Below are 49,021 nucleotides of genomic sequence, written 5' to 3' on the forward strand. Positions count from 1 at the left end.
CCAAAGAAGAAACGGTTCTGCCAAAAAATGAATTTATCAATCCTGAAATCAGTTTTGTTACACCGCAGAAGGACTATACCGGATATCTTGTAAAAGTGATTGTAAAGGATGAAGAAGGGAAGGAACTTGCCACAGATACAACTGCCATTGACGTTTCCTCTTCCTGGATTAAGTTCCCTCGTTACGGCTACCTTTGCGATTATGAATCTTCCATCCCCTCGGAAGAACTCATCCAACAGATGAATCGTTACCACATCAATGCCATTGAATACTATGACTGGCATCACCTTCATCACGAACCGCTCCCGGAAGGAATGACTGCGGAAAATCTCTCCGACTGGACAGATTGGGCCGGAAGGAAAATTAGTCATGAGACACTTACCCGCTATATTGCTGCCGCAAAAGAAAAAAACATGGTAAATATGGCTTACAATATGATTTATGCCTGTACCGACAGTTTCTTTAAAGATGCAAACGGAAACCCTACCCCGCCCTGCCAATGGCAGCTTTTCTTCAAAGAAGGGAATCCTAAGGGAAAGGGGCCCTTCCTCTTCACTATGGGAGACTCTCCCTCCGGAGACGGGCATCTTTATTTTGTAAATCCCTTGCATCCCGAATGGCAAAATTATATCTTTGCAGAGGAAAACAGAGCTCTTGATGCACTTGGTTTTGACGGATGGCACGGCGATACCATAGGAGAGTTCGGAGAAATGACGGGTGCCGACGGGGAGCCCTTGGGGTATACGGAAGACGGTACAGCGATTTACCTTGTCAAAGATACTTACCGCAGCTTTCTGAACAACGCAAAAAAAGCCTTGGGAAAGAAATACCTCTCCTTCAACCCGGTTGGAGCACAGGGAAACGAACAGGCGAATACCAGTCATACCGATGTGCTTTATGCCGAATTCTGGCCCTGGGATGCAGCTCGTGACGGAGAACTTTTCAATACTTACCACGCAATCCTTCGAGAGGTGGAGCGAAGCCGGGAAGACAGCAAAGCCTATTCCTTTGACGGCGTCGGCAAATCTCTCACCGTAAAGGCCTATATCAATGTGGACAGCAAAGAAGAATTCATGAATGATGCAGCGGTTCTCCTTATGGATTCCGTCAGTTTTGCTTCCGGCGGAGGGCGTCTCGAACTGGGGAATGGAAACCACATGCTGCATACCGCCTATTACCCGGATGACAAAATTCTGATGAGTGATACACTTCAAAAATCGATTGTAAGAATGTATGATTTTTCCGTCGCTTATGAAAATCTTCTCCGAGACGGACAATATCCGATAGAAAATAAAGTGGAAATAAACGATACCCCTACCAGTGCCGATGGAAAAAGTTTTACCATCTGGACTTATCCCAAAGAAGACTCGGAATATCAAATTCTCCATCTGATTAATCTTCGAAACAATGATAATCGGTGGGTGGATGAAAAGGGAAAGAAAAAAGAGCCGGAAATACAGAAGGATCTGAAAGTAAAGTTTTATACCGAGCGGGAGATTTCCTCTGTATACCTTGCATCTCCGGATTTTTCAGATTGTGAAAGCCTTTCTTTAAGTCATGAAAAAGGCACGGACAAAAATGGAAAATATATTACATTTACCGTTCCCGCTCTTCAGTACTGGGATATGATTTACATGAAATAATCGATATGTTTCATAAAACCGGGAAACGATAAGATACCGGAAGATTTGTGCATGATATAGGTTTTATGCACGATATAGGTTTTGTGCTCAATATAGGTTTTGTGCTCGATATAGGATTTTTATAGAAAAAACAGGAGAGGAAAGATATGATTCAACATTACAGATTCGGTCATCCGATTCATACCGGAGCAGTGCTGGATAAGCCTACGATGGACATAACTCCCGTAAAGGATTTCCCAGGGTGGGATATTTCTCCGTCAAACGGCAGTTTAAGTAAAACGCTGTCGGAGTCTATGCGGGTATTCGGCTTGGGAGAAACGGTTCGGGGGATGAACAAAAGGGGATGGATCTACATCAGTAATAATACGGATGACCCTAATCATGACGAGGATAAACGTTCCCTCTACGCTTCACAGAACTTTATCCTCCTGGCTGCGCCCGAAGAGGAGGAAGTGGAAGGGATTTTCGTAGATGATCCCGGAACCGTTCGTTTTGATATCGGCTACACGGAGCTCAACCGACTCACCATTTGTTCCGAATCCGGAAATGCGGATATTTATCGCTTCACAGCAGATTCTGCCGATGAAATTGTCCGACAGTTCAGAGCTATTACAGGGCAAAGCTATATTCCTCCTAAATGGGCCTTCGGTTTCGGGCAGAGTCGATGGGGTTACAAAACTGAAGAAGACATTCGCACGGTTTATGAGCGCTATCGAGATGCCTCTGTTCCTCTCGATTCCATCTACCTTGATATTGATTATATGGAGCGTTATAAAGATTTTACCGTAAACACCGAAAGCTTCCCCCATTTTTCCGACTTTGTAGAAGAAATGCGGAAAAGCCATGTCCATCTGGTACCCATCATTGATGCCGGCGTAAAAATGGAAGAGGGGTACGAAACCTATGAAGAGGGTTGTGAAAAGGATTATTTTGTAAAAAAAGAAAATGGAGAACGACTGGTTGCCGCTGTATGGCCGGGACGAGTTCATTTTCCCGACTTTTTTAAACCCGAAGTCCAAAACTGGTTCGGGCACAAATATCAATTTCTCTTAGAGCAAGGAATTGACGGCTTCTGGAATGATATGAATGAACCCGCAATTTTCTACACGGAAGATCGTTTAAAGGAAGTCTTTGAAGAGATAGAAAAGTACAAAAATGAAAACCTGGATATTCAATCCTATTTTGCATTCACAAATCTGGTCTCCACTCTGGGAAACAACCCTGCCGATTACAGGCGTTTCTATCATGAGCATGAAGGGCAAAGCATAAGACACGATAAGGTGCATAACCTTTTCGGATTTTATATGACAAAAGCCGCAGGAGAGGCGCTACGGAAAATGGAGCCCAATAAGCGCATTCTGCTCTTCTCCCGTTCCAGTTACATCGGCATGCACCGTTACGGCGGAGTATGGACAGGCGATAATAAATCCTGGTGGTCCCATCTTCTGCTTTCTCTGCAACAAATGCCCGCTTTAAATATGTGCGGCTTCCTCTATTCGGGATCGGACATAGGCGGCTTTGGCGCAGACTGTACGGAAGACCTGATGGCAAGATGGTTGAGTTTGGCTATCCTTACTCCCCTTTACCGGAACCATGCCTGTGCGGGAACAAGACTGCAGGAGCTGTATCAATTCCAAAACCTGGAGTCCTTCCGGAAAATCATTGAACTGCGCTATGCCCTGATTCCCTATATCTACAGTGAATTCATGAAGGCCGCAGTAAAGAATGGAATGTATTTCCGTCCTCTTTCCTTTATATGGTCAAAAGACTCCAGAGCCTATGAAGTGGAAGACCAGGTTGTAGTTGGAGAAAGCATTATGCTCGCTCCCGTAGTAGAGCAGAACCATAACGGAAGAACCGTATATCTCCCGGAAAGCATGAAGCTGCTTCGTTTCAAGGCATGGAATGATTATACGGAAGAAATCCTCCCTGCAGGAACACACTATGTAGAATGCAGGCTTTTCGAGACGATTCTTTTCCTCCGAAAAGGGCATGTTCTTCCCCTCATTAAACCGGCAAAAACCACTGCGGAACTGGACTATGCAAGCCTGAAATTCCTTTGCTATGATGCCGATCCGAAAGATTACACACTTTATAACGATGACGGTTTTACGAGAAATCTTCCTTTCACTTTTTAACGGGATTTTTCCACCGCTTCTTTGATTGCCTCCACCGTATACTCCAGTTCTTCCTCGGTGAGGCTTTCTTCCAGGCTCAAACGAAGGCCGGAGAATGCCACTTCATGACTTTTTCCGATAGCCAGGAGTACATGGCTCGGATCTAAAGAACCGCTGGCACAGGCTGAGCCGCTGCTTGCGCAAATTCCCTTTTGGTCAAGGAGCATCAAAAGGCTTTGTCCCTCTATCCCGGGAATGCAGACGTGAACATTTCCGGGGAGGCGCTCCTGTAGAAGGGAAGAATACGTATTTTCTGCCGGAAAATCCGCTTCTCTTTTTTCCAGAGGATTCACCCCGCTAATTTCTACCCCGGGGACTTCTTCCAGAAGTCTTTTGAAAAATAAATTCCGTAAGGCAACTTTCTTTCTGCCTCTTTCCTCCATTGTGGAAAAGGCCTCCCTTGCTGCTGCGGCGAAACCGACTATTCCGGGAACATTTTCCGTTCCGGCACGAAGTCCTCTCTCCTGTGCGCCACCATGCAATAAAGCGGGAAGCTTTAGGTCTTTTCGGATATAAAGAAGGCCGACTCCCTTCGGACCGTGAATTTTATGACTGCTTGCGGAAAGCAAATCAATCCCCATTTCTTCAACAGCAATCGGAATCTGCCCGAAGGCCTGCACTGCATCGGTATGGAAAAGAGCGCCATACCGATGGGCAAGAGAGCCGATTTCCTGCAGATTCTGCAAAGTACCGATTTCGTTATTGGCAGCCATGACGGAGACAAGACAAGTTGTGTTCTCAGACTGCTTCAATGCGTTCTCCAAAGCTTCCAAATTAAGAAAACCTTTGGCATCTACCGGAATCCGGCTGACGTTTACCCCCAGACTTTCCAAGAAAGAGGCAGTCCGAAGGATTGCAGGATGTTCGATTGTACTGGTCAGCAAATGCTTAGGACTTTTCTCTCCCCATCCCAATAGGGATAAGAGAGCCCAGTTGTCGCTTTCCGTCCCCCCTCCGGTAAAATAGATTTCTCGCGGAGAGACATGAAGAAAAGAGGCCAGGGCTTGTCGGCCGGCCTCTATTGCTCTCTTCGCTTCTTGTCCGAAACGATAACTGGAAGAAGGATTTCCGTAAAGATCCGAAAAGTAGGGCTCCATGGCTTTTCCTGCCGTCTCGGATAAGGCGGTTGTTGCCGCATTGTCCAAATAAATCATTCCCATTGCCTCCCTATTTCTCTATTTTCTAATCTAAGTAACTTCTCTTTACACCGAAGAGCCTTAATCTTCCCAGGAAATCGGGGTCGGTCTCCTCGTGTCAAAAACCTTCTTTACATCAAATAAATCGGAAACTCGATCCGCTTTTCCGCTATATGATTCATATAAGCGATAGCCATCAATATTTCTTCTTCCCTGTCTTAAGAATTGGTCTCCGTATTGCATCCAAATCTGAGTAGAATCCACATTGCAGAAGTAGCGGAAACCGGCCTCCTCCAGAAGGTCGTATTTTCCATTCTCTCCCCCTTTTTTATACGGATGCCAATCTCCGATATCCGCGCCGAACGGATACAATAAAATGTCACAGGAATCCGGCAAAAGCGGCTCTACATTTCTTTTCCAACGGTCCGTATCTCGTTTGATATCTTCCAAACTGCGATTCGTAAAGTTAATGTGCCCCCAGGAATGAGAAGCAAATTCATAGCCGTCTTCCTTAAGGACCTGCGTGATTTTCTTTACCGTTTCTTTATCCTCTTCTATATTCGGATTGGCCTTATTCTTCGGATCCAGTGCGGAGGAATTCGGATCAAAGGTCTCATCCGTACGGTAACCGAGCACCCCGTTGTACCCGGTAAAGGCAAGAATCGCTTTGTGCCCATGATATGCAAAATCCGGATGTTCTTCCACAAATTCATCCAAAATCGGCACAATATCATAATCTCCTACAGAAACATTTCCATCCTTATCCGTATACTGCAGCTTGGGCTTTCCGTCCTCGTCCAGAACCATTTTGTCTGCAAAGCCGGAGCCCTGCATATAGATATAGTAATTTACATCGTCTTCCGACATCACAAAGGGCTTCTTTCCCTCCGGAAGCAGAATCTGCTTCTTCACCATTTTCTTGGTTCCGTCAGCTTGCTCCTGCATCTCCGCTATGTCGTGCATGTGCACCATCACATAGCCGCGCTCATACATTTCTTTAATGATTTCTTTAAACTCCGGAATAGTGGTCATGACAGAATTATACTGCCTTCCCTGTCGGGTGTCCTTTAAAGCCCGATCCGTATCGGTAATCAGGATGTGGAAGAAAATATGGGTAATCTGATCCATATCCGCCGGGACAAGCTTCTCTTTTTCCGCCTCATATTCCGCGATTTTGTCCGAAACGGAACTGTCCTCCGTGCCCAAAGCCTGTAAGCTTTCAATCGCCTTGTCATAGTCATACTGCTTTGCAAAAAGCTCCGCTGCCTGCAAGGCTTCTTCCTTTTCCGATAACGGTTCCTCTGTACTTTCTTCCGGGCCTTGATTAATCGTAATATCGCTCCCAGAGGACAGGGGTTCTACTTCTTTCTCCCAGGACGGTCCCGTTTTCTTTCCGAAGGATAGGAGATTATGATCTTCCATATAAGGCAAAGCAAAACGAAGTCCCACGAAGGTAAGAATAAGAAGAGCGGGTATCAAAATACCGAGAAAAATATGGAAATTCCTTTGTTGCCTTCTTTTTTCTCTTCTTATTTCCATCTTTCGATGATGTTCTTCCATCTTCTTCCGATAGTCTTCTTCCATGAACTCTTTTTCTGTCATCTTCCCTTTCCCATCCGTAAAATCTGTATTTGCCTAAAAATTCGTACTTTTCCTATTCTACCCCGCAAATAAGATTTTACCAAGGAAATCTTATAAATTATTCCGACATATTTGTTTAAAAATCGGAATACTATCTTCTAAACTGATGCAAGATGGGAGAAAGCCCCTTGTATAAGAGAAGGCAAAGGAGAACATCAATTAGGCCCTTCACAAAGGTAAACGGTAAATTGAAGATAAGCAATGCCTGCTCCATGCTCTGCACCGAGGGAAGAATGACTTGATAAAGGGAAAGAACCGTCTCCTTCGGCATGAAATTATAGTAGAAAGGATATACTACAAATAAGTTGGAAGGATAAGACACCAAAGCCATCACTAAAGCCCCAAGAACTGCACCGAGCACAGCCGCTTTCTTGGTTTTATTTTTCTGATAAACGAAGCCTGCAACTGCGGTAAAGCTTGCTCCCAAAATAAAATTGGACAATTCTCCCACACCGAAGGATCCGGAGCTGAAGGAATGCAAAACATTTTTAATCAGTTCCACCATAATGCCTGCAATCGGCCCCATGGAAAATGCGGCAAGCAGTGCCGGAAAATCCGAAAAATCAAACTTAATAAAAGGGGGCATGATGGGAATGGGAAATTCCAGCCACATTAAAATATAGGCTATCGCCCCCAAGATTCCTGTAATCGCTAAATTACCGATTCTTTCCCTGTTCATGCTTCCTCCGCTCATCGTTCCGCTAAGTTCCGTCTTGCCAATCTTACTCATTTTCATCCTCTACTTTCTAAAAAACAAACCTCTTCATTCGTAGAAAGCGATTGACTGAACGTTTTTTGTCGGAAGGCCGCGTATCCCTCTTAAACGAGATATCGCACACTTTGTGCACGATACTCGTTATGAACAAGATATTGCACGCTTTATGCACGATACTCGTTATGAACAAAAAAGCCCTACACCAAAAGTGCAGGGCTGAAACATCCGTCTAACTCGCTCCTCTTTCATCCAGACTATACTGTTGGTATCGGAATCGCACCGATTCAGCTGCAAATGCAGGTCGCGGACTTTACCGCCAGTGGGGAATCACACCCCGCCCTGAAGAACTACAACTATAGAATACAACGATTTGTTTAAAATGCAAGAGAAGAATTAAAATATATTCCCCGTTTAGTCTGTAAAACGAAGTCTAAAAATGGTAGAATCATGAACAATTCCTTTTTGACCGATACGCATTATCCTAAAAATAAAAAAGAGAAGAAAGTGAGGAATCGGGATGAGTGAAAGTGAAAAAAGATCCGACTATATTTCTTGGGATGAATATTTTATGGGGATAGCGGAGCTGTCCGCTCTTCGTTCCAAAGATCCTTCCACCCAGGTTGGTGCCTGCATTGTTTCCGCAGATAACAAGATTCTTTCCATGGGATACAACGGTTTTCCGAAAGGCTGTTCCGATGATATTTTCCCTTGGACGAAAATCCGGGCGGAGCACGATCCCTATAATGCAAAATACGTTTATGTTACCCACGCGGAGCTGAACGCTATTTTAAATTACCGCGGCGGATCTTTGGACGGTGCAAAAATTTATGTGAATCTTTTCCCCTGTAATGAATGTGCAAAGGCCATTATCCAGTCCGGAATCAAAACCCTTGTATATAGGGAAGACAAATATGCCGATACCCCGTCTGTTCGGGCCTCCAAGAGAATGCTGGACGCTGCAGGTGTGCGCTATTATCAATATCAGGCCACCGGAAGGAATATTTCTCTGGATTTGTAAAGGGAAATGCTCCGGCGTTAAATTTTTCCTGTTAAACAGTCGGAAAGAGCAAGGATTATTTATTGCTAAATAGTATACATTCGAGGAATCACACCCTATGTTTATTGCAAAAGAAAGTAAAAAGAAAAGAGAAGCCCGCGTTCGGGAGATTATGGAAAGGCTCGATGCACACTACGGCGATCACCCCATGATTTTTTTGCAGGCGAAAAATGCCTGGCAGCTGCTCTTCGCCACCATTTTATCGGCGCAGTGTACCGATGCCAGAGTCAATATGGTGACGGAAAAACTCTTTCAGAAATATAAAAGTCTGGAGGACTTCGCTTCCTGCAACTTAAAAGAGCTGGAAGAGGACATTCATTCCACAGGCTTTTACCATAACAAAGCAAAGAACATCAAGGCCTGCGCAACGGTTCTTGTCGAAGAGTACGGGGGCGAGGTTCCGAAGGATATCGATTCTCTTACGGCCCTCCCCGGTGTCGGTCGGAAGACGGGAAACCTTATTTTGGGAAATATTTTTCATATTCCCTCTATCGTTGTGGACACTCATGTAAAACGGATTTCAAATCGATTGGGTCTTGCCGATTCTTCCGATCCGACTAAGACGGAATTTCAGCTTATGGACGTACTCCCGGAGGAATTCTGGATTCGTTGGAATACGCATATCATTGCTCTGGGTCGTACTCTTTGCACTTCTCAAAAGCCGAAGTGCGAGCTTTGTTATTTGAATGACCTCTGCCCCTCGGTAAAGGGTGACCCCGAAACCTGGAGAAGCCCCGCGGAACGAAAGAAAGAGAAGGCGGCAGACGGAAAGAGGAAGTAAAAATGAATGATTTTGAGGACTGCAACGATTGCAGAAATTATTCTTACGATGAGGACGAAGATGAAGCGGGCTGTATGGCCAACTTTGATGAGGATGATCTCACAAGGCTGCAAGATACCGACTCTCGTGCACACTGCCCTTACTGGTGCAGAAGCGACTCGATAAAAGCGAAGCAGAGCGGAAACGAATATGATACCGTAAAATACCAGGCCATCGGACATCTGTCTATAGAAGAAATCGCAAAAAAAGCAAGAGAGAAACTGGCCAAACGAAAAGAAGCAAAGAATGGATAAAGAATATGAACATTGTACTGCACGAACCGGAAATCCCCTTTAATACCGGAGCCATTGGGCGCACCTGCGTCGCTACGAGCACAAGGCTCCACCTGATTAAGCCCTACGGCTTTATTTTGAACAGCAAAAACATCAAAAAAGCCGGCATGGACTATTGGGAACACTTAAAGCTCAAGGAGCACTTAAGCTACGAAGATTTCCTGAAAGATATAGCGGAGGAGCAAAATTCCGTTTCCCCTCCCAAAATCTGGTATGCGACCACTAAGGCAAAAAGAACTTATACGGAGGTCTCTTTTTCCGAAAATGACTACATTATGTTTGGAAAGGAATCCGCCGGTATTCCGGAGGAAATTTTGGTGGAAAATGAGGAGCATTGTATCCGTATCCCCATGCTTGAAGAAGCCCGTTCCTTGAATCTCTCGAACTCCGTGGCTATTATTCTCTATGAAACCTTACGGCAACAGGATTTTAAGAGCCTGAAAAAGGAAGGGGCGCTGCACCGATTACATTGGAAAGAAGAGCAATAGGCTTAATTCGCCTGTTCGCTCTTTTTACTAATTTTATATTCTTCTTCCAGCTCATCAATCAGATATAAGTCACTCCTGCAATGCATATCGGAAATGCCTTGGCTTATAAGTTGATACAGCTCAGATTTATAAAAAAAATCCAAGGCATTTTCTAAAGACATTTTTTCTTTCTCTGCAAAGCCTGCTATAATGCGGGCGTATTTTTTTTGTAAAAGAACGGGATGAGCATTCATAGGATTTCACTCCCTTCATAATGCAATACAGGAAGAGCCTCTTCTGTACGAAAGCAATACTGGATGTTAGGCTTTTCATAACGAAGCCTTTTAATTGCCTCTTCTTCATCAATCAAATGGTCAAAATAAAGCTCTACCGTATTAAACACCTTGTCATTTGCAATTCCGCCAATCACAATATCGTAGTCACTTTTATCCTGTCCACTCCTGCACTGCACTACAAAATTCAGCCAATCCAAAGAATAGGTACCGAAAGACAAAAGCTTTCTTTCGGCCATTTTCCTTTCATCCATAGAATATATGGACAATACAGCTTCTTTCCCCTGTCGTTTATAACGCTTACACCATTGTTCTGCTTGCTCTTTCAACGGAGTCGCATAAAATCCCCTGCCAAAATCCACATAGGGTCTGGAATGTAGAATATCCGGCTTAGGAATAGCCAAATTGGAACCATGATAGAGAATCATAGCTTTACCCCCCATTCTTTCATCACAGACAAAAGCTCCTGAAGGATATATTCTTTTCCTTGCGTATGAAGCACCTCGTATTCCGGTATGATATAGTTCTGCAAAAAGTTCTTTCCACTACTAAGCTCCTGATAAACTCTTGCTCCATCCTTATGCAAAGCTTCTGCTAAACTTTCAATACAAAATAGGGTAAATTCCAGTTCATGAATGTTATTCAGTTTGTTTTCTACCGATTCTTTCATCAAAATTACCTCTACTCATTCCCTAGCTATAAGGTTATAGGACAAAAACTGCCTTGAAATAAGATGACTATTCAAAAAAGGAGCTGTAAAAATCAAAATAATTTAGAAAATTTCCTTGATTTTTACAGCTCCTTTTCTATGACATCTTTTTAAGCCTGTTTTAGTTATCTCCCGCATCATCCTCAGATACGGTATAGGTAAATCTCTTCTTGATATCCTCATCGGATGCCAGGTACTCATCATAGGTGGTGAGCTTATCAATCAGCTTTCCGTCAATGATTTCCATGATGCGGTTTGCAGTGGTTTCCACAACCTGATGGTCACGAGAAGCAAAGATGATGACTCCCGGGAAGTTCTTTAAGCCGTCGTTTAAGGCGGAAATCGCTTCCATGTCCAAGTGGTCGGTCGGCTCGTCCAAAATCAAGACATTGGAACCTGAGATCATCATTTTCGAAAGCATGCAACGCACCTTCTCTCCTCCGGAAAGGACGTTGACCTTCTTCACGCCGTCATCTCCCTTAAAGAGCATTCTGCCAAGATAACCGCGAACAAACTGGGTATCCTTGTCCGGGGAGTACTGGGTAAGCCACTCTACAATGGTGTCCTCGGAATCAAATTCCTTGGTATTGTCCTTCGGGAAATAGGACTGGCTGGTGGTTAAGCCCCACTTATAGTCTCCGGAATCCGGCTCCATTTCCCCTGCAAGAATCTGCATCAGTACTGTCTTTGCAAGCTCGTTCGGGCCTACAAGAGCCACTTTATCGGTACGATTTAAGATAAAGCTGATATTGTCCAAAACCTTTACGCCGTTAATGGTCTTTGTCAGGTTATTGACTTCCAGAACATCATTTCCAATTTCCCGGTTTGGCTTAAACTGGATATAGGGGTACTGTCTGGAAGACGGCTTAATGTCATCGAGCTCAATCTTCTCCAAGGCACGCTTTCTGGAAGTCGCCTGCTTTGACTTGGAGGCATTCGCAGAGAAACGCTGGATAAATTCCTGCAATTCCTTGATCTTCTCTTCCTTCTTTCGGTTGGCTTCCTTCTGCTGACGGACAATCAGCTGAGAAGACTCAAACCAGAAGTCGTAGTTTCCGGCAAAGAGGGTGATTTTTCCGTAGTCAATATCGGCAATATTGGTGCAAACCTTATTCAGGAAATAACGGTCATGGCTGACTACGATGACGGTATTTTCAAAGTTAATCAGGAAGTCCTCGAGCCACTCAATGGAAACCAAATCCAAGTGGTTTGTCGGCTCGTCGAGAAGAAGGATATCCGGATTTCCGAAAAGGGCCTTCGCAAGAAGCACCTTCACCTTCTCGGATCCTTTCAGCTCATTCATCATCTTATGGTGCAGCTCCGTTTCGATTCCCAGACCGTTTAGCATGGTCTCCGCATCCGCTTCCGCATTCCACCCGTCCATCTGCGCAAACTCGCCTTCCAGCTCTGCTGCACGAATGCCGTCTTCATCGGAAAAATCCGGCTTCGCATAGAGGGCATCCTTTTCCTTCATCACTTCATAGAGGCGCTTATTGCCCATGATTACCGTGTCCAAAACGGAATAATTATCATATTTAAACTGATCCTGCTCGAGAACGGACAAGCGCTGTCCGGGAGTCAGGATAATCTCTCCGGAGGTGGGCTCCAGAGCACCGGAAAGAATCTTTAAGAGGGTAGACTTTCCGGCACCGTTCGCGCCGATTACCCCGTAGCAGTTTCCTTCCGTGAATTTGATGTTTACATCCTCAAAGAGGGCCTTTTTCCCCACTCTGTAGGTTACATTACTTGCAGCAATCATGTTTTACCTCTATATTTCCTCATAAAAATACGCTATATTATCCTCCGACAATATAGCATTTATAAGGGGAAAAGGGAAGGGCAAAGGATAAGGGAAAATGATGTCCAAAATGATGAATGAGAAAATAATGGAAGGAATTCGTGCGCACATGCAGGACCTCTCCGGATTCGACCGAATAGAGCTTTTAGAAATCGAGCCGGGTCACAGTCTTTTCAAAATAGAAATCACGGAAAAGATGCTGAACCACTATGGGGCAGTGCATGGAGGCGCGCTTTACACGCTCTGTGATATGGTTTCCGGCATGACTGCCTACGCCTACGGCGTGACCAATGTCACCCTCTCCGGAAATATCAATTATGTCCGCCCGGCAGGCGTCGGCACGCTTTATATTGAGTGCAACTCCCTGCACAAGGGAAGAACAACCGTTGTGCAGGATGTCACCGTTCGAGACAAGGAAGAGAAGCTCCTTTGTACGGCCAGAATGACCATGTATATCACCGGGGAAGTGGAATAAATATCCGCTTATTCTACGTCCTCTTTTAAACGGTCATAGGCAAAGCTTGGATTCAATGTCATGCTCCTGCCGCCTGACACCTCTATGGTAGTTGCGGTCATATAACTTGCGGCATCGGATGCTAAAAATACTATCGGCTTTGCAATTTCTTCCGGTTCAGCCATCCGTCTAAGCAGGGTTCCCATGGCATTTTTCTGTAACTCCTCTTCCGAAATAGCCGCCTTTGCCAAGGGAGTTGCCGTAAAGCCGGGCATAATACAACACACGCGAATATGATTCGCACAATATTCTCCGGCAAAGGTATTTGTCAAATTGTTAATTGCAGACTTTAACGGGCCATATAAGGTGCTTCGTCCTGCAGAGGAACAACGCGCCGCAAGGGAGCTGACATTCACAATGGCCCCACCGGTGTTTTTCATGTAGCGAAAGGCAGCCTGACAGCCATAGACTACAGACTTAAAGCAGGTATCCACCATGAGATTGATTTCTTCTTCATCATACTCATCCGCCTTCTTATAGCCTGTCGTACCTACATTATTTACCCAGACATCTAGTCTTCCGAAGTGTTCAAAAACATGCTGTGCAAAGCCGTAAATTTCGTCTCCTTTGGAAACATCCACTGTTTCCGCGTAAACCGGGCCAAACTTTCCGAGCGTTTCCGCCGCTTCCTCTATCTCCTTTTGATTCCTCGCGCAAATTGCTACACTTGCGCCCTCTTTCAAAAACTCCTTAGCCGTAGCATATCCGATTCCTTTACTGCCTCCGGTTATTACTGCTACTTTTCCTTTCAAGCCCAATTCCATGTTCTTTCCTCCTTATCTTTGCCCATTTTCTCTCGACTCATTGCTTGAATTTAAAAATTTGTCTTTTTCTTTTAAAACTTAATCCATCCCAGCACACTTGCCACAGAACTAAACAAAATAATCGCGACAAAGAAGGGGCAAAGATATTTAATCATAAAATTGAAAACGGCTTTCCTCTTAAAGGGGGCTCCATTTTTTTCCACTTCTTCCGCTATCCCCTTTACGGTAATAACACGAACTACCAAGAGGCAGGTTGCCATCGCGGCAATCGGCATCATCACGGAATTCGTTAAGAAGTCAAAGAAATCCAGAAACTGCATACCCTTGATCAGCGTAATTCCGGAAAGCGGACCATAGCCCAATGCGCTTAAAGTGCCAAGCGAAACCATAATGATAGCCAAAACCAGAGTTGCGCGTTTTCTGCTCCATTTTAACTCATCCTGGAAAGTGGAAACCGCGCTTTCCGCCAAGGCAATGGCGGAAGTGAGCGCCGCAAAGAAAACCAAGAGGAAGAAAAGAAAGCCCACAATCCTTCCAAACCCCATGCTGGCAAAGATTTTCGGCATGGTAATAAACATGAGAGACGGTCCCGCTTTTAAGACCTTCGGGTCTCCGCCGGAAAAGGCAAATACAGCAGGGATAATCATAAGACCGGCAAGAATCGCTATTGCCGTATCAAAAATTTCCACATTTCCCGTAGATTCTTCGATGGAATGATCGGATTTCATATAGGAGCCGAAAGTTACCAGAATGCCCATTGCAATGGAAAGGGAATAAAACATCTGTCCCATGGCTGCCACCACGGTCATCCAGGAAAAATTCTTTGCATGCGGAATGAGAAAGTACTTCACACCGGAAAAAGCGCCCGGTCTGGTAACAGCGTAAATGGACAAAACAACGGCAAGTAAAACCAGGACGGGCATCATGAAAGTGGAGACCTTTTCGATTCCGTTTTCCACTCCCATAAAGATAATCAGCATTACCAAGAAGGTAAAAATGACAAACCAAAATTCCGCCTGCACTCCATTCCCGATAAAGCCGCCAAAGTATTCACTTGTTGCAACGGCCGTCTCTTCCCCTTGCAGATAAGCAAAAAGGTACTTCAAAACCCAGCCGCCGATAACGGAATAATAGGGGACAATCAGAATCGGAATAATCGCATTGATCCAGCCGCCAAAGCGGAACATCCAGTCCTTCCCAAAGTGTGCATAAGCACCAACCGGACTTTTTCTGGTCATTCTGCCGATTGCACTCTCCGCTATAATCATGGTGTAGCCGAAGGTGAGTACCAAAACAAGATAAATCAGAAGAAAAATCCCTCCGCCGTAACGCGCCGCAAGGTAAGGAAAACGCCAGATGTTTCCAAGACCGACTGCGGAACCTGCTGCAGAAAGCACAAAGCCCAGTTTTGATGAAAATTTACTTCTTTTCTTTTTCTCGTCCATTTTTACTCCTATGAAAATCCGAATGATTGCGGTTCTTCTCCAATTTTTACTTCTACATAAAATCCGAATCCTTACAGTTCCTCTCTAAATCTTTTCAAAGCTTGATAAAGTCTGGCAATCGGCAAGCCTATTGCATTACAAAAATCTCCCTCTATTCCCTTTACAAAGCGTGCGAACGGGCCTTGCACACCATATGCACCGGCTTTATCCATAGGGTCTCCCGAAGCAATATACTCCCGTATTTCCCGATCGGACATCTTGGAAAGATACACGGTCGTTTTCTCGCAAAAGCCCATTTTTTTCTCTCCGTATAAAATGCAAACCCCTGTATAGACCCAATTTACCTTCCCCGACAGGCCGGAAAGCATAGCATAGGCGTCTTCCTCCGTCTTCGGTTTTCCGAGGATTTTTTCTCCGTCAAAAACCACGGTGTCCGCAGCGATAAGCAAAGTTTCACTGTCAAAATGTCTCTGCACTTCCTCCGCTTTCAAAAAGGCCAGGCGCTGTGTGAGAAGTGCCGGATCTTTCTCCGCGCTGCTCTCGTCCGCACCGCTCGGATAAACCGTAGGGCTAAAGCCCAATAGCTTCAAGAGCTCTATTCTTCTCGGAGATCCGCTCGCGAGCACAAGCTTCGGGAAACTCTCCTGAAGAGACGGTTTCTTCCATTCCTCTTCCGACTCCTTCTCTTTTTTCTTTCTTAGCAAAGCTTCCAACTCTTCCAGCTCTTCCCTGTCCATTTCTTTATCCATTTCCATATCCATTTCCTTATCCATTTCCTTATCCACTCCTTCTCTATCCGCTTCTCTTCTATTTTTCCATTTTTTTATTTCTCTTTTTCGCTTCCTATTCCACTTCCTATTCTCTTTTTCGCTGCCTTTTCCCCTACTATCATCTATATAAACTTATCTTGCTTTTTCCGCATCTTTGTACTATTGTTGAAGCGATTCGGACGCTTCTATCGATAAGAGCAGCGTTCTTGCTCAATGGCAAAATTCACTTCATTCTGCCATAATTTTTGAAGAAAGGGAATATCAATACCATGAAAATTGAAAATGTCAATAACGTAGAAGGTTTATTTTCTCTCTTAAACGGCTTAAAGGGAAGAGTAGAGCTGGTTTCTCCAGAAGGAGATCGCATCAATTTGAAGTCCAAGCTGTCTCAGATGCTTATGATGTCTCAGATGCTCGATAAGGCCTATATCAAAGAGTTGGAACTGATTGTACATGAGCCGGAAGATATGAAGAAAGTTGTCGAGTTCATGATGGGTGATGCAAACAACTAAAAGGAAAGCATAGAATGCAAGAATACAAACAGCTTGAGAACTATGATTGTATCGTTGTTGGCGGCGGAGCCTCCGGGCTCGCCGCCATTTCCGCTATGGCAGACCTCGGAATAACGAATACCCTTCTACTGGAGAAAAATGCCGAGGCGGGCGGCTCCCTCTTAACGGACTCCGAGCCTCTTTCTCTTTCCGGAAAATCTTTTTCGGGAAAAGCACTTCTAGCGCAGTTCCTAAGACTCATAGATATATACGAAGTAAAGACAGCCTTTCACAGGGAACTTCTCTCCGTTTCCCTAAACGAGATGTCACGCACTTCATGCACGATACCTGTTATGAACAAGATGTCTCAGGATTCGCCCGCACCACTTATTCAGAATAAAACAGCGGACGGCGAAAAGGGCTTCCTTCCTGTCTTTACACTCACTGTAAAAAACACAATCAGTCAAAAGGATGAGCTCTACTACTCTAACTATCTGATTCTTGCTTTTTCAAACAGCAAGACTTTTTCTTTGCACGACGCCGGTATTCCCGAAGATAGGGTGAAGATGATTGAAGGGAAGAGCCTCTCCGATGCGCTTACACAAGGCGGCAAGGTCGGACGAGAGATGGGGGAACTGCTCCTTCGGAAAAAATAAAAAGAAAAAATCGGAAAACGTTACAAAAAGTCCCCTACAGAGGCTTCCACGCCTGTGTAGGGGACTCCCTTTTATTCCCTATGCGTAAGGTTCGCTACGTGCGATAGGATACCTTACTGCTTTTTTTCCTCTTCTTTTCTTGCCTTTTCTGCAAGCTCCCAGAGCAAACTCTTTCCTTGTGAAATCTGTAAATCCACGCCGGTATCGTTCGGCTCATCTTCTTCAAACTTGTAATCCTTATCCGGAAGAATCGCATTCAGGAGAATTCCCACTAAAGAACCGGTTGCCAAGCCCGAGAAGGCAATCTGCACGCCGAATACGTGGAATACCAAAGCGCCTGCACTGGAATAATTGATTCCTATCGAAAGTACCAAAATCATTGCCGCAACAATAATGTTTCTGCTCTTAGAAAAATCCACCTTGGTCTCTACCACATTTCTTACACCGACTGCGGAAATCATACCATAAAGCACCAGAGAAATTCCACCGATAATCGCACTCGGCATAACCTCTATCACTGCGGAGAATTTCGGGCAGAAGCTTAAAAAGACAGCGAAAACGGCAGCCAAACGAATAACTCTAGGATCATAAACCTTGGTCAGGCTTAAAACACCGGTATTTTCACCATAAGTTGTATTGGCAGGTGCACCGAAAAGGGAGGCCATAGTGGTTGCCAAACCGTCTCCGGTAAGAGTACGGTGCAGCCCCGGATCCTTCATGTAGTTGATTCCGACTGTAGAGGAAATCGCAGAGATATCTCCGATATGCTCCATCATCGTCGCAAAGGAGATGGGGATAATGGTTAAGCAACTGCTGAAAAGTAATGCAGGATCCAGATTTCCGCTTGTAAATAAGGAAAATACCGTCCGCTCATACTGTACCGGAAAACCGAACCAGGATGCCGACGCCACCGGTTCAAAATTAATGTAGCCGAGAACCGCAGCAAAGAGATAGGATACAACAACTCCCAGGAGAATCGGAATGATTTTCACCATCCCTTTTCCGAAAATATTACAGAAGATGACAACAACAATGGCGGTCAAAGCCAAGCCCCAGTTACTCGAGCAGTTTTCCACTGCAGACTTAGAAAGATTTAAGCCGATAGCTATGATAATCGGTCCCGTCACTACCGGAGGGAAAAAGCGCATAACCTTTCCTGCGCCAAAAATACGGAAGGCAAAGGCCAGAACGAGGTACATAAGGCCTGCCAGGGCAACACCGAAACACGCATATAAAAGGAGTTCCGGTTCCTTGTTTGGAGCAATGCTCATATAGCCTGCCAAAAACGCGAACGAGGAGCCTAAAAATGCCGGTACCTTCTTTTTCGAAATAAAGTGAAACAGGAGGGTTCCCAGCCCTGCAAAAAGTAAAGTACTGGAAATGGATAATCCCGTCAGTAAGGGCACCAATACCGTAGCGCCGAACATAGCAAAGAGGTGCTGGAATCCCAAAACAAAGAATCGCCATCCTCCTAAGGACCTTGCATCAAAAATAGCCTCTTCACCGAACTTCTTCATTGTCTTCATTTGCTCTTTCACCGCGTCTCCCTTCTTCTTTTAAATCGGCCGAAAATATTTTCCCTCTCTTTCTTGAAAATTTGCCGTTCCCTATCATACTCTCTTGGATTTTCTCTGTCAAAGACTAAAAAGGGAAAAGCCTCTTTTAAAAATCTTTTTTAGCAGTCTGTATTGGTCAAGAATTAGGAAAATTGGCCAAGAGTTCATAAAAGCGTTACTTTTATATTGTTAAGATTTGTGATAAAATACATTTGAATACTATGCAAAAATTCTTAAACTATGCATTTATAAGTAATTTGCACTAATCGAAAATAAATTTTATACTTCTATTTTAACAAAAAGCCAAAATGGAAGTATATAATGAAAGGACAATGCGTGGAGGTATGACATCATGGAAATTAGACAGCTGCATTCTTTTATTAAAATCGTTGAGTTGCAAAGCTTCTCGAAGGCGGCGGAGGCTTTGGGGTATACCCAGGCTGCAGTAACCATCCAGATTCGTCAGTTGGAACTTGAGTTCAATACCCGTTTTTTCGATCGGGTTGGCAGACACGTAGAGTTGACCCCACCCGGAAAAAAGTTCCTTCTTTATGCCAATGAAATCTTGAGGAAGGTAGATGATGTACACACGATTTTAGGCACTACCATAGTGCGCGATCACAAATTGCGCATCGGTACTCTGGAGTCCTTATTGAACTTTAAATTACCGCAGGTCATTACCTACTTCTATCGTCACTATCCCTCTATCTCCTTGGAAATCAGATCCGGCACGCCAAAAGAATTAAATGATATGTTGGATCACAACCAGATAGACTTGGCATACTATATCGACCAGAAGGTGTATGGACAAAACTGGGAGAAAACCCTGGAAGAACCGGAATCGGTAATTTTTGTTGCGGCAAAAGATGTGGATTTACCGGAGAAAAAAGAATATCTTCTTCCGGAGCTTTTAAATCTGCCCTTCTTTTTAACAGAACGAGATTCCAATTATCGTTTTGCATTGGAGCAGGAATTGGCATCGCAGCATTTATCGATTCGTCCATTCTTTGAAACCAGAAATACGGACGTCATCATAGAATTGATAAAGGAGAACAAGGCGATTTCTTTCTTACCCTATTATGCGGTGCAGAAAGATCTCGAAGAGGGAAGCCTCAGGCAACTGGAAGTGAAGGATTTTCATTTGACCATGTATCGTCAGCTCTTCTATCACAAGGACAAATGGATGACGGAAGAAATGAAGAAATTCATCAGTTTAAGCGACCAATTGATGCTGTAAAAGAGTGAAAAAAATCCGGCTTGCGGGACTTTCCGCAGGCCGGATTTTTTCTTTTCTGTCATAATGAGTAAAGGATGATACCTCCTTTTTCCTCTCTTCCCGTATTCCAAAGACTTCGGAAGTCCACCCACTTTGCTTCGGAGTAGGTCAGTGTTTGCACCTGAAAACGACCTTCTTCCGATAGTGCATTTTTCCCTTCATAACGATATCCAATCAGCAAGAACCAATGCCAAACATAATCCTCCATAGCGGGATTTTCATGATTTAAAATCAGAATGGGAACCGGCAAATCTTTTTCAATCTGCTCCATAATCCGCTCTTCCGCCTCTCTTTCGTCTGCCGTACCGGGAAGAACGGTCATTGTAACTTTCTCCCCCTTATCCTCCAAAAAACGGGTAAATCCCTCGACATAAATCTCCGGTTTATCAATGCCGCACCAGCGTGGATGGAGATATTCCTTCATTTCTTCTGTAAAGTAAAGATATTCATCCTGATCCGGCTTCTCCAAATCTCCTTTATACAAGGATGTTTTCCCATGATGCAAGGCAAAATAAAGAGCACTGTCGCAGGCTGTGATAGCTGCACAACCTCCCAGCTGCATCATATGATCCAAGCACCAATCCTGGTTTCCCCCGTAGGAGTCTCCAATATAGAAAAAATCCAGTTTCTTTTCCATCTCTTCGCCTTACTTCCTCTTTTGAAATCTCGTCATCCAATGATTTAAAATTCAGCGTAGTCTTGCTAAATTATCTTTGCCGTAAGTATAATTCCGACCCTTTTCCGATTATCTTTTTAACAAACGCATAGCATTCACGATACAGATTACGGTTACTCCTACATCCGCAAAAACCGCAGCCCACATATTGGCAAGGCCAAAGGCACTGAGAAGCAACACCAGAATCTTAATAGCGAGAGCGAAAACGATATTTTCCGTCGCAATTCGAACAGTTCTTCTTCCGATGGAAATGACTCTCGGAATCTTTACCAGGTCATCATCCATAATGACAATATCCGCCGCCTCAATTGCAGCATCGGATCCCATGCCTCCCATGGCAATCCCCACGTCGGATCTGGAAAGTACCGGCGCATCGTTAATCCCATCTCCCACAAACGCCAGATATCCCTCCTGTTTTCCATTTTTCTCGAGGCTTTTCAAAAGTTCCTCTACCTTTTCCACCTTTCCGGCAGGCAGAAGTTCACTGTAAACCCGGTCCACTCCCAGAGCTCTTCCTACTTCTTCCGCAACCGGTTTGCTGTCTCCGGTCAGCATCACGACTTCCTTGACACCCTCCATCTTCATTTTCAAAATAGCTTCCCGGCTACTCTCTTTTATCTCATCGGCGATCGTAATCTTTCCGAGATATGCACCGTCTCTTGCCACATGACAGACGGTGGCACTTTCCGCTTCTTCTTCGGAGTAAGAAATCCGGAACTCCTCCATAAGTCTTCCGCTTCCTACCAAAATCTGACTGTCCTCCACCTTCGCAATAAGTCCCTTACCGCTCCGGTTTTCCGTCTCTTTCGGGATAAGAAGTTCTCGTCTTACGAAATCCCCCTCCTGATAAGCTAACAAAATGGACTTCGCAATAGGATGCGTTGAACCGTTTTCTGCTGATGCTGCTGCAAAAAGAAGCTCTTCTTCGGAAACGCCTTCCGCCGGACATAACCTTTCCACCGCAAAGTTCCCTTTAGTCAGGGTCCCCGTCTTATCCGTCACCAAAACGGAAAGTTTGGAAATAAGCTCTAAATAATTAGAACCCTTTACCAAAATTCCTTCCCGGGACGCTGCACCGATTCCACCGAAAAAGGAGAGAGGAACCGAAATGACCAGAGCGCAGGGGCAGGAAACAACGAGGAAGGTACAGGCACGGTATAACCAAGTAATAGGGGGATGAGCCTGCCAGATTTCTTTGGGAAGAGCCCCTGTCGTAACGCCGACAAACATAATAAGCGTTGGAAGGATGGCCAGTGCCAACGCGGAAAATACCACAATAGGAGTGTAAAACCGTGCAAAACGGGTAATAAAGTTTTCCGTCTTCGACTTCTTTTCCGAAGCCTCCTCCACAAGTTCCAAAATCTTCGATACCGTGGAATCTTCAAAACATTTGGTGGCTTCTACTCGAAGAAGACCTTCACCGTTAATACAGCCGGAAATAATATTTTCTCCGGGAAAAACGGAGCGCGGTACGGACTCGCCGGTAAGCGCCGCAGTGTTAATCATGCTTTCTCCACTCCGCACAATCCCGTCTACCGGTACCTTTTCTCCTGCTTTAATGAGAAGAATATCTCCGATTTCCACCTCGTCCGGATCGATGGTTTCCACACTGCCGTCCGCTCTCTCTACATTGGCGTATTCCGGAACAATGTTCATCAGCTCTTTAATGGAGGCACGGCTTTGTCCCACGGCATAGCTTTGAAAAAGCTCCCCGACCTGATAAAAAACCATGACTGCAACCGCTTCCGCAAATTCTCCGGCAAAAAAGGCTCCGACTGTCGCAATAGTCATCAGCAGGGCTTCATCAAAGGGGCGACGATTTTTAATTCCCAGAATACATTCCCGTACCACATCATAGCCACTGATAAAATAAGGCAAAAGATAGAGCGGAAGGAAGTAAATAGGATGCTCGTTCAGAATGGAAATCAACTTCATTTTCTCTATAATCATGAGTCCTAAAAATAAAGCCAACGCTATACCGACACGGCTTCTTTCTTTTTTCAACTTCTCCGACATCTTCTCTCCCCTTATCCCTTACAATACAGCTTTCACCCCGGCAACTTCGTAAATACCCCTTCACATACAAGGACTACACTCCAAGAACCTTGAAATCCGGCTCTATCGTCTTCCCGATTCGGATTGCCTCCGTTAAAATCTCCTCAAAGCGTGCATCCTCCGCCTCTAAAGTAAATTTCTGCATCAGAAAGTTTACCTTTGCAGACTGCACTCCTTCAATCTTATTAATCGCATCCTGCACCAGTGCCGCACAATTCGCACAATCGATTTCACATTCAAATTTCTTTTTCATATTCTCTCTCCTTTATTCCTCAGTGTGTTCTATTCCCATCGCAATAATCATCTTCACATGCTCATCCGCGAGAGCGTAAACTATGCTTTTTCCCTCTCTTCTTCCCTGTACGAGTTTTGCCGTACGAAGAATTTTCAACTGATGCGATACTGCGGACTGGTTCATTTCCAAATCCCGACAAATTTCCGTAACATTTTTCTCCCCGGAAAAAAGGTCATACAGAATCTTAATCCTGGTAGAGTCTCCAAAGACTTTGAAGAGCTCTGCAAGGTCACAGAGGATGTCCTCCGAAATCGCATCCGTTAAAGCAGCTCTCGGTACCTCCGCCTCTTGCAGCTTAAGAGTGCCTTTCTGCTCGCTGCCCTTCCAATCTTTTATTTTTTGTACTTTGCCTGCCACCTATCCTCCTTTTCTCTTTTTCTCTAATTTCCCTGCTTTTCTGTCTTTTTGTTTATGAAGGCAGAACACTGCAATAAAGTGAGGCTTACCACTTCAATGTAATATTAACATATGAATATATTATCATATATTCTTTGCTTGTCAATCTTTTTTCTTCACTTCTTACACAAAGACATATTCCTTTAATCTTCGAAATGCTTCCTCCACTCTGCTCTTCGGAAGGGCCAGATTCATACGGATATGGGTCTGCCCGTGGAACATTTTTCCATCCTGTACGCCAACACCACAGTCCCACATTCTTTTTTCCAAGTCTTCTAAGGAAATATTCTTCTTTTCCAGATATTTTCCACAGTCAATAAAAAGCATGTAGGTTCCCTGTGCTTTCATAACGGAAAGATCCGGCAAATTTTTTTCCATAAAGTCGCAGGCATAATCCCTATTTTCGGAAAGTACTGCCAAAAGCTCCCTCAGCCATGCTCTGCCTTCTTCCGAATAAGCGCCGACCAGCGCATGCATGGACAGCACATTCATCGTATTATAATGGCTCAGAGAGGATTCCTTTTCCATCCTGTCCTGTAAGGTCCTATTGTAGCTAATGTGATAAGCGCCGACCAGACCGGCAAGATTAAAGGTCTTGGACGGTGCATATAAGGCAATTGTGTGCATCTTTGCATAATCACTTACGGATTGTGTCGGAATATGCCGATAACCCGGCATGATGATGTCCGACCAAATCTCATCGGAAACCACCTGTACATCATACTTCTCATAAAGCGCCATCAGCTTTTCCAGTTCCCACTTCTCCCAAACTCTGCCGGAGGGATTATGCGGAGAGCAGAAAATGGAAGCATGAATTTTTTCCTCTCGCAGCTTCTTTTCCATATCTGAAAAATCGATTCTCCAGATTCCCTCTTCATCGCGATATAAAGGACTGGAAACAATCGTATAACCGTTGTTAATCAGACTCTTTGTAAATCCGATATAAGTCGGCGAATGTACCAGGACTTTGTCTCCCTTTGAGCAAAAAATGTTTAACGCGGAAAGCAGTCCGCCCAGGACACCATTCTCATAGGAAATATTTTCCGGTTTTAGGCCCTCCACGGCATTTTGTGTCTTTTGCCATTCTATAATGCCGTCATAATAAGCCTCACTCGGCTGAAAATAGCCGAAGCAAGGATGCATAATCCGGTCTGTCATCGCTCTCTGTATACAGGGAGGAACGGCAAAGTTCATGTCCGCTACCCACATTGGAATCGCATCAAATCCCTCTTTCGGTGCCGCGGGAGCAGCGGGCATTTTCCCGATTCCGTCAATCGCGGTAGCATCCTTTCCGTGGCGGTCTATGATATCGGTGAAATTAAATTGCATGATATTTTCCTCCTTCTGTCCTTCCTTATTCTATTCAAAAAGGGAGTCTCTACTGTATTTCGTACGGTTCTTTATTATACCATGACTTTTTTCGTAAAGAAAAAAACTTCCACCCGTTCTGTTAAACGGGCAGAAGTCCTCCTCTTTAAGAACAGCTCTACAATAATTCGTAACTGTCTCTACATTGTTTTATCCTCTAGTACTTATCATTTCCGAAAGAATCCACCGTCCAGTTCCGATTCTCCATACCTTCATAAGTCTTGGGAGGCGCTTTGGGTTCGGGAATGGTCATTAAGTCAATGCCTTCTTCCACGGAATTCAGGTCAAAGTCCTCCTGCTTTTCTTCTTTCTTCTTTGGAGACTTTTTAGCAACAGGCTTCGGCAGCAGTTTTTTCTCTTCCTTCACAGGCGCTTCCGGTAGGGCCTCTTCTTTGGTTTCTTTTACACTCGATACAGGCTTAACTTCTTTCTTTTTATCCTTCAGTGCGGAAACCGGCTTCGAATCTTCTTTCTTCTCTTTTCCGGGAGCTAATGGCTTTACTGCCTTTTCCGTCTGCTCTTTTTCCGCCTTAGGCTCTTCTTTTGAAGCAACTCTTATCTCCTCTTTTTCTTCAGGAGCTTCCGCAGAAACAGAGCCTTCCTCTTCCTTGACTTCCTTTTCTACCTTTACGTCCTGTAACTTAAAGTTTCTCATCAAATCATTCAAAAGATTTGCCTGACCATAGAGCTCTTCCGCAGAGGCCGCACTCTCTTCCGCAGTCGCGGAATTACTCTGTACTACAGAGGAAATCTGCTCGATGCCGAGGCTGACCTGCTTTACTCCCTTCGCCTGTTCCTCAGAGGAAGCGGAGATTTCGGTAATAATAGTATTGATTTTTTTGCTTTGCGCGGAAACAATCTCCAGAGAAGCTGCCGTTTCTTCTGAAATTTTAGCTCCCTTGCTAACCGCGTCAATCGTTTCTTCAATTAAATCACTGGTATTTTGCGCAGCTTTTGCCGATCTCTGTGCCAGGTTTCCAACTTCATCCGCTACAACGGCAAATCCCTTTCCTGCCGCTCCGGCACGTGCCGCCTCAATTGCCGCATTTAAGGAAAGAATATTGGTCTGGAAAGCAATATCATCAATCGTTTTAATGATTTTACTGATTTCATTGGACTTCTCCGTGATATCCTGCATTGCTTTGGACATATCACTCATCTTTTGATTACTCAGTAAAACCGCCTTTTCACTCTCATTGCTTAACTTCGCCATTTCTTCGGAAACCTTGGCCGTATTGCTGATTTTTCCGGAAATGTCGTCCATGGTGGCCGATAATTCCTCAATGGAAGAAGCCTGCTCCGTAGCACCTTGAGACAAAGTCTGTGAGGCATTGCTTACCTGCTCCGCACCTAAAGATACCTGATTTGCAGAATTCACAATTCCTCTCATGGTGTTGGATAAGTCTTTACTGATTTCCCGAAGAGAATTTAAAAGAGGATAATATGCTCCCTGATAATACTTTTCATCGGACATATCCACCCGATAATTTCCCTTGGCAAGCTCTGCCAGCTTCTCCTGCAGATCGGCAATAATGGAACGGATTCGATCCATGATTTCAATCATACTTTCGGAGAGATCTCCGATTTCGTCTTTTTTCTGATAGGAAATGGAAACATCGAAATTACCCTGTGAAACCAAAAGCCCGGCTTCCGAAATTTTCTTCAAAGGCTTTAAAGCCCTCTTAATCAGGATGTGGGTAACACTTGCCAAAAGAATTACACCTAAAATAGTTAAAATGGTGGAAATCACAATCAGTTCATTTCTGGCTTTATCGTATTCCTGGCCGGACAGGTCAACCATAATCCACCAGTCATTTCCTCCTATTTCGATAGGCGTTAAAAATCTTCTGACTCTTCCCTCTTTTCCTCCACCGGTCATCAGAGTAAAGGTTCTGGCACGTTCCATCCCCTTACTGATATCCTCATAGCTTTTTTCCGAAACGGTATCCTTAAATTCTTTCCCGATATTCTCTTTTTGCATGGAATAAAGCATGATTCCATTATTATCCGCGAGGCTTACACTTAAAGAAGGAAAACGCTCATCCTCCTGATGAAGGATTTCAAAGCTGTCCAAAGTGATATCTACCTTTACGAATCCTTTAAATTCATCCTTTACCAAAATCGGTTCTTCCACAGAAAAAATATGCTGATCCGCATTTTCGGGAATTGTACGGATTACCTTTGTCTTTGTCTCTTGAAGTGTCTTATAATTCTCGCTTTCCTGATAAGAAGCATCCGTTGTCTCCAGCTTTCTTTCTTTCGCTCCCTCTTTGGTAATGTATAAAGAGTAGTCACTTGCGCCCTTAATAAATCCGTCCGGTGCAAAGTAAACGCCCACTCCGGATACATCATCATTACTGTTGATTGCGGAAAAAAGAGAATTCAGTAAACTTCCCTCTACAACATACTGACTTTTTGAAACAGGAACATTCCGCACTCTGGAACGGAAGGTGCCGAGTTCCGTCGGTTCAGTTCGTACTGCGGTTCCGTCCGTTGTTACGATATTCCACACTTCACTCTCTCCGGAACCTGCCCCTTCATACGTCGAGCTGATTCCGTCCCGAATGCTTTTTGCCAGAATATCCGCTTTCACAATAATATTATCTACATCATTGAAAGCCATGTACGCTTTATCCGTCATGTTTCCGTCAATGCTCTTACTGATATATTGCTTACTCAGGTGAATCATCGTATAGCCGAAAACCACCAATACAAAAGTAGAAAAAAGCCCCAATGTCAAAGACATTCTGGTACTTAATTGCATTGTTTTACCGGAATTTTTCCTACTTATTTTCTGTTCCTTCATATTCGTATCCTTCCTATCCTTTCTATCCTGTCTTGTACAACTTCGGCTGTTCAGGAAGAAGATATAAGATACGAAATGGAAAAGGATTTCCTCCATTTGGGGAAAAGCGAAGTTTCATCTTATCGCATTACAAAAATTTTAGAAGTTTAAAGCATTTTTTCGTTGCAATGCAGACCGACTTCCCGTATTGTAAATCTTAGGATGTACTTGAGATACCGCACGATTTGCGCGGGCCCCTTGTAAATAAAAAGGCTTTATCCATGGCAGCAATACTGTTTTGTTTCACCCGGAAAAGCCCGGAATTTTAAGAATATGGAGGAATAAATATGTCTAAAGTAAAATTTTTCTATGTTAACGGTTGTCCCTACTGTGCACAGGCAAGAAAGGCAAGAGAAGAACTCATTTCGGAGAATCCTGAATACGGCAAGGTAGAATTTGAAGAAATCGACGAAGGACTGCACCCCGAGATTGCCAATCAATACGATTACTGGGCAACTCCCGCGATGTTCGTAAAGGAAGAGAAAATTTACGAAGCGCATAAAGGGGAACAGTACGACGAAGCAAAGGAAAATGTAAAGAGAGTGCTGGAAGCTGCATTAAAGGCATAAAGAGAAAAAATAGGCTATAAAAAACAAAGCTGTAGTATTTTGCTGTGCAGGCCCGTTGCAGGGTAATCTGAGCCCGTGGGTACTTGCGAAAAACAAATGGAATGCTGTTTTTCGCTTAGTATCCCCTACTGGGCGAGGTTAACGGGAGCGTGCCCTGCAACGGACCTGCACAGTGTAAAAAGCTTTGATTTCATAGCCTATTTTTTATGCCTATCCCTTAATTTCTTTTTTGAAGTGAAAAGGAACTTTCTTCTATACTTTTTTCTTCGCTATTCGCTCAAGCCATTTACGTGAATACAATAATCTTTGCAATTTCTCTTAATCGTCTCTTTCGGCATCAGCCTTTCTTACAGCGCCGTTGCTTGCCGAAATTTCTCGATTTTTCCAGCCAGCTACGGCATGGAGAAACAGAATTTGTCTTTCCTCTTCCTCCAAAATCTGCATGGCGGATTCCAAAAGCAATCTGTGTTCCAGATTTTCCACGAAGGAAAAGGAATACTTCTCGTCCACCTTTTCTTCCACCTCGGTAGGAATTTGCGTTTTCTGCAATGCTTACATAGGTTTCCTGCAAAACATCTTCTGTGTCATACTTATTTTGGGTCAACGAAAGAACATAAGCATACAATGCAGCAAGAGGGCATTTTATTGCATGGAAAATAAAATTTTTCCAAAAAAATGTTATACATAAAATCCGCATTTTCTCATTTGCTTATTTTTTCTTGGAAAATGAGACTCTAAATCGCTCTATTTTTGAATACAATCCGCAAACTCTCCCCGTAGGAAGCTGACTAGTTCTGTCGGAGAGAGGACAAGCTGTGCTCCTCTTCTTCCGGCGGAGATAATGAAGCCCTCCCGCTCCCTTGCTTCTTCCTGCACAAAGGTCGGGAACTGCTTTTTCATTCCGACCGGACTGCAGCCTCCCCGGATATAGCCGGTAATCCCCTGTAAATCCTTCATGGGAAGCATTTCCACCTTTTTATTTCCGGAAAGCTTCGCGCACTTTTTCAAGTCCAGCTCCTCGGCTACCGGAATTAAAATCACAAGGTAGCCCGTTTTATCGCCCTTTAGGACCAAGGTCTTATACATACTCTCCGGCGGAACACCGAGCACTTCCGCAACATGCACACCGGAAAGATCATTTTCGTCTACAGGGTACTCCCTTTCCTCGTAGGAAATCTTCGCCCTGTCGAGAATCCTGCACGCATTGGTTTTTGTTTCTTTTCCCATACTATTCTCCTAACTTAAGAAACTCGCCCCTTCTCCATCTCATAAATTCGGTCGGCGAGGGACATGGTGGACTGTCTGTGAGAAACCAGCACTACGGTCTTTCCTTCTTTTTCTTTCTCTAAGGACTGTAAAATAATGCCCTCATTTAAAACATCCAGATTGCTGGTAGGCTCATCGAGAAGCAAGAGCTCCGCATCGTGGAGAAAGGCTCTTGCAAGACTGATTCGTTGCTTTTCTCCGTCAGAAAGAGAATCTCCGAGCTCGCCCACCTTCGTTTCATATCCTTTGGGGAGGCTCATGATAAAGTCATGAATGCTGGCTTTCTTCGCCGCATTTTCAATCTCTTCCTGCGTAGCGAAGAGCTTTGCGACCGCAATATTTTTCCCGATGGTATCATGAAAAAGAATCGTATTCTGTGTCACATAGCTTGTCATTTTACGAAGACAGTCCGTATTGATTTCCTTTACATTTTTTCCGGAAAATAAAATCTCTCCCTCTTTCGCATCCCAGAAACGCATGAGCAGTTTTAAAAGAGTGGATTTTCCGGAGCCGCTGACGCCGTGAATCCCGAGAACCTTTCCCTTCGGAATGTCTATCGAAACCTGATTCAGAATGATTTCATCCTGATAAGAAAACTTCAGTTTTTCGACGCTTGCACCGTTAAAGGGAATCTCTTCTCCGTTCGATACCTCTTCAACCGCCGGCTCTTCCTCTAAAAGGGAAAGCACCCTCTCTCCGGAGGCTAGGGTCTGGTTTAAGGTATTGGAAAGAGAAGAAAGTGCTACAACCGGCCCGAAGGAACTCATCATGGCAAGGGTGGAAAGGAGCAGAGCGGAAAAGCTTGCGGCATGGCTCTGATAGAGGAAAAGCATGGTAAAAAACATTCCCCAGGAAAACAGCTGAATTGCAAGATTCGTCACCGCACGCTGTGAGCCCTCAAAGGAGCTTAAGTTTCTCTGGAAAGCGGAGAGTCTTTTCGACCTTTCGTCCATTTCCATAGCCTGCTTTTCTCCCACATGGTATTGCTGGATTTCATCCAGACCGTAGAGACTGTCCAAAACAAAGTTATTTAACTCTCCCATCTCGCTTCTAAGCGCCATGCCGGCTTCCGCGCTGCGCTTTCCATTCCATATGGGAAGTAGCACGCCGACAGTAAGATAGGCAAAAAAAGCAATTCCCCCTGCCAGGATATGTTGCTTTCCGATAAAAATCAGCATAATCAGCGAAGTTAAAAAGGCAATCGCAATCGGGGAAACGGTATGCGCAAAAAAGACCTCTAAGAGTTCGATGTCCGAAGTGATCACGGAGATGAGATTCCCCTTTTCCTTTCCCTCCAACTTTGCCGGGCAGAGTTTTCTTAATATGGCAAATACCTTGTGACGGATAATCGCTAAGATTCGAAAGGCAATGTAGTGGTTACAATACTGTTCGCCGTAGTGCAAGCTTCCACGTGCTACGGCAAAGAGGAAAATCACGGTAAAGAGCTTCTGCCATGAGCCTGTAACAAAAGAGATGACGCCCCCCGGCATAAATAAACCGTCTCCGGAAAGCCCATGCAAAGCAGGAAGCTCCAAAATCCCCTTTAGGATTCCGTATCCCCCGAGAATGGTCAGGAAGATTGCACATAAAAATCCCAAAACACCTAAGATAATACCGGTCAGCATTACTCCCGTAAGAGGCTTTACAAGAACGATAAGTTTCCGCATAATGGCCAAATCCGACCTTCTTTTATTCATGCTTTTCCCCTCCTTCCTCTACCGTATCTTCCCTTTCTCCTGTTTTATCCTGCAAGTCTTCCATAATCCCTTGTTCTTCAAAACCAGTATCTTTTTGTTTTTCTGTAGAACTTTCTTTACGTGTTTCGGAAAAGCTTTCCAGCTCCTTTTGTTCCTTAAACAAACGGCTGTAGCTGCCTCCCTTTTTAAGGAGCTCCTCATGCTTTCCGGCTTCCGCCACTCTACCGTTTTCCAACATGAAAATACAATCACTCCCTACAACATTAGCCAGCCTATGGGAAATCAAGAGAATCGTTCTGCTCTTTGCAAGCTCATGAATGACCTCCATAATCCTTTCTTCACTTTCCGCATCAATATTCGATGTCGCTTCATCAAAAATATAGACCGGAGTATCGTGGAGAAGTGCTCTTGCAAGAGAAAGTCTCTGTTTCTGCCCTCCGGAAATATTGGTACCATTCGAAAGGAGCGGCATAGCAAGTCCGCCCTGTGCTTCTATAAAGGAGAGGAGGTTTACCTTTTTTAAGGCTTCCTTCATCTCCTCCTCTGTTGCACCGGGATTTCCAAGAAGAAGATTCTCCCGCACAGTCCCCTTAAAGATCCAACTGTCATGCCCGATCATCGTCATTTTATCGAGGACAGACCGAGACGAAAATTCCGTAAGCTCTCTGCCGTTTAACTTTACGGAGCCTTTGTAGCCCTTATTTTTCCCCATAAGAATCCCGGCTATAGTGGATTTTCCTGATCCGGAAAGACCCACGAGGGACACAAAGGAGCGCGCGGGAATCTCCAGTTCGACATCACGAAGGATTTCCCGACTCTCCTCATAGGAAAAGTAAAGTTTCTCCATAGAAATCCGTATTTCTTTTTCTTCCAGTACGGCTTTCCCGTCTTCCGCTTCCGGAAGATCCAGAAAAGCAAAGATACGGTCACTTGCCTTCATGCCGTTCATACCGATATGAAAGAAACTTCCGAGCAGTCGCATAGGAAGAAAGAATTCCGCCACAAGGAGGGTAATCATGAAAACACCGGAAAGGGAAATTGCCCCTTTGGAAAATTGACCAAGTGCCGAGATGATCCCGACCGCCGCCCCGCCGTAAGCGACAATATCCATCACCGAAGTACTGTTTAACTGCATGGAAAGCACCTTCATCGTGATTTTCCGGAAAAGCTCCGCTTCCCTGTCCATGTCCTCCGCCGCAGCCTGATCCGCCTGATAAATCTTTAAGGTGGTCATGCCCTGCAGCTTTTCCAAAAAGCTGTCGCCAAGTCCATAATAGATTGCAAAATAGTTGCTGAGCAATTTTTTGGCTACAATCATAACAAGCATAATGACAATAGGAATAAGAGGCACAGCAAGTAGGAGGAGCAGTGCCGTTTGAACGCTGATGCGCGAGAGGATAAAGAAGAGGGTAATCGGAGCCAAAAGGGAGTAGAAGAACTGACTTAAGTACCTTCCGAAATAGGTTTCCAGCTGTTCCACGCCTTCTCCTGCCATTTGCACGATTTCCGCACTGTTTACGCTTTCTCGATAAGACGGCCCTAGGGCAAGCATTTTCCCATAAATCTTATTGCGGAGGATTCGTTTCACATCCGCACTGGCATGAAAGCTCGCCTTTGTATACAGGCGGTCGCAAAGAAGGCGAAAGCCCAGTCCGAGTAAGACAATTCCCAGAGTAAGTGCTATCCCCTCCGTACTTAATTTCTGCTGCCAAGCATTCTCTAAGAGATGGGCAATATTGTACACAATCACAACCTCAGCAAGGAGAGAAATCCATTGCCACAAAATCTGATAAACAATATACTTTCCGGCCCCCTCTAAGAGCCGAATCAAACGCATTTTAATCATTAATTCTCCCTTTTCTTTTATCTATTTACACTTTCCTTTTCCATCATTTCAGTTTTATCCCCTAAGCATCCGGCTTTTTTCCCGCTTTCTTATTTTTTATTCCCTCTACCGCATGAGAAATCGATAAGAGCGGATGATGGAGCAGCATACTCGGTCCGCTTATCCGCATGACCGTCCGAATCTTCTCCCGCATTTCCGGCGAATAGCAGTGTACCGGGCAATAACTGCAGAAACTCTTTTTTTCCATAAAAGGACAACGGGCAATCCTCGATATGGCATAGTCCGAAAGCGCCTTACATTCTCCGCAAAGTGCCCCGGAGCTACCGTGCTTCTTCTTGCAGTATAGAGAAATCATCTCCGAAATCAAACGGATTTCATCCTGTCTCTTCTTTTCGATCTGCTCTGAATTCATAAAGCGCACTCCCTTTCTTTGCCGACACAGATATTCTTTCCGCCCTATTTATGCTACAATATCGAAGTATTTATGATGCAAAAAAAGTTTTCGGAAAGGTTTTTATGAAAAAATATCTGCGCTTTAGCTATCCTATTTTGGCTGTGCTTTTCACGCTGATGCTTTACTTTATTCTTTTTGTCAGTGCTTTTGAGTTAGCTTGTTATAATAACTCCTCTTATTATAGAAAAGAATTTAAAAAATTCAAAGTAGAAGAAAGTCTTAAGGAATATAGGGGGGAGGAAATTCCTCTTTCCGATTTGGAAAATGTGATGCGGGAAACTCTGCGTTATCTTCGGGGGGATCGGGAGAACCTTTTAATTCCCGTTTCGGTAAATGGAGAAAGCACGGAGTTTTACCAAGAAGATGAGGCTTCCCACATGGCGGATGTTCGGGTGCTGTTTACAACAAGTCTTACACTACGCACCATGTTTGTTCTTTCCTGCCTCGCCATTCTCTTTTTCCTTCTGATTTTGGAGCATGGTAGAGCCTTTTATATTCTGGGAAAGGGCTTTCTCTTTACTTCTATAGGACTGCTTTCCGTCCTGCTTCTCCTTTCCCTCTATGCCGTAGTAAATTTCAATACCGCGTTTACAGAGTTTCATCATATTTTCTTCTCACAGGGAAACTGGGAGTTTGATCCTACCCTGAGCCGCATGATTGACATTATGCCGGAGGAATTTTTTGCAGATACCGCCCTAAGGATTCTTATGCATTATCTTTTCCTCCTAGTCTTCCCCTTCCTCTTCAGCTTTTTCTTTGTAAAAAGAGCTAAGGGCTGGGGTTACCCTGAGGAAGATAAAAAGGAGTTTTATGGAAGAATATAAAATCGAAGAAAAAAAAGCTATCCTCGTTGGAGTACAGTTTCCGGACAATAAAGATTTTTCTCTCGATATGGAAGAACTTGCCGGGCTTTGTGAAGCTTTAAGCATTCGTCCCGTAACAAGCCTTAGTCAGAGCCTTGCGAGAGAAGACAGCGCAAGCTTTATCGGAAGCGGTAAGGTGGAAGAGGTACGAGAAGCCGTTCTGTTCCATGAGGCAAATCTCGTTATTTTCCAAAATCCGCTTTCTCCGTCTCAGCTTCACAATTTAACAAAAGCACTTCCCTGTGAGGTTTTAGACCGCACACAGCTTATTTTACAAATCTTCTCTGAAAGAGCGAAAACCAAGGAAGCGAAGATGCAGGTTAAGTACGCCACGCTTGAGTATTTGCTCCCCCGCCTTGTCGGCTTACGGGAAAACCTCTCTCGTCAAGGTGGCGCCTCCGGCTCCCTTTCCAACCGTGGTTCGGGAGAAAAGCAGATTGAGCTGGATAAGCGGAAAATTCAAGAAGAAATGGCTATCCTTCGCAGAGAATTAAAAAAACAGGAGGAAGTGCGAAAAGTAAAAAGACAAAAAAGAGATAGAGCGGCTATTCCGAGAGTTGCACTGGTCGGCTATACCAATGCGGGAAAGTCGAGCCTTATGAATGCGCTCCTTGCCCTCAGTAAGGACAGTCAGGCAGAGGGCGTAGAAGAAAAAGATATGCTTTTTGCCACCCTCGATACCACCATTCGAAGAATTGTGCAGGAGAAGGGCGAAGAATTTCTGCTTGCCGATACGGTAGGCTTTATCCGTTCTCTTCCGGACAAGCTCCTCGATGCCTTTCACTCCACCTTGGAAGAGGCTGTGGAAGCGGATTTGATTTTACAGGTTGTGGATTACAGTGATGAAAATTATCAGAAACACATGGATGCCACGCTGGACACTTTAAAGAAGCTCGAAGCCGGGCATATCCCCATGCTCTATGTGATGAATAAATGCGATAAAGTTCTTCCTTTGGAAGAGCTTCCGAAACTGCGAGGCGAAAAGCTCTACATTTCCGTAAAAGAAAAGCTGGGCTTAAAAGAGCTTGTCGAAAAGATTTCACAAGTCCTCTCGGCAGGTCTTAAGCAGGTAAACATCCTCCTCCCCTACTCCGCATCAGCCTATGAAAGTCGCATCCGAAGCGAGGGAAAACTCCTCTCCCTCTCCTATGAAGAAGACGGCATCCTGATTTCCGCTAAAGTTCCGGCTGCATTGGAGGCACAGTTACGGGTATATGCTATATAGAAAAGCTCCAGCCATACTCTTAAGTAAAGTGTGCGGAGACTCCGGCACTTAACGAACACGAGCGAAGCGAAGTGCGAGTTTAGTACCGCTACGCAAAAACAGACTTTTCACAAGAAAAGTCTGTTTTTATATCCGACCAGATTTCTTCGAAATCTGCTTTGCGAAGCAAAGTGAGCAGTGAGCCTCCAGCTCACGCTCAGTCACGGAGCCCAAGCGAGAGCGCCTTTACGAAAGAGGGGATTGCAGCTTTGTTCCCCTTACTTTATTATCAAACATACCTCAAAATCACCGCTACAATCCGACCCTTCTTCGTATTCTTCTCCACCCCGATATAGCGGAACTTTCCAAGGCCGCGGACGGAGATTTTCTCTCCGCCCTTTAGACTGCTGCTGCCCTTTACCGTTATCCCGTCCCGGTAAACGAATTCCTTTTGGAAGTACTCCTGCGCGTTTCCTCTCGAAAGATGGAAAACGGCGGAAACAACGGCGTCCAGGCGCTCGGAAGGCACGAAAATCCGCTCTTCGACCTCTCTTCTCTCCATCCCCTCCGTCTCGACAACTTCTTTACACTGTACTGCCGTATGTCGGATGGTGGATAAGTTTTCCGCTACATAATCCTTCATTTTCCGTAAGAGAAAAAGGTAGGAGGCATCTTCCTGAAACAGGATATCCCCGACCTGCTCTCTGCTAATGCCCAGATTCATCACTGCACCGAGAACATCTCTGTGAGAGAGCTTCTCTGCGAATTTTTTCTGCTTTCCCCGAATTTCCAAGATAGAAAAGGGCGCATTTTCTCCGGAAAGAGAACTTCTACATTCTTCCTCCGTCATAAAACTCGGATAGAAAGCAAAGAGCTGTCTTTCCCCATTTTCCGGTAAAAGAAAATAGGAGGCGCCTCGCTCCCCCCTAATACTTTGCAGGAACTTTGCCCGCTCCTCTTCCGATAGAAAGGCACTCGTTGTTGCGTAGCCACGCTCCTCCGCCATCTGCCATAGGTCTTTGATGTGAGACAGTACGTCTTCCTTTTCTTTCATAGTCTATTGATGATCGTCTAAAAACTCCATTTCCCCCTGCATCCAAATCGTTCCCTTAAAACGTCTTCCGATAGCCGGAACACCAAGAAGGTCTTTTTCATTCATGCAAACATGGAAAATGGCATCGTTACACTGCAGTTTTAAGTCTAAAACATTTTCATGTGTATAGACATTGCTCTTCATTCTCAGAGAAATGATTTCTCCCAATATAGAATACTGATCGCATTCTATCCCGGTCGGCATAAAACTGCTTTCCACCAGGCTATAGAGATCCTCTTCCTCAATTCGCCGATTGATTTCCGACATCAGGTTGATATCCGTTTCTGTCAGAATCTCTATGGCGTCCTCATCTCCGGCCTTTGCCGCATCAAAAAGTTTTTTTTGCTCCCGCTTTTTATTCTGAAAGACATCCTCATCCTCATTCTGCTTTTCAATCGGTAGGATAATCTTTCCTTCCACGGCCATGCCGGTCAGAAAAGCCTGCTTGGGCTTTAAGGGAACTCCCATCCTTTTCAGCTGACGGGCTTCCAGCGAATTACACAGATAAAAAATAAGCGTAATCCCCGAGCTGAAATCTTCCATTACCCCCGCATATGTCTCTTTTTCCGTATGTCTCTCTATCCCGGCCTCTTCTGTATTTATTCCCTCATAAGACTGCATATACGGAAAATAGTAGTCCCGAACAAACTCTCCGCCATCTCTGTGGCCAACGACCGTAATTCCCATAGATGAAGCTACCGGAAGCTGATATTGCTCTATCACTCTCCCTGAATTGTCGGAAATAAAAGCTGTCCGATACTTCTCATGAATGGCTCTATCCAGATAAAACTCCGCCTCCCGATCATTTTGCAGCGCGGAAAATCCTATGGAACGCAGAAACTTGTGCATTGTATCTCCTTCAATCTCGGCCTCCACCGAATAGTATCTCTGAATATTACGATACTTTCCATCGCATTGCAAGGCAATTCCCGGAATTTTAAGAAAACAAGACCCCTGCCTGCTTCCGCTAAAATGGATAATTGAGGACTCGAATACATCTTGTCTGTCGCTTTTTTATAAAAAAAGAAAAGCGGAATCATGGAAAATCCGAACTGCGATGCTCCATGTTTTCCGCTTTCTTTTCATCCCTATCAGGTTTAAACTTCCCTTTTCTCTCTATACCATTCCTTGACTAAGCATAGCCTCGGCAACCTTTTCAAAGCCGGCAACGTTCGCTCCTACTACAAAGTTTCCTTCATAACCGTATTTCTTTGCTGCTCCGGAAACATTCTTATAGATGTTCTGCATAATGCCTTTCAGCTTTTCATCCACTTCCTCAAAACTCCAAGAGAGTCTCTGAGAGTTCTGGCTCATCTCCAAAGCGGACACGGCAACACCGCCGGCATTTGCCGCCTTTCCCGGCATATAGAGGATCTTCTTCTCCAGGAAAACATCTACTGCATGCTCGTCCGAAGGCATATTAGCGCCTTCCGCAACACAGAAACAACCATTCGCAATTAAAGTCTTCGCTTCTTCCCCGTTTAACTCATTCTGTGTAGCACAGGGTAAAGCCACGTCACATTTTACACCCCAAGGACGTTCTCCTGCATGGAAGCTTGCTCCCGGAACTCGCTCCGCATATTCGGAGATTCTGCCTCTCTTTACCTGCTTAATATCGAAAAGTACATCCAGTTTAATGCCTTCCGGATCATAAACATAGCCGCTGGAATCGGAGCAGGTCACTACCTTCGCTCCAAGACTCTCCGCTTTTTGAATCGCATACTGCGCTACATTTCCGGAACCGGAAACGGCAAGTACCTTCCCCTTAAGCTCTTTTCCTTCAGCCTTAAGCATCTCCTCCACAATATAGATTAAGCCGTAGCCTGTTGCCTCCGGACGAGCAAGAGATCCGCCAAAGCTTCTTCCCTTTCCGGTAAGAACCCCCTCATAGAGATTGGTAATTCTCTTGTACTGACCGTACATAAAGGCCACTTCTCTTCCGCCTACACCGATATCTCCGGCAGGCACGTCTTCGTCCGCTCCGATATACTTATAGAGTTCTGTCATAAAACTCTGGCAGAAACGCATGACTTCCGCATCCGACTTACCCTTCGGGTCAAAATCGGCACCGCCCTTACCGCCGCCGATAGGAAGACCAGTCAGAGAATTCTTTAAAATCTGCTCCATGCCGAGGAACTTTAAGATTGCCTGATTGACCGTCGGATGGAAACGAAGTCCTCCCTTATAGGGTCCGATTGCGGAATTAAACTGCACACGATAGCCGATATTGACATGATTTTTCCCCTGATCATCTGTCCATGGCACACGGAAACTGATAATCCTCTCCGGCTCTACAAAACGCTCCAGCAGAGCATTTTTACGATATACCTCTTCGTTTGCTTCTACAATGGGAGAAAGAGACTCCAAGATTCTCTTTGCAGCCTCCAGAAACTCTGCCTCATAGGGATGCTTCTTTTCCAGCTCCTGATATACTTCACTGACATAAGACATAAATTTGCCTCCATTTTCCTCTTGAAAAAAATACGCTGATTTGTTGCATATCTTACCTCATTTGCACCGCTAAACTATAGCACTAATCTCTGTAAAGCTACAATAGCAAATACCTGCTATTCCAAAAAAGAATAAGAAAAAGGGGCTGTAAAAAATCAAAATAGTTTTCTTAGCAATATAGGTCTAAATGTGGGGCACGCTTTCGCTAGCTTCGCCACGTAACGGATACTAAGCGAAAAACTGCGTTTCTCTTGTTTTTCGCAAGTACCGACGGGCTCAGACTACCCCGCATTCAGACCTATATTGCAAAAATTACTTTATTATTTTGATTTTTTACAGCCCCGAATAAAACAGTTTGTTTGGTAAAAATATTTATTTTCAGTATCTTAACTGCAAAGGATTGTACTGACAGACCCTTCTTTTAAATATCGTAATTCAGGTCATTTAGATCTCTCTTTCCCTGAAGCTCTTCCTCTAAGAAGTCAAACTTCCTCATTCCTTTTATTCCGGCAACGATAGACGTCGGGAAGGAAACGACGGCCTGGTTAAAGACACGGATATTGCTGTTCACAATACGCTTAGCCGCTGCAAGGTCCTCATTTTCCGAAGCAATCTCTTTCTGCAGATTCAGGAACTGCTGCGAAGAAAGGAGATCCGGATAATTCTCCGCTACGGCACGAATCTGCGACAAAACATCATTCTGATTCGCGATTACGCGGTTTGTGTCCTGCACAGTTCCTCCGGTACGCATCGTTACCAACTCCGTAAACACTTTTTCCTCATGCTTCGCATAGGCTTTTGCCACCTTCAGCATCTCGGAAATCGTATCATACCGCTTCACCAAAGTGATATCGCCAGTCTTTTTTGACTCCTCTATCAGCACAACATAGCGGTTTAACTTATTGCTCTCTCCGATAAACCACAAAAAAATCACCACCAAAATAATCGGAATTAGAATCATATTTTCTCCTCCTTTTCTCTTCTTTTATGAAAATGAGCTTCGCTCAGTCTCTAAAATAAAATTAACCCTCATTCATGAAAACAAAATATTATGAAAAAATCTCTGTGAAACTCTCTATAAAATCGATTTCTGCCCTAAGCTTCTTATATTCTTCCACCATAGATAATTTCTCCACGGCTTCCATGGTATTCGGAACCGGAAAAAGATAGTAGCCCGTATAACGTGAAATGTACATGGTATCGTCTTCGATGTAAATTGCCGTCTGACTCTGTGAAATATTCTTATCAAACCAGTCCAGAACGGTCGGGTTTAAGAAGCGTCTTGCACTGAACTCATCTGTACAGAAAATATTATAATTCTCGTTGTGTGTAATATCTTCCGTATCAATTTTTAACTCGTTTTTCTGCTTATTCGGATAGTCCTGCACCTCTCTCTTTAAGAGTATTGACTTCTTCGTCGGAATTACACGAATATGTCCGGAAAAGGGGTTCGCAAAGCGCATTCTGAAAACCTGCCCGGCAAAGTCCGTTACTTCTCTTCTCGTCGTTCTTCCCTTACTGTCCGTACTTTCTACAATATGATAGGCATAAAGGTTCATGACAGAGATATCCTTGGCATCGCGAAGACACAATTCCGTATTTCCCCGATAGTTCGTGGAACTGGGACACACCTGCTTCACAGGGTCCAGGAGGAAATCCGGTTTAACCTTCATTTCTCCGCCGGGAAAAATCTCTTTCACGATGGGACTTAGAAACTCCTCTATATATAAAGCTTCATTGTTTTGCTTCTTGGATCCGAAAAGTTCCTGCTTTTTTTTATATAGGGGGTAAAGAAAAACAAATCCCAATACAGCCGTAATCAGAATCCCCACAAACTTTAAAAGAATGACTAATACGACTCCTACCGCTGCAATGGGGATAAGATAAGTCTTCCACTTTAAGTTGATTGCCATCTTTTCCCGCAAGATGTTTAATTTTTGCTGATATTCCGAAGAGGCTTCTACCTGTCGAATCCGCTCCAGTTCCTCTTCTCTACTGCCTTTGACTTCTTCTGTCATTTTCCCTCCTGCTGCCTGCTCTTCTTCCGCATCTTTCCAAAGCCGGACTCAAGAAAATACCATTTTCATTCTGTAAATACTTATTTTATTTAAAAAATACAACAGTTTTAAGATTACAGTTTTATAGGAACTCTGTCAAGAAAAAATAGTTTACAAAAATAAGACGTCTTGCACCTTGCTTATTTCGCCTATTAAACGAGATACTCGCACATTTCGTGAACAATACTCGTTAAGGATAAAGAAGCGGAGCTCCCGCCCCGCTTCTTTATCCCAGAAAAATCTGTGCAATCCAATTGTTCTCCTTAATCAAATAAGGAATGCTTCCTTCTCGGGAAAAGCCGTCTACAATCCATAAGCTAACCGCACTTTCCGGGAGAAAGCTGAAAAGAATCAAGATAATCCAAATAAAAAATATCCATTCAACAGCTCCTAGACAAAGGCCTAGCATACGATTTCCGAAATTTAACCCCGGCAACTTAAAGAGATACTCCAAGACCTGTTGCAGTACTTTCATTAGCAGACGAAAAAGAAGATATAAAAGGAGGAAAAACAGTATCCCGTTTATGAAGGTGATGATATACTGTGCAAGCTGATCCTGCCACTTTCCAACCGCCTCATACATCCCTCCGAAAAGAGGCGGATTTGTAGGTTCCGGCTGTGAGGGCAGAAAATCGGAAAGGCTCTTCGGAACGGAAAGCATCTTATCCTTCGTAGGAAGTAAAAAAGACCATATTGCTGAAAAAATGCCCTTCAGCAACTCATTTTCCACAACTGCCCTAATGGCAAAGGGATAAAGCAGTTTGGCCAGAATAAGAGACAGAAAAAGAGAAAGGACGGAAAAAATTTTTTTCACCGCACCCTTTCTATAGCCTAAAGCCGCAAAAATAATAAAGGAAAGGAGTAGGATACTTCCTACCCCTATTTCACTACTTCCCATCATTTACCCCATAAAATGTTCTTCTCGTAAAATGAGTTTGTCATCCTTGTCGTATTTCGGACGGAAAAGAGAACCGATTTTCTTTCCGATACTTGGTTTCTCCGCCTGATCCGCCGTTTCTTCAATCAAATCTCTAGCACTTTCTTTGTTTAAAATGATGCCGTCTTCCTCCATCAGCTGAATCCGTTCATAGAGCGCGGTAATCCCCTTGTCCGTAATACTGCAATCAATGCTTTTAGCATAATCGATGGCATACTGTGCAAATTCTTCTATATCCATAGAAGCGGAAGACGGTCCTTCCTGTCTTCTTTCTTCTACTTCCGGCTCCGTAAACTCTTCGTCTCCGTCCAGGGGCTCTTCGTCCTCGCTACCTTCCTTTTTTGCCTCTTCTTCTAAAACTTCCGTATACGGTCTTGCGGGGCGTTCAAAGATGGAAGGCTTATGCGGAACATACTCCTGCTCCTCCTCATCCAGATACTCGTCTTCTTCATCCGCTTCTACCGGATAGCTCTCTTCGTCCTCTAAAGATGTATCTTTTTTCACGGCATCAGAAGACTGCTCTTCCGCCTCTCCGTCCAAATCCACATCCTCCAAGAGATTCTCTTCTTCCTCTTCATGGTTGGAAACAATATCAAAATAAGTCAGGAACTTAGGTCTGTCTTCCGCAAGACGGTCAAAGCGATCGACTTCATCAACTAAAATCACGGAAGAATCATCTTCCGGATGTAAAATGTGTTGCTCAATCTCATCCAAAACGGAATATTTCAATCTCCCGGCACCGACAATAATCAGGTCCCGTTCTTTTAACTTATCCGCAAAAACAGCAAAACCCTTTTCATTCAGCTTATCTGCATCAATTTTGGCAACCTTAAAGTCCAGATGATACTCTTTGTGGAAATACTTAATTTCTTCCACGGCAATCTTGAAAGCCTCATCCAGAGTCTTTGCTTCGATAATCATATGATAGTTTGTGAATTTTACTCCCTCTGCAGCACTTGCCGTTTCAGGTTTTTCCGTAGAAAGCACCTCTCTTTGGACAGGCTCTCCCTCATTCGTCTCTTCTTCCTCGGCCTTTTCTTTTCCTTCGGAGGACTCTTCCTGAGGCTCATTTTCCACCGTATCGAAGAATTCCTTCGGACTCTCCTCCTTCTGAGGAGCCGAATCCTGCACTTCCTTTCTCATTTCCGGCTTCTCCTCCACAACGGAAGCTACTGCATTTTCTACAACTTCTTCCCCGGAAGGCGCCGCTGTTTCTTCTTCTCTAAGCGGGCGATAATGAAGCTTTAAGTCCATAGCCTTATCTACATATTTTCCCATGCCAAAGAGGAGAATCATCTTGTCACAGGTCCGTACACAATCCTCTTCCCGTCCTGCTTCCCCGTAAAGCTTTGCAAGTTCATAAAGCCACTGTTCTTCCAGTTCTGTCGCGGTAAATTGCTCCAAGGGACGTACCAGCTGTGAAGCCATTGCTCCTTTTGCCTTTAAAATCATATACTGTAGAAGAAACTTTCTCGGATCTTCCGGGCTGACATCCAAAAATTCCTTGTAAAACTCTACCGCATCCTCAATAGAGCCGGAACTTAAGGATAACTCGGAAAGCTTATATAGAAAACGTTTTCCCACAGGAGCTCTTTCAAATGCCAGAAGTAAGATATCCTTTGCTTCCTCATATTCCCCGTTCTTCTCGTAAATTTCCGCAATGGAAGAAAGCAAATTTGCATTCCGCACTCTGTTCCAGTCAATGGTATCGGCTATCTGCATAGCCGTCTTATAGTCTCCTTGACCGACCATTTTCTTAATTTGCTCCGCCTTAATGCTAAACTCGTACTTATCCATATTTCCCCTTTGTCCCTTTACAAGCTGACTCTTCCGTCCAATGCCCTAAGGAGTGTTATTTCATCTATATTTTCTATATCGCCGCCAACCGGAACTCCTGAAGCAATTCTTGTCAGTTTAATTCCCATCGGTTTAACCAGCTTTACAATGTAGCTTGCTGTTGTTTCCCCCTCCAAAGAGGAGTTGGTAGCGATAATCAATTCCTCCACATCCCCTTGCAAACGCTGCATAAGCTCCTTCAGACGAATATCATCAGGACCGATTCCGAGTAAAGGAGATATTGCACCGTGAAGAACATGATACACGCCATTATACTTTCCGACTCTCTCATAGGCTCCCATATCCCTGGGATTTTCCACTACCATAATCTGAGCGTGATTTCGTTCTGAGCTTGCGCAAATGGGGCAATACTCTTCATCTGTCAGTGTACAGCAGCTCTTACAATATCGAATGCTGTCTCTGGCTCTTTTGATGCTTTCGGAAAGAGCATAAGCCCGTTCCTTGTCCCCATTTATAATGTGATAAGCAAGTCGTTGAGCGGACTTCTGCCCTATTCCGGGAAGTCTTCCCAACTCCTGTACTAAATTGTCCATATCTTTGGAAAAATATTCCATTAGAATCCTAATCCCATTCCGCCGGTCAGTTTACCCATTTCCTGGCTGGAATCCTTCTCTATCTCTTGCAAAGCCTGGTTGACAGCAAGGGCAATCATTTCTTCCAAGGTCTCCACATCCTCCGGGTCAACAGCATCCTTGTCAAGTTTTACGCTGAGTACCTTCTTCTCCCCGTTTATGACAATCTGAACTGCACCGCCTCCGGCCTGTCCGGTATATTCTTTCTTTGCAAGCTCCTCCTGGGTTTCTTCCAACTTCTTCTGCATCTTCTGATATTGCTTCATTAAGTTGTTCATATTCATGCCGGGCATTCCGCCGGCAAATCCGCCATGCTTAGCCATTTGTTCCCCCTAAAGTCATTTTTTGTTCATTACATAATCTTTTTTATTTTATCATGAACTCACAGGATAAATCCATTACTTTTCTTATTTTTACCTTACAGTACAAATATTTAAGAATTTTTTACTCCTCCGTGATTTCTATCGGCATGGAAATCTTTTCCAGTTCCTCATCGGATATGTATTGCGTCATCCTTTCTCTCTTGTCTCCTGCACTGATATGAAAATGATATTCCATCTTTTCTCTTTCTCTAAGCTCCCCTTCCACTATGCTGATTCGTTCCGAAAGAATTTTCCTTTCCGCATCTTTTTCGCAAGAAAGAATCATGGAGTGCCGATCTTTTCCCGGAAAAATCGCAGCATTACAAAGAATTCCTTTCAGAGGTTGTGAAAAATAATTGCATACCAGCATCCATTTTTCCTTCAGCTTCTGATAGTCTTCAAATTGTGCCTTGGGAACCTTTACAATTTTCGCCTCTTCCGTACTCCCGAATTGGCCCTGATTGTTTACATTTGCATCTTCCGGCTTTCCGCCGGGCGCAAACGGTATGCCTCCGGCAAGCTTTTCTTCCAGTTCTTCCAATCTTTGTGCGATTGCATCCGTTTTTTCTTCCGTCTCCGGAAAAGCAAGCTTCATCAGGCAGGTTTCCAGTAAGACTCTCTTTTGATTGGCATAACGAAATTGTTGTAGAAGTTCGGATAAAAGTCTTATTCCCCGTAAAATTTCCTCCATAGGCATTTCTTTGGCATCTTCCAGAAGTAATAGCTTATTTTCTTCTGAGAGATCCACCAAGCCCTGCAAGTTTTGTACGGATTTGGCAAGCATCATATTGCGAAAATACTGCAATAAATCTGAGCAGTACTGTGTCAATTCTTTTCCCTGTTCTAAGACTGTGGCAATATTTTCCATCACAGCCTGCATGTTTTTAGTTCTGAGAGCACGAACAAGTGCCGAGAAAACCGTAGTGTCAACTGCCCCGAGCACCTTCAAGGCATCCTCATAAGAGATTTCCTCCTGAAAGTCATAGCTTGCACACTGATCCAGTAGGCTTACACTATCACGCATAGAACCGTCACCCATCCTGGCGATATACTCCAGCGCATCTTCCGCTATCCGGATTCCTTCTTCTTTGCAAATCATGGCTAAACGCTGCTTAATGGTCTCCACTGCAATTCGTTTAAAATCATAGCGTTGGCAACGGGATAAAATGGTAATGGGAAGTGCATTCGGTTCAGTAGTGGCTAAAATAAAAATAACGTATTCAGGCGGTTCTTCAAGAGTCTTTAAAAAAGCATTGTTTGCCTGTTCGGTAAACATATGTACCTCATCAATGATATAAACCTTGTAGCGCATGTCTACAGGCGGATACTCAATTTGTTCCCGAATCAAACGAACATCATCAATGTTTCGATTACTTGCCGCATCCATTTCATAGACATTAATGCTGGTATTGGATAAAATGGCACGACAGTTTTTACATTGATTGCAGGGATTTCCGTCTATCGGATTCTCACAATTTACAGCTCTCGCTAAAATTTTTGCCAGCGAAGTCTTCCCTGTTCCTCTGGTACCGCAAAAAAGGTAGGCATGCCCTACCTTTCCGCTTTTAACCTGATTTTTAAAGGATCTTGTGATGGCGTCCTGTCCGACAATATCATCAAAGTCCTTGGATCTCCATTTTCTATATAGCGCAGTGTATCCCAAACGATGCCCTACTTTCTCCGTTTCACTTAACAACGTACAACACGCTTTACAAGCGACACTCCCTATCTATATCGATTATTCCTCATCTCCAAAAGAAATACCCATCATTCTGGCTTCTTTTACAATTCCGGAGTTCGGATCCACCGTCTTTAGTTTTCCTGCAATATCGGCTAAAGGAACCGGCACAATTTCCGTACTCTTTAAGGCCAACATATAACCGAATTTCTCCTTCTTAATCATTCTGGCAGCTTCCGCACCGATTCTTGTCGCAAAAACTCTATCATACGGTACAGGCTGCCCGCCTCTCTGTGTGTGCCCCGGTACCGTAACTCTAACCTCAGCTCCAATTCTCTCTTCAATGTCTTTTGCAAGTTTATAGGCTACAGACGGATGCTTCTTCCGTTCCTCGGCAATCTTCTTCTTTAACTCCTTTTTGGAAAGACAGGAGTCCTCTTTGGAAATAGCGCCTTCCGCAATTGCAATGATTGAAAAGCGGGATCCGCTTGCATGTCTCTCTGCTATTTTCTTACATACGGCATCTATCGTATAGGGAATTTCCGGAACCAGAATAATATCTGCGCCGCCTGCCAGACCTGCATATAAGGTCAAAAGGCCAACCTTGTGCCCCATAATTTCTACAATAAAAACTCTACCATGACTCGCTGCAGTAGTGTGGATGCCGTCAATCGCATTGGTCGCAACCTGAACTGCGGAATAAAATCCAAAGGTCATATCCGTTCCGTACAGATCATTGTCAATGGTCTTCGGGCAACCTACAACATTTAACCCCTCTTCACTAAGAAGATTCGCCGTCTTTAAAGATCCGTTCCCTCCAAGAACAACCAGGCAATCCAGCCTGTGTTTTCTATAAGTATGCTTCATGGCCTCGACCTTATCTAAACCATTTGCATCCGGTTCCCGAATCAGCTTAAAAGGAGTTCTGCTGGTCCCAAGAATCGTTCCTCCCTGAGTCAGAATTCCTGAAAAATCCGATTTCTCCATCTTTTTATACTCGTCGTAAATTAACCCCTTATACCCATCTAAGAAGCCATAAATCTCTATGTCATCGAATAGATTATATAAAGACTTTCCCACGCTTCTCATGGTAGCATTTAAAGCCTGACAATCTCCTCCGCTCGTTAAGATTCCTACACGCATAGCTTCTTCCCTCCTAAATTTTTGAAAAACAACTTAACGAAGTAAATTATACAGCATTCATCTAAAAGAAAATAGACTATTTTCAAGAAGATAGGCGGCTTTCTTCTTTATATACAACATTCTTCTTTATTCAAAATAACTTTATTTTTACTATTTTTAAGCACAAAACAACTTTATTTTTACCATTTTAAGCACAAAAAATCCGGAGCGAACTCCGGAGTGAATTGCGGGAGATGGATTTGAACCAACGACCTTCGGGTTATGAGCCCGACGAGCTACCAGACTGCTCCATCCCGCGATAATATGGAAATGGGGCCTACAGGGCTCGAACCTGTGACCCTCTGCTTGTAAGGCAGATGCTCTCCCAGCTGAGCTAAGACCCCATATAAAGACATTTCTGTCTTAGTGGATGGAGGTGGATTCGAACCACCGAAGTCAGTGACAACAGATTTACAGTCTGCCCCCTTTGGCCACTCGGGAATCCATCCATATAAAAGCCCAAAGGCTAACGACCCGGAACGGATTCGAACCGTCGACCTCCGCCGTGACAGGGCGGCGCTCTAACCAACTGAGCCACCGGGCCATCTCGTACCTGCTTCTTTAGTAGAAGCATATAATTAACTGCGTACTCAGTAATCCCTAGAGTCTAATTCCCTAGCAATTCCTTTCTTCAGAAAAACAACATATCAAAGAAATAACTCCAGCAGTAAAACATATCAATCAGACGCATTGGATAAGCCCTCGACCTATTAGTAGCTGTCAGCTGAATGCTTTGCAGCACTTACACCTCAGCCCTATCTACCTCGTTCTCTTCAAGGGGTCTTACTCTTACGATGGGATATCTCATCTTGAGGTTGGCTTCACGCTTAGATGCCTTCAGCGTTTATCCATTCCCAACTTGCCTACCCTGCGATGGGATTGATTCCCAACAGGTTCAGCAGAGGTCAGTCCATCCCGGTCCTCTCGTACTAAGGACAGATCCTCTCAAATATCCTACGCCCGCGCCGGATAGGGACCGAACTGTCTCACGACGTTCTGAACCCAGCTCGCGTACCGCTTTAATGGGCGAACAGCCCAACCCTTGGGACCGACTTCAGCCCCAGGATGCGATGAGCC

At 44.3% G+C, this 49,021-nt stretch carries 46 protein-coding genes, 4 tRNA genes, 1 rRNA gene and 1 riboswitch (1 of these 52 only partly in view); of the genes, 13 read left to right on the plus strand and 38 right to left on the minus strand.

All coding sequences use genetic code 11. The annotated features are described in order from the left end of the window. Window positions 1-1,643 carry the 3' portion of a glycoside hydrolase family 66 protein gene (locus HMPREF9624_RS10630; protein WP_154646773.1) on the plus strand. It extends 169 nt beyond the left edge of the window, so the window shows 1,643 of its 1,812 coding nt (coding positions 170-1,812); the start codon falls outside the window, past its left edge; the stop codon is at window positions 1,641-1,643. Window positions 1,644-1,789: 146 nt separating this feature from the next. Continuing rightward, window positions 1,790-3,781 carry a glycoside hydrolase family 31 protein gene (locus tag HMPREF9624_RS10635; RefSeq protein WP_009537753.1) on the plus strand — a complete coding sequence of 664 codons (1,992 nt, stop codon included), beginning with the start codon at window positions 1,790-1,792 and terminating at the stop codon, window positions 3,779-3,781. On the opposite strand, the gene HMPREF9624_RS10640 is transcribed toward HMPREF9624_RS10635, so the two are convergent. The 3 genes from HMPREF9624_RS10640 to HMPREF9624_RS10650 all read right to left on the minus strand — a co-directional run bounded on the left by HMPREF9624_RS10640 (window position 3,778) and on the right by HMPREF9624_RS10650 (window position 7,327). Next, on the minus strand, window positions 3,778-4,974 hold the full coding sequence (locus tag HMPREF9624_RS10640) for a cysteine desulfurase family protein (protein WP_009537754.1): 1,197 nt from the start codon (window positions 4,972-4,974) through the stop codon (window positions 3,778-3,780). The two genes, HMPREF9624_RS10635 and HMPREF9624_RS10640, sit on opposite strands and share 4 nt — an antisense overlap. 63 nt (window positions 4,975-5,037) lie before the next feature. Next, window positions 5,038-6,558: a polysaccharide deacetylase family protein gene (locus tag HMPREF9624_RS10645; protein WP_009537755.1), complete on the minus strand. Its 1,521-nt coding sequence runs from the start codon at window positions 6,556-6,558 to the stop codon at window positions 5,038-5,040. A gap of 130 nt (window positions 6,559-6,688) precedes the next feature. Further along, window positions 6,689-7,327, minus strand: coding sequence for an ECF transporter S component (locus tag HMPREF9624_RS10650; RefSeq protein WP_009537756.1), 639 nt, complete (start codon window positions 7,325-7,327; stop codon window positions 6,689-6,691). A gap of 218 nt (window positions 7,328-7,545) precedes the next feature. Next, window positions 7,546-7,663: riboswitch (FMN riboswitch) on the minus strand. A gap of 166 nt (window positions 7,664-7,829) precedes the next feature. On the opposite strand from HMPREF9624_RS10650, the gene HMPREF9624_RS10655 reads away from it, so the two are divergent. The 4 genes from HMPREF9624_RS10655 (at window position 7,830) to HMPREF9624_RS10670 (ending at window position 9,970) form a co-directional block, all read left to right on the plus strand. After that, on the plus strand, window positions 7,830-8,330 hold the full coding sequence (locus HMPREF9624_RS10655) for a deoxycytidylate deaminase (RefSeq protein WP_009429910.1): 501 nt from the start codon (window positions 7,830-7,832) through the stop codon (window positions 8,328-8,330). Between the two features lie 97 nt (window positions 8,331-8,427). Next, a complete protein-coding gene (gene nth, locus HMPREF9624_RS10660; RefSeq protein ID WP_009537757.1) occupies window positions 8,428-9,150 on the plus strand; it encodes an endonuclease III in 723 nt (240 codons plus the stop codon). 2 nt (window positions 9,151-9,152) lie between these two features. After that, the gene (locus HMPREF9624_RS10665) at window positions 9,153-9,443 is read left to right on the plus strand and encodes a DUF6472 family protein (protein ID WP_009537758.1); all 291 of its coding nucleotides are present in this window, start codon (window positions 9,153-9,155) and stop codon (window positions 9,441-9,443) included. Window positions 9,444-9,448: 5 nt separating this feature from the next. After that, on the plus strand, window positions 9,449-9,970 hold the full coding sequence (locus tag HMPREF9624_RS10670) for a tRNA (cytidine(34)-2'-O)-methyltransferase (protein ID WP_009537759.1): 522 nt from the start codon (window positions 9,449-9,451) through the stop codon (window positions 9,968-9,970). 2 nt (window positions 9,971-9,972) lie between these two features. Here the strand turns inward: HMPREF9624_RS10670 and HMPREF9624_RS10675 are convergent, their stop codons facing one another. The 4 genes from HMPREF9624_RS10675 to HMPREF9624_RS10690 all read right to left on the minus strand — a co-directional run bounded on the left by HMPREF9624_RS10675 (window position 9,973) and on the right by HMPREF9624_RS10690 (window position 12,710). Continuing rightward, complete coding sequence (locus HMPREF9624_RS10675; protein ID WP_009537760.1) at window positions 9,973-10,203, minus strand: DUF3791 domain-containing protein; 231 nt, start codon at window positions 10,201-10,203, stop codon at window positions 9,973-9,975. Continuing rightward, the gene (locus HMPREF9624_RS10680; RefSeq protein WP_009537761.1) at window positions 10,200-10,670 is read right to left on the minus strand and encodes a DUF3990 domain-containing protein; all 471 of its coding nucleotides are present in this window, start codon (window positions 10,668-10,670) and stop codon (window positions 10,200-10,202) included. The genes HMPREF9624_RS10675 and HMPREF9624_RS10680 overlap by 4 nt, the downstream gene beginning before the upstream one ends. Beyond that, window positions 10,667-10,912: a DUF3791 domain-containing protein gene (locus HMPREF9624_RS10685; protein WP_009537762.1), complete on the minus strand. Its 246-nt coding sequence runs from the start codon at window positions 10,910-10,912 to the stop codon at window positions 10,667-10,669. Before HMPREF9624_RS10685 ends, HMPREF9624_RS10680 begins: the two co-directional genes overlap by 4 nt. 160 nt (window positions 10,913-11,072) lie before the next feature. Next, on the minus strand, window positions 11,073-12,710 hold the full coding sequence (locus HMPREF9624_RS10690; RefSeq protein WP_009429692.1) for an ABC-F family ATP-binding cassette domain-containing protein: 1,638 nt from the start codon (window positions 12,708-12,710) through the stop codon (window positions 11,073-11,075). A gap of 97 nt (window positions 12,711-12,807) precedes the next feature. Between HMPREF9624_RS10690 and HMPREF9624_RS10695 the strand changes: the two genes are divergently transcribed. Next, window positions 12,808-13,224, plus strand: coding sequence for a PaaI family thioesterase (locus tag HMPREF9624_RS10695; RefSeq protein WP_009537763.1), 417 nt, complete (start codon window positions 12,808-12,810; stop codon window positions 13,222-13,224). Between the two features lie 8 nt (window positions 13,225-13,232). On the opposite strand, the gene HMPREF9624_RS10700 is transcribed toward HMPREF9624_RS10695, so the two are convergent. The 3 genes from HMPREF9624_RS10700 to HMPREF9624_RS10710 form a co-directional block, all read right to left on the minus strand. Next, on the minus strand, window positions 13,233-14,027 hold the full coding sequence (locus HMPREF9624_RS10700; protein ID WP_009537764.1) for an SDR family NAD(P)-dependent oxidoreductase: 795 nt from the start codon (window positions 14,025-14,027) through the stop codon (window positions 13,233-13,235). A gap of 71 nt (window positions 14,028-14,098) precedes the next feature. Next, complete coding sequence (locus HMPREF9624_RS10705; RefSeq protein ID WP_009537765.1) at window positions 14,099-15,472, minus strand: sodium-dependent transporter; 1,374 nt, start codon at window positions 15,470-15,472, stop codon at window positions 14,099-14,101. Between the two features lie 71 nt (window positions 15,473-15,543). Beyond that, a complete protein-coding gene (locus tag HMPREF9624_RS10710; RefSeq protein ID WP_009537766.1) occupies window positions 15,544-16,245 on the minus strand; it encodes a Maf family protein in 702 nt (233 codons plus the stop codon). Between the two features lie 266 nt (window positions 16,246-16,511). Between HMPREF9624_RS10710 and HMPREF9624_RS10715 the strand changes: the two genes are divergently transcribed. Continuing rightward, window positions 16,512-16,754: a hypothetical protein gene (locus HMPREF9624_RS10715; protein ID WP_009428166.1), complete on the plus strand. Its 243-nt coding sequence runs from the start codon at window positions 16,512-16,514 to the stop codon at window positions 16,752-16,754. A 14-nt stretch (window positions 16,755-16,768) separates the two neighbouring features. Beyond that, window positions 16,769-17,389 (plus strand): NAD(P)-binding protein, encoded by a 621-nt coding sequence (locus HMPREF9624_RS10720; protein ID WP_009537767.1) that lies wholly within the window; start codon window positions 16,769-16,771, stop codon window positions 17,387-17,389. A 113-nt stretch (window positions 17,390-17,502) separates the two neighbouring features. Here the strand turns inward: HMPREF9624_RS10720 and HMPREF9624_RS10725 are convergent, their stop codons facing one another. Further along, the gene (locus HMPREF9624_RS10725; RefSeq protein WP_195891144.1) at window positions 17,503-18,915 is read right to left on the minus strand and encodes a uracil-xanthine permease family protein; all 1,413 of its coding nucleotides are present in this window, start codon (window positions 18,913-18,915) and stop codon (window positions 17,503-17,505) included. A gap of 382 nt (window positions 18,916-19,297) precedes the next feature. Here HMPREF9624_RS10725 and HMPREF9624_RS10730 point away from each other — a divergent pair, with 382 nt between their 5' ends. Beyond that, window positions 19,298-20,182, plus strand: coding sequence for a LysR family transcriptional regulator (locus HMPREF9624_RS10730; RefSeq protein WP_009427803.1), 885 nt, complete (start codon window positions 19,298-19,300; stop codon window positions 20,180-20,182). Between the two features lie 58 nt (window positions 20,183-20,240). On the opposite strand, the gene HMPREF9624_RS10735 is transcribed toward HMPREF9624_RS10730, so the two are convergent. The 6 genes from HMPREF9624_RS10735 to HMPREF9624_RS10760 form a co-directional block, all read right to left on the minus strand. Continuing rightward, the gene (locus tag HMPREF9624_RS10735) at window positions 20,241-20,858 is read right to left on the minus strand and encodes a hypothetical protein (protein ID WP_009537769.1); all 618 of its coding nucleotides are present in this window, start codon (window positions 20,856-20,858) and stop codon (window positions 20,241-20,243) included. Between the two features lie 108 nt (window positions 20,859-20,966). Beyond that, window positions 20,967-22,913, minus strand: a complete 1,947-nt coding sequence (locus tag HMPREF9624_RS10740; RefSeq protein ID WP_009537770.1) for a heavy metal translocating P-type ATPase — start codon at window positions 22,911-22,913, stop codon at window positions 20,967-20,969. 73 nt (window positions 22,914-22,986) lie between these two features. Continuing rightward, the gene (locus HMPREF9624_RS10745) at window positions 22,987-23,205 is read right to left on the minus strand and encodes a cation transporter (RefSeq protein ID WP_009537771.1); all 219 of its coding nucleotides are present in this window, start codon (window positions 23,203-23,205) and stop codon (window positions 22,987-22,989) included. 12 nt (window positions 23,206-23,217) lie between these two features. Next, on the minus strand, window positions 23,218-23,541 hold the full coding sequence (locus HMPREF9624_RS10750; protein ID WP_408637226.1) for an ArsR/SmtB family transcription factor: 324 nt from the start codon (window positions 23,539-23,541) through the stop codon (window positions 23,218-23,220). A 225-nt stretch (window positions 23,542-23,766) separates the two neighbouring features. After that, entirely contained in the window at window positions 23,767-24,972 is a 1,206-nt protein-coding gene (locus HMPREF9624_RS10755; RefSeq protein WP_009537773.1) for a MalY/PatB family protein, read from the minus strand. 196 nt (window positions 24,973-25,168) lie between these two features. Further along, window positions 25,169-27,817: a methyl-accepting chemotaxis protein gene (locus tag HMPREF9624_RS10760; RefSeq protein WP_009537774.1), complete on the minus strand. Its 2,649-nt coding sequence runs from the start codon at window positions 27,815-27,817 to the stop codon at window positions 25,169-25,171. Window positions 27,818-28,143: 326 nt separating this feature from the next. On the opposite strand from HMPREF9624_RS10760, the gene HMPREF9624_RS10765 reads away from it, so the two are divergent. Continuing rightward, window positions 28,144-28,425, plus strand: a complete 282-nt coding sequence (locus HMPREF9624_RS10765) for a thioredoxin domain-containing protein (RefSeq protein ID WP_009537775.1) — start codon at window positions 28,144-28,146, stop codon at window positions 28,423-28,425. A gap of 318 nt (window positions 28,426-28,743) precedes the next feature. On the opposite strand, the gene HMPREF9624_RS10770 is transcribed toward HMPREF9624_RS10765, so the two are convergent. The 5 genes from HMPREF9624_RS10770 to HMPREF9624_RS10790 form a co-directional block, all read right to left on the minus strand. Then, entirely contained in the window at window positions 28,744-28,974 is a 231-nt protein-coding gene (locus HMPREF9624_RS10770; protein WP_009429607.1) for an RNA polymerase sigma factor, read from the minus strand. Window positions 28,975-29,169: 195 nt separating this feature from the next. Further along, window positions 29,170-29,652 carry a Cys-tRNA(Pro) deacylase gene (ybaK, locus tag HMPREF9624_RS10775; RefSeq protein WP_009537776.1) on the minus strand — a complete coding sequence of 161 codons (483 nt, stop codon included), beginning with the start codon at window positions 29,650-29,652 and terminating at the stop codon, window positions 29,170-29,172. Window positions 29,653-29,666: 14 nt separating this feature from the next. Next, the gene (locus HMPREF9624_RS10780) at window positions 29,667-31,388 is read right to left on the minus strand and encodes an amino acid ABC transporter ATP-binding/permease protein (protein WP_009537777.1); all 1,722 of its coding nucleotides are present in this window, start codon (window positions 31,386-31,388) and stop codon (window positions 29,667-29,669) included. After that, window positions 31,381-33,234 (minus strand): ABC transporter ATP-binding protein/permease, encoded by a 1,854-nt coding sequence (locus tag HMPREF9624_RS10785; protein ID WP_009537778.1) that lies wholly within the window; start codon window positions 33,232-33,234, stop codon window positions 31,381-31,383. The genes HMPREF9624_RS10780 and HMPREF9624_RS10785 overlap by 8 nt, the downstream gene beginning before the upstream one ends. 61 nt (window positions 33,235-33,295) lie before the next feature. After that, complete coding sequence (locus HMPREF9624_RS10790; protein WP_009537779.1) at window positions 33,296-33,646, minus strand: nitrous oxide-stimulated promoter family protein; 351 nt, start codon at window positions 33,644-33,646, stop codon at window positions 33,296-33,298. A 104-nt stretch (window positions 33,647-33,750) separates the two neighbouring features. Here HMPREF9624_RS10790 and HMPREF9624_RS10795 point away from each other — a divergent pair, with 104 nt between their 5' ends. Together HMPREF9624_RS10795 and hflX are read left to right on the plus strand one after the other, a co-directional pair. Beyond that, a complete protein-coding gene (locus HMPREF9624_RS10795) occupies window positions 33,751-34,512 on the plus strand; it encodes a TIGR01906 family membrane protein (protein ID WP_009537780.1) in 762 nt (253 codons plus the stop codon). After that, window positions 34,499-35,776: a GTPase HflX gene (gene hflX, locus HMPREF9624_RS10800; protein ID WP_009537781.1), complete on the plus strand. Its 1,278-nt coding sequence runs from the start codon at window positions 34,499-34,501 to the stop codon at window positions 35,774-35,776. Before HMPREF9624_RS10795 ends, hflX begins: the two co-directional genes overlap by 14 nt. Before the next feature lie 268 nt (window positions 35,777-36,044). Here the strand turns inward: hflX and HMPREF9624_RS10805 are convergent, their stop codons facing one another. From HMPREF9624_RS10805 to HMPREF9624_RS10880, 16 genes are all read right to left on the minus strand, one after another. Then, window positions 36,045-36,809 carry a YlmH family RNA-binding protein gene (locus tag HMPREF9624_RS10805; RefSeq protein ID WP_009537782.1) on the minus strand — a complete coding sequence of 255 codons (765 nt, stop codon included), beginning with the start codon at window positions 36,807-36,809 and terminating at the stop codon, window positions 36,045-36,047. 3 nt (window positions 36,810-36,812) lie between these two features. Continuing rightward, window positions 36,813-37,697 carry a DUF3881 family protein gene (locus tag HMPREF9624_RS10810; protein ID WP_009537783.1) on the minus strand — a complete coding sequence of 295 codons (885 nt, stop codon included), beginning with the start codon at window positions 37,695-37,697 and terminating at the stop codon, window positions 36,813-36,815. A gap of 267 nt (window positions 37,698-37,964) precedes the next feature. After that, window positions 37,965-39,299 carry an NADP-specific glutamate dehydrogenase gene (gene gdhA, locus HMPREF9624_RS10815; protein WP_009428672.1) on the minus strand — a complete coding sequence of 445 codons (1,335 nt, stop codon included), beginning with the start codon at window positions 39,297-39,299 and terminating at the stop codon, window positions 37,965-37,967. 421 nt (window positions 39,300-39,720) lie between these two features. Beyond that, window positions 39,721-40,260, minus strand: a complete 540-nt coding sequence (locus HMPREF9624_RS10820) for a LemA family protein (protein ID WP_009537784.1) — start codon at window positions 40,258-40,260, stop codon at window positions 39,721-39,723. Between the two features lie 88 nt (window positions 40,261-40,348). After that, window positions 40,349-41,317, minus strand: a complete 969-nt coding sequence (locus HMPREF9624_RS10825; protein ID WP_009537785.1) for a DUF3137 domain-containing protein — start codon at window positions 41,315-41,317, stop codon at window positions 40,349-40,351. Window positions 41,318-41,582: 265 nt separating this feature from the next. Continuing rightward, window positions 41,583-42,257, minus strand: coding sequence for a CvpA family protein (locus HMPREF9624_RS10830; RefSeq protein ID WP_009537786.1), 675 nt, complete (start codon window positions 42,255-42,257; stop codon window positions 41,583-41,585). Then, entirely contained in the window at window positions 42,258-44,090 is a 1,833-nt protein-coding gene (locus tag HMPREF9624_RS10835; protein WP_009537787.1) for a tetratricopeptide repeat protein, read from the minus strand. It lies immediately after the preceding gene. A 17-nt stretch (window positions 44,091-44,107) separates the two neighbouring features. Then, window positions 44,108-44,704: a recombination mediator RecR gene (recR, locus tag HMPREF9624_RS10840; protein ID WP_009429864.1), complete on the minus strand. Its 597-nt coding sequence runs from the start codon at window positions 44,702-44,704 to the stop codon at window positions 44,108-44,110. Beyond that, window positions 44,704-45,045, minus strand: coding sequence for a YbaB/EbfC family nucleoid-associated protein (locus HMPREF9624_RS10845; protein WP_009428276.1), 342 nt, complete (start codon window positions 45,043-45,045; stop codon window positions 44,704-44,706). The genes recR and HMPREF9624_RS10845 overlap by 1 nt, the downstream gene beginning before the upstream one ends. A gap of 121 nt (window positions 45,046-45,166) precedes the next feature. Beyond that, on the minus strand, window positions 45,167-46,780 hold the full coding sequence (gene dnaX / locus HMPREF9624_RS10850) for a DNA polymerase III subunit gamma/tau (RefSeq protein ID WP_242822649.1): 1,614 nt from the start codon (window positions 46,778-46,780) through the stop codon (window positions 45,167-45,169). Between the two features lie 42 nt (window positions 46,781-46,822). Further along, the gene (locus HMPREF9624_RS10855; protein WP_009537789.1) at window positions 46,823-47,905 is read right to left on the minus strand and encodes a 6-phosphofructokinase; all 1,083 of its coding nucleotides are present in this window, start codon (window positions 47,903-47,905) and stop codon (window positions 46,823-46,825) included. 224 nt (window positions 47,906-48,129) lie between these two features. Next, window positions 48,130-48,203: transfer RNA gene (locus HMPREF9624_RS10860), tRNA-Met, on the minus strand. 12 nt (window positions 48,204-48,215) lie between these two features. Then, a tRNA-Val gene (locus HMPREF9624_RS10865) sits at window positions 48,216-48,288 on the minus strand. 23 nt (window positions 48,289-48,311) lie between these two features. Further along, window positions 48,312-48,393: transfer RNA gene (locus tag HMPREF9624_RS10870), tRNA-Tyr, on the minus strand. A gap of 21 nt (window positions 48,394-48,414) precedes the next feature. Next, window positions 48,415-48,488: transfer RNA gene (locus tag HMPREF9624_RS10875), tRNA-Asp, on the minus strand. 146 nt (window positions 48,489-48,634) lie between these two features. Beyond that, window positions 48,635-49,021: ribosomal RNA gene (locus tag HMPREF9624_RS10880) — 23S ribosomal RNA — on the minus strand; the annotation flags it as partial.

The sequence above is a fragment of the Oribacterium asaccharolyticum ACB7 genome (assembly GCF_000238075.1).
In the GTDB taxonomy this organism is placed as follows: Bacteria; Bacillota; Clostridia; order Lachnospirales; family Lachnospiraceae; genus Oribacterium; species Oribacterium asaccharolyticum.

Excerpts from the sequence above, each read along its gene's own strand:
- HMPREF9624_RS10635 (WP_009537753.1), top strand. The coding sequence starts at position 1,790 with ATGATTCAACATTACAGATTCGGTCATCCGATTCATACCGGAGCAGTG.
- HMPREF9624_RS10640 (WP_009537754.1), bottom strand. The coding sequence starts at position 4,974 with ATGATTTATTTGGACAATGCGGCAACAACCGCCTTATCCGAGACGGCA.
- HMPREF9624_RS10645 (WP_009537755.1), bottom strand. The coding sequence starts at position 6,558 with ATGACAGAAAAAGAGTTCATGGAAGAAGACTATCGGAAGAAGATGGAA.
- HMPREF9624_RS10650 (WP_009537756.1), bottom strand. The coding sequence starts at position 7,327 with ATGAGTAAGATTGGCAAGACGGAACTTAGCGGAACGATGAGCGGAGGA.
- HMPREF9624_RS10655 (WP_009429910.1), top strand. The coding sequence starts at position 7,830 with ATGAGTGAAAGTGAAAAAAGATCCGACTATATTTCTTGGGATGAATAT.
- nth (WP_009537757.1), top strand. The coding sequence starts at position 8,428 with ATGTTTATTGCAAAAGAAAGTAAAAAGAAAAGAGAAGCCCGCGTTCGG.
- HMPREF9624_RS10665 (WP_009537758.1), top strand. The coding sequence starts at position 9,153 with ATGAATGATTTTGAGGACTGCAACGATTGCAGAAATTATTCTTACGAT.
- HMPREF9624_RS10670 (WP_009537759.1), top strand. The coding sequence starts at position 9,449 with ATGAACATTGTACTGCACGAACCGGAAATCCCCTTTAATACCGGAGCC.
- HMPREF9624_RS10675 (WP_009537760.1), bottom strand. The coding sequence starts at position 10,203 with ATGAATGCTCATCCCGTTCTTTTACAAAAAAAATACGCCCGCATTATA.
- HMPREF9624_RS10680 (WP_009537761.1), bottom strand. The coding sequence starts at position 10,670 with ATGATTCTCTATCATGGTTCCAATTTGGCTATTCCTAAGCCGGATATT.
- HMPREF9624_RS10685 (WP_009537762.1), bottom strand. The coding sequence starts at position 10,912 with ATGAAAGAATCGGTAGAAAACAAACTGAATAACATTCATGAACTGGAA.
- HMPREF9624_RS10690 (WP_009429692.1), bottom strand. The coding sequence starts at position 12,710 with ATGATTGCTGCAAGTAATGTAACCTACAGAGTGGGGAAAAAGGCCCTC.
- HMPREF9624_RS10695 (WP_009537763.1), top strand. The coding sequence starts at position 12,808 with ATGATGTCCAAAATGATGAATGAGAAAATAATGGAAGGAATTCGTGCG.
- HMPREF9624_RS10700 (WP_009537764.1), bottom strand. The coding sequence starts at position 14,027 with ATGGAATTGGGCTTGAAAGGAAAAGTAGCAGTAATAACCGGAGGCAGT.
- HMPREF9624_RS10705 (WP_009537765.1), bottom strand. The coding sequence starts at position 15,472 with ATGGACGAGAAAAAGAAAAGAAGTAAATTTTCATCAAAACTGGGCTTT.
- HMPREF9624_RS10710 (WP_009537766.1), bottom strand. The coding sequence starts at position 16,245 with ATGGATAAGGAAATGGATATGGAAATGGATAAAGAAATGGACAGGGAA.
- HMPREF9624_RS10715 (WP_009428166.1), top strand. The coding sequence starts at position 16,512 with ATGAAAATTGAAAATGTCAATAACGTAGAAGGTTTATTTTCTCTCTTA.
- HMPREF9624_RS10720 (WP_009537767.1), top strand. The coding sequence starts at position 16,769 with ATGCAAGAATACAAACAGCTTGAGAACTATGATTGTATCGTTGTTGGC.
- HMPREF9624_RS10725 (WP_195891144.1), bottom strand. The coding sequence starts at position 18,915 with ATGAAGACAATGAAGAAGTTCGGTGAAGAGGCTATTTTTGATGCAAGG.
- HMPREF9624_RS10730 (WP_009427803.1), top strand. The coding sequence starts at position 19,298 with ATGGAAATTAGACAGCTGCATTCTTTTATTAAAATCGTTGAGTTGCAA.
- HMPREF9624_RS10735 (WP_009537769.1), bottom strand. The coding sequence starts at position 20,858 with ATGGAAAAGAAACTGGATTTTTTCTATATTGGAGACTCCTACGGGGGA.
- HMPREF9624_RS10740 (WP_009537770.1), bottom strand. The coding sequence starts at position 22,913 with ATGTCGGAGAAGTTGAAAAAAGAAAGAAGCCGTGTCGGTATAGCGTTG.
- HMPREF9624_RS10745 (WP_009537771.1), bottom strand. The coding sequence starts at position 23,205 with ATGAAAAAGAAATTTGAATGTGAAATCGATTGTGCGAATTGTGCGGCA.
- HMPREF9624_RS10755 (WP_009537773.1), bottom strand. The coding sequence starts at position 24,972 with ATGCAATTTAATTTCACCGATATCATAGACCGCCACGGAAAGGATGCT.
- HMPREF9624_RS10760 (WP_009537774.1), bottom strand. The coding sequence starts at position 27,817 with ATGAAGGAACAGAAAATAAGTAGGAAAAATTCCGGTAAAACAATGCAA.
- HMPREF9624_RS10765 (WP_009537775.1), top strand. The coding sequence starts at position 28,144 with ATGTCTAAAGTAAAATTTTTCTATGTTAACGGTTGTCCCTACTGTGCA.
- ybaK (WP_009537776.1), bottom strand. The coding sequence starts at position 29,652 with ATGGGAAAAGAAACAAAAACCAATGCGTGCAGGATTCTCGACAGGGCG.
- HMPREF9624_RS10780 (WP_009537777.1), bottom strand. The coding sequence starts at position 31,388 with ATGAATAAAAGAAGGTCGGATTTGGCCATTATGCGGAAACTTATCGTT.
- HMPREF9624_RS10785 (WP_009537778.1), bottom strand. The coding sequence starts at position 33,234 with ATGATTAAAATGCGTTTGATTCGGCTCTTAGAGGGGGCCGGAAAGTAT.
- HMPREF9624_RS10790 (WP_009537779.1), bottom strand. The coding sequence starts at position 33,646 with ATGAATTCAGAGCAGATCGAAAAGAAGAGACAGGATGAAATCCGTTTG.
- HMPREF9624_RS10795 (WP_009537780.1), top strand. The coding sequence starts at position 33,751 with ATGAAAAAATATCTGCGCTTTAGCTATCCTATTTTGGCTGTGCTTTTC.
- hflX (WP_009537781.1), top strand. The coding sequence starts at position 34,499 with ATGGAAGAATATAAAATCGAAGAAAAAAAAGCTATCCTCGTTGGAGTA.
- HMPREF9624_RS10805 (WP_009537782.1), bottom strand. The coding sequence starts at position 36,809 with ATGAAAGAAAAGGAAGACGTACTGTCTCACATCAAAGACCTATGGCAG.
- HMPREF9624_RS10810 (WP_009537783.1), bottom strand. The coding sequence starts at position 37,697 with ATGCACAAGTTTCTGCGTTCCATAGGATTTTCCGCGCTGCAAAATGAT.
- gdhA (WP_009428672.1), bottom strand. The coding sequence starts at position 39,299 with ATGTCTTATGTCAGTGAAGTATATCAGGAGCTGGAAAAGAAGCATCCC.
- HMPREF9624_RS10820 (WP_009537784.1), bottom strand. The coding sequence starts at position 40,260 with ATGATTCTAATTCCGATTATTTTGGTGGTGATTTTTTTGTGGTTTATC.
- HMPREF9624_RS10825 (WP_009537785.1), bottom strand. The coding sequence starts at position 41,317 with ATGACAGAAGAAGTCAAAGGCAGTAGAGAAGAGGAACTGGAGCGGATT.
- HMPREF9624_RS10830 (WP_009537786.1), bottom strand. The coding sequence starts at position 42,257 with ATGATGGGAAGTAGTGAAATAGGGGTAGGAAGTATCCTACTCCTTTCC.
- HMPREF9624_RS10835 (WP_009537787.1), bottom strand. The coding sequence starts at position 44,090 with ATGGATAAGTACGAGTTTAGCATTAAGGCGGAGCAAATTAAGAAAATG.
- recR (WP_009429864.1), bottom strand. The coding sequence starts at position 44,704 with ATGGAATATTTTTCCAAAGATATGGACAATTTAGTACAGGAGTTGGGA.
- HMPREF9624_RS10845 (WP_009428276.1), bottom strand. The coding sequence starts at position 45,045 with ATGGCTAAGCATGGCGGATTTGCCGGCGGAATGCCCGGCATGAATATG.
- HMPREF9624_RS10855 (WP_009537789.1), bottom strand. The coding sequence starts at position 47,905 with ATGCGTGTAGGAATCTTAACGAGCGGAGGAGATTGTCAGGCTTTAAAT.